The sequence below is a fragment of the Kitasatospora sp. NPDC092948 genome (assembly GCF_044754805.1).
In the GTDB taxonomy this organism is placed as follows: domain Bacteria; phylum Actinomycetota; class Actinomycetes; order Streptomycetales; family Streptomycetaceae; genus Kitasatospora.
The window spans coordinates 727,800-783,824 of the sequence record NZ_JBIVPU010000002.1 but is presented as its reverse complement, the minus strand read 5'-3'; the positions used below and the strand labels follow the sequence as shown (position 1 = coordinate 783,824).

Annotated in this window: 49 protein-coding genes, 2 tRNA genes, 1 pseudogene and 1 riboswitch (1 of these 53 cut by a window edge); of the genes and pseudogenes, 25 read left to right on the top strand and 27 right to left on the bottom strand. The window is 73.0% G+C overall.

Annotation, left to right across the window (positions count from 1 at the left end; genetic code table 11):
* The 3 genes in view from ACIQF6_RS08425 to ACIQF6_RS08415 are tightly spaced (at most 58 nt apart) and all read left to right on the top strand, a layout consistent with a single transcriptional unit that may run on beyond the window.
* Nucleotides 1-436 carry the 3' portion of a LuxR C-terminal-related transcriptional regulator gene (locus tag ACIQF6_RS08425; RefSeq protein ID WP_400891670.1) on the top strand. The gene continues 533 nt to the left of window position 1, outside the view, so the window shows 436 of its 969 coding nt (coding positions 534-969); its start codon lies beyond the left edge, outside the window; its stop codon occupies nt 434-436.
* Nucleotides 433-1,386: a LuxR C-terminal-related transcriptional regulator gene (locus ACIQF6_RS08420; protein ID WP_400891667.1), complete on the top strand. Its 954-nt coding sequence runs from the start codon at nt 433-435 to the stop codon at nt 1,384-1,386. The genes ACIQF6_RS08425 and ACIQF6_RS08420 overlap by 4 nt, the downstream gene beginning before the upstream one ends.
* Before the next feature lie 58 nt (nt 1,387-1,444).
* The gene (locus tag ACIQF6_RS08415) at nt 1,445-2,428 is read left to right on the top strand and encodes a LuxR C-terminal-related transcriptional regulator (RefSeq protein WP_400891665.1); all 984 of its coding nucleotides are present in this window, start codon (nt 1,445-1,447) and stop codon (nt 2,426-2,428) included.
* A gap of 7 nt (nt 2,429-2,435) precedes the next feature.
* On the opposite strand, the gene ACIQF6_RS08410 is transcribed toward ACIQF6_RS08415, so the two are convergent.
* Nucleotides 2,436-3,056: a hypothetical protein gene (locus tag ACIQF6_RS08410; RefSeq protein WP_400891662.1), complete on the bottom strand. Its 621-nt coding sequence runs from the start codon at nt 3,054-3,056 to the stop codon at nt 2,436-2,438.
* Between the two features lie 346 nt (nt 3,057-3,402).
* Here ACIQF6_RS08410 and ACIQF6_RS08405 point away from each other — a divergent pair, with 346 nt between their 5' ends.
* A complete protein-coding gene (locus ACIQF6_RS08405; protein WP_400891660.1) occupies nt 3,403-3,564 on the top strand; it encodes a hypothetical protein in 162 nt (53 codons plus the stop codon).
* 102 nt (nt 3,565-3,666) lie between these two features.
* Here ACIQF6_RS08405 and ACIQF6_RS08400 read toward each other — a convergent pair whose 3' ends face one another.
* The 5 genes from ACIQF6_RS08400 to dnaK form a co-directional block, all read right to left on the bottom strand.
* Nucleotides 3,667-4,674: a helix-turn-helix domain-containing protein gene (locus ACIQF6_RS08400; protein WP_400891657.1), complete on the bottom strand. Its 1,008-nt coding sequence runs from the start codon at nt 4,672-4,674 to the stop codon at nt 3,667-3,669.
* A gap of 204 nt (nt 4,675-4,878) precedes the next feature.
* Nucleotides 4,879-5,403, bottom strand: coding sequence for a heat shock protein transcriptional repressor HspR (locus ACIQF6_RS08395; RefSeq protein ID WP_400891655.1), 525 nt, complete (start codon nt 5,401-5,403; stop codon nt 4,879-4,881).
* 7 nt (nt 5,404-5,410) lie between these two features.
* Nucleotides 5,411-6,556: a molecular chaperone DnaJ gene (gene dnaJ, locus ACIQF6_RS08390; RefSeq protein ID WP_400891652.1), complete on the bottom strand. Its 1,146-nt coding sequence runs from the start codon at nt 6,554-6,556 to the stop codon at nt 5,411-5,413.
* A gap of 137 nt (nt 6,557-6,693) precedes the next feature.
* A complete protein-coding gene (grpE, locus tag ACIQF6_RS08385; protein WP_400891649.1) occupies nt 6,694-7,284 on the bottom strand; it encodes a nucleotide exchange factor GrpE in 591 nt (196 codons plus the stop codon).
* On the bottom strand, nt 7,281-9,128 hold the full coding sequence (gene dnaK, locus ACIQF6_RS08380; protein ID WP_400891646.1) for a molecular chaperone DnaK: 1,848 nt from the start codon (nt 9,126-9,128) through the stop codon (nt 7,281-7,283). Before dnaK ends, grpE begins: the two co-directional genes overlap by 4 nt.
* Before the next feature lie 303 nt (nt 9,129-9,431).
* Here dnaK and ACIQF6_RS08375 point away from each other — a divergent pair, with 303 nt between their 5' ends.
* From ACIQF6_RS08375 to ACIQF6_RS08355, 5 genes and pseudogenes are all read left to right on the top strand, one after another.
* Entirely contained in the window at nt 9,432-11,645 is a 2,214-nt protein-coding gene (locus tag ACIQF6_RS08375; protein WP_400891643.1) for a (Fe-S)-binding protein, read from the top strand.
* Between the two features lie 89 nt (nt 11,646-11,734).
* Nucleotides 11,735-12,820: a LamG domain-containing protein gene (locus ACIQF6_RS08370; RefSeq protein WP_400891640.1), complete on the top strand. Its 1,086-nt coding sequence runs from the start codon at nt 11,735-11,737 to the stop codon at nt 12,818-12,820.
* A gap of 276 nt (nt 12,821-13,096) precedes the next feature.
* Nucleotides 13,097-14,170, top strand: a pseudogene (locus ACIQF6_RS08365) (sugar phosphate nucleotidyltransferase); the annotation flags it as partial.
* 244 nt (nt 14,171-14,414) lie between these two features.
* Nucleotides 14,415-15,335 (top strand): Yip1 family protein, encoded by a 921-nt coding sequence (locus ACIQF6_RS08360; protein WP_400891638.1) that lies wholly within the window; start codon nt 14,415-14,417, stop codon nt 15,333-15,335.
* Nucleotides 15,336-15,504: 169 nt separating this feature from the next.
* Entirely contained in the window at nt 15,505-16,398 is an 894-nt protein-coding gene (locus ACIQF6_RS08355) for a metal-dependent hydrolase (protein ID WP_400891636.1), read from the top strand.
* Between the two features lie 116 nt (nt 16,399-16,514).
* Here the strand turns inward: ACIQF6_RS08355 and dcd are convergent, their stop codons facing one another.
* Complete coding sequence (gene dcd, locus ACIQF6_RS08350; protein WP_400891634.1) at nt 16,515-17,090, bottom strand: dCTP deaminase; 576 nt, start codon at nt 17,088-17,090, stop codon at nt 16,515-16,517.
* An 81-nt stretch (nt 17,091-17,171) separates the two neighbouring features.
* Nucleotides 17,172-17,390 carry a hypothetical protein gene (locus ACIQF6_RS08345; protein WP_400891631.1) on the bottom strand — a complete coding sequence of 73 codons (219 nt, stop codon included), beginning with the start codon at nt 17,388-17,390 and terminating at the stop codon, nt 17,172-17,174.
* Nucleotides 17,391-17,528: 138 nt separating this feature from the next.
* Here ACIQF6_RS08345 and ACIQF6_RS08340 point away from each other — a divergent pair.
* A tRNA-Gly gene (locus ACIQF6_RS08340) sits at nt 17,529-17,602 on the top strand.
* 68 nt (nt 17,603-17,670) lie between these two features.
* Here ACIQF6_RS08340 and ACIQF6_RS08335 read toward each other — a convergent pair.
* On the bottom strand, nt 17,671-18,837 hold the full coding sequence (locus ACIQF6_RS08335) for a putative PEP-binding protein (RefSeq protein WP_400891629.1): 1,167 nt from the start codon (nt 18,835-18,837) through the stop codon (nt 17,671-17,673).
* Between the two features lie 51 nt (nt 18,838-18,888).
* Nucleotides 18,889-20,760 (bottom strand): FAD/NAD(P)-binding protein, encoded by a 1,872-nt coding sequence (locus ACIQF6_RS08330; RefSeq protein ID WP_400891627.1) that lies wholly within the window; start codon nt 20,758-20,760, stop codon nt 18,889-18,891.
* A gap of 377 nt (nt 20,761-21,137) precedes the next feature.
* On the opposite strand from ACIQF6_RS08330, the gene ACIQF6_RS08325 reads away from it, so the two are divergent.
* Both ACIQF6_RS08325 and ACIQF6_RS08320 read left to right on the top strand, forming a co-directional pair.
* Nucleotides 21,138-21,551: a hypothetical protein gene (locus tag ACIQF6_RS08325; RefSeq protein ID WP_400891624.1), complete on the top strand. Its 414-nt coding sequence runs from the start codon at nt 21,138-21,140 to the stop codon at nt 21,549-21,551.
* A gap of 42 nt (nt 21,552-21,593) precedes the next feature.
* On the top strand, nt 21,594-22,289 hold the full coding sequence (locus ACIQF6_RS08320; protein ID WP_400891622.1) for a DUF3761 domain-containing protein: 696 nt from the start codon (nt 21,594-21,596) through the stop codon (nt 22,287-22,289).
* Between the two features lie 151 nt (nt 22,290-22,440).
* Here the strand turns inward: ACIQF6_RS08320 and ACIQF6_RS08315 are convergent, their stop codons facing one another.
* Complete coding sequence (locus ACIQF6_RS08315) at nt 22,441-23,397, bottom strand: DUF4331 family protein (protein ID WP_400891619.1); 957 nt, start codon at nt 23,395-23,397, stop codon at nt 22,441-22,443.
* Nucleotides 23,398-23,611: 214 nt separating this feature from the next.
* Here ACIQF6_RS08315 and ACIQF6_RS08310 point away from each other — a divergent pair, with 214 nt between their 5' ends.
* The 3 genes from ACIQF6_RS08310 (at nt 23,612) to ACIQF6_RS08300 (ending at nt 28,871) form a co-directional block, all read left to right on the top strand.
* On the top strand, nt 23,612-26,638 hold the full coding sequence (locus ACIQF6_RS08310) for a BTAD domain-containing putative transcriptional regulator (protein WP_400891617.1): 3,027 nt from the start codon (nt 23,612-23,614) through the stop codon (nt 26,636-26,638).
* Between the two features lie 188 nt (nt 26,639-26,826).
* Nucleotides 26,827-27,474: a pyridoxamine 5'-phosphate oxidase family protein gene (locus tag ACIQF6_RS08305; protein WP_400891615.1), complete on the top strand. Its 648-nt coding sequence runs from the start codon at nt 26,827-26,829 to the stop codon at nt 27,472-27,474.
* On the top strand, nt 27,471-28,871 hold the full coding sequence (locus ACIQF6_RS08300) for an MFS transporter (protein WP_400891612.1): 1,401 nt from the start codon (nt 27,471-27,473) through the stop codon (nt 28,869-28,871). The genes ACIQF6_RS08305 and ACIQF6_RS08300 overlap by 4 nt, the downstream gene beginning before the upstream one ends.
* A gap of 75 nt (nt 28,872-28,946) precedes the next feature.
* Here the strand turns inward: ACIQF6_RS08300 and ACIQF6_RS08295 are convergent, their stop codons facing one another.
* From ACIQF6_RS08295 to ACIQF6_RS08285, 3 genes are all read right to left on the bottom strand, one after another.
* Nucleotides 28,947-29,558, bottom strand: coding sequence for a hypothetical protein (locus tag ACIQF6_RS08295; RefSeq protein WP_400891610.1), 612 nt, complete (start codon nt 29,556-29,558; stop codon nt 28,947-28,949).
* Nucleotides 29,559-29,590: 32 nt separating this feature from the next.
* Entirely contained in the window at nt 29,591-31,105 is a 1,515-nt protein-coding gene (locus ACIQF6_RS08290; RefSeq protein ID WP_400891607.1) for an LCP family protein, read from the bottom strand.
* Between the two features lie 171 nt (nt 31,106-31,276).
* Nucleotides 31,277-31,504 (bottom strand): hypothetical protein, encoded by a 228-nt coding sequence (locus tag ACIQF6_RS08285; protein ID WP_400891604.1) that lies wholly within the window; start codon nt 31,502-31,504, stop codon nt 31,277-31,279.
* A gap of 163 nt (nt 31,505-31,667) precedes the next feature.
* Between ACIQF6_RS08285 and ACIQF6_RS08280 the strand changes: the two genes are divergently transcribed.
* On the top strand, nt 31,668-32,849 hold the full coding sequence (locus ACIQF6_RS08280; protein WP_400891601.1) for an ROK family transcriptional regulator: 1,182 nt from the start codon (nt 31,668-31,670) through the stop codon (nt 32,847-32,849).
* A gap of 53 nt (nt 32,850-32,902) precedes the next feature.
* On the opposite strand, the gene ACIQF6_RS08275 is transcribed toward ACIQF6_RS08280, so the two are convergent.
* From ACIQF6_RS08275 to ACIQF6_RS08265, 3 genes are all read right to left on the bottom strand, one after another.
* The gene (locus ACIQF6_RS08275) at nt 32,903-34,144 is read right to left on the bottom strand and encodes an RNA polymerase sigma factor (protein WP_400891598.1); all 1,242 of its coding nucleotides are present in this window, start codon (nt 34,142-34,144) and stop codon (nt 32,903-32,905) included.
* Between the two features lie 5 nt (nt 34,145-34,149).
* A complete protein-coding gene (locus tag ACIQF6_RS08270) occupies nt 34,150-34,512 on the bottom strand; it encodes a YciI family protein (RefSeq protein ID WP_400891596.1) in 363 nt (120 codons plus the stop codon).
* An 88-nt stretch (nt 34,513-34,600) separates the two neighbouring features.
* Nucleotides 34,601-35,404 carry a GNAT family N-acetyltransferase gene (locus ACIQF6_RS08265; protein WP_400891594.1) on the bottom strand — a complete coding sequence of 268 codons (804 nt, stop codon included), beginning with the start codon at nt 35,402-35,404 and terminating at the stop codon, nt 34,601-34,603.
* Between the two features lie 110 nt (nt 35,405-35,514).
* Between ACIQF6_RS08265 and ACIQF6_RS08260 the strand changes: the two genes are divergently transcribed.
* The 4 genes from ACIQF6_RS08260 (at nt 35,515) to ACIQF6_RS08245 (ending at nt 37,759) form a co-directional block, all read left to right on the top strand.
* Nucleotides 35,515-35,928: a MerR family transcriptional regulator gene (locus ACIQF6_RS08260; protein ID WP_400891591.1), complete on the top strand. Its 414-nt coding sequence runs from the start codon at nt 35,515-35,517 to the stop codon at nt 35,926-35,928.
* An 18-nt stretch (nt 35,929-35,946) separates the two neighbouring features.
* Complete coding sequence (gene trxA, locus ACIQF6_RS08255; protein ID WP_400891588.1) at nt 35,947-36,270, top strand: thioredoxin; 324 nt, start codon at nt 35,947-35,949, stop codon at nt 36,268-36,270.
* 194 nt (nt 36,271-36,464) lie between these two features.
* On the top strand, nt 36,465-36,887 hold the full coding sequence (locus ACIQF6_RS08250) for a MarR family winged helix-turn-helix transcriptional regulator (protein ID WP_400891586.1): 423 nt from the start codon (nt 36,465-36,467) through the stop codon (nt 36,885-36,887).
* A gap of 104 nt (nt 36,888-36,991) precedes the next feature.
* A complete protein-coding gene (locus ACIQF6_RS08245; RefSeq protein ID WP_400891584.1) occupies nt 36,992-37,759 on the top strand; it encodes a MerR family transcriptional regulator in 768 nt (255 codons plus the stop codon).
* A gap of 7 nt (nt 37,760-37,766) precedes the next feature.
* Here the strand turns inward: ACIQF6_RS08245 and ACIQF6_RS08240 are convergent, their stop codons facing one another.
* The 3 genes from ACIQF6_RS08240 to ACIQF6_RS08230 all read right to left on the bottom strand — a co-directional run bounded on the left by ACIQF6_RS08240 (nt 37,767) and on the right by ACIQF6_RS08230 (nt 42,152).
* On the bottom strand, nt 37,767-38,783 hold the full coding sequence (locus tag ACIQF6_RS08240) for a helix-turn-helix domain-containing protein (RefSeq protein ID WP_400891582.1): 1,017 nt from the start codon (nt 38,781-38,783) through the stop codon (nt 37,767-37,769).
* Between the two features lie 380 nt (nt 38,784-39,163).
* The gene (locus tag ACIQF6_RS08235) at nt 39,164-40,654 is read right to left on the bottom strand and encodes an aminopeptidase P family protein (protein WP_400891579.1); all 1,491 of its coding nucleotides are present in this window, start codon (nt 40,652-40,654) and stop codon (nt 39,164-39,166) included.
* A gap of 127 nt (nt 40,655-40,781) precedes the next feature.
* On the bottom strand, nt 40,782-42,152 hold the full coding sequence (locus ACIQF6_RS08230; RefSeq protein WP_400891576.1) for a PP2C family protein-serine/threonine phosphatase: 1,371 nt from the start codon (nt 42,150-42,152) through the stop codon (nt 40,782-40,784).
* A gap of 353 nt (nt 42,153-42,505) precedes the next feature.
* Between ACIQF6_RS08230 and ACIQF6_RS08225 the strand changes: the two genes are divergently transcribed.
* Nucleotides 42,506-43,162, top strand: a complete 657-nt coding sequence (locus tag ACIQF6_RS08225; protein ID WP_400891574.1) for a bifunctional DNA primase/polymerase — start codon at nt 42,506-42,508, stop codon at nt 43,160-43,162.
* Between the two features lie 189 nt (nt 43,163-43,351).
* Here the strand turns inward: ACIQF6_RS08225 and ACIQF6_RS08220 are convergent, their stop codons facing one another.
* The 4 genes from ACIQF6_RS08220 to ACIQF6_RS08205 all read right to left on the bottom strand — a co-directional run bounded on the left by ACIQF6_RS08220 (nt 43,352) and on the right by ACIQF6_RS08205 (nt 47,475).
* Nucleotides 43,352-44,329, bottom strand: a complete 978-nt coding sequence (locus ACIQF6_RS08220) for a DUF5926 family protein (RefSeq protein WP_400891572.1) — start codon at nt 44,327-44,329, stop codon at nt 43,352-43,354.
* A gap of 65 nt (nt 44,330-44,394) precedes the next feature.
* Complete coding sequence (locus tag ACIQF6_RS08215) at nt 44,395-44,922, bottom strand: ATP-binding protein (protein ID WP_400892195.1); 528 nt, start codon at nt 44,920-44,922, stop codon at nt 44,395-44,397.
* Nucleotides 44,923-45,172: 250 nt separating this feature from the next.
* Nucleotides 45,173-45,985, bottom strand: a complete 813-nt coding sequence (locus ACIQF6_RS08210) for a glycerophosphodiester phosphodiesterase (protein WP_400891570.1) — start codon at nt 45,983-45,985, stop codon at nt 45,173-45,175.
* A 131-nt stretch (nt 45,986-46,116) separates the two neighbouring features.
* A complete protein-coding gene (locus ACIQF6_RS08205; RefSeq protein ID WP_400891568.1) occupies nt 46,117-47,475 on the bottom strand; it encodes a purine-cytosine permease family protein in 1,359 nt (452 codons plus the stop codon).
* Nucleotides 47,467-47,614: riboswitch (TPP riboswitch) on the bottom strand. It overlaps the preceding gene by 9 nt.
* A gap of 242 nt (nt 47,615-47,856) precedes the next feature.
* On the opposite strand from ACIQF6_RS08205, the gene ACIQF6_RS08200 reads away from it, so the two are divergent.
* Together ACIQF6_RS08200 and ACIQF6_RS08195 are read left to right on the top strand one after the other, a co-directional pair.
* On the top strand, nt 47,857-49,593 hold the full coding sequence (locus ACIQF6_RS08200; protein ID WP_400891566.1) for a trypsin-like peptidase domain-containing protein: 1,737 nt from the start codon (nt 47,857-47,859) through the stop codon (nt 49,591-49,593).
* A gap of 62 nt (nt 49,594-49,655) precedes the next feature.
* A tRNA-Ser gene (locus ACIQF6_RS08195) sits at nt 49,656-49,741 on the top strand.
* A 243-nt stretch (nt 49,742-49,984) separates the two neighbouring features.
* Here ACIQF6_RS08195 and ACIQF6_RS08190 read toward each other — a convergent pair.
* Nucleotides 49,985-50,206: a hypothetical protein gene (locus tag ACIQF6_RS08190; protein ID WP_400891564.1), complete on the bottom strand. Its 222-nt coding sequence runs from the start codon at nt 50,204-50,206 to the stop codon at nt 49,985-49,987.
* 144 nt (nt 50,207-50,350) lie between these two features.
* Here ACIQF6_RS08190 and ACIQF6_RS08185 point away from each other — a divergent pair, with 144 nt between their 5' ends.
* A complete protein-coding gene (locus ACIQF6_RS08185) occupies nt 50,351-51,715 on the top strand; it encodes an FAD-binding oxidoreductase (RefSeq protein ID WP_400891562.1) in 1,365 nt (454 codons plus the stop codon).
* Nucleotides 51,716-52,410: 695 nt separating this feature from the next.
* Here the strand turns inward: ACIQF6_RS08185 and ACIQF6_RS08180 are convergent.
* Nucleotides 52,411-53,280, bottom strand: a complete 870-nt coding sequence (locus ACIQF6_RS08180) for an EamA family transporter (protein ID WP_400891560.1) — start codon at nt 53,278-53,280, stop codon at nt 52,411-52,413.
* Nucleotides 53,281-53,656: 376 nt separating this feature from the next.
* Between ACIQF6_RS08180 and ACIQF6_RS08175 the strand changes: the two genes are divergently transcribed.
* Nucleotides 53,657-55,318 (top strand): long-chain fatty acid--CoA ligase, encoded by a 1,662-nt coding sequence (locus ACIQF6_RS08175; RefSeq protein WP_400891557.1) that lies wholly within the window; start codon nt 53,657-53,659, stop codon nt 55,316-55,318.
* Between the two features lie 51 nt (nt 55,319-55,369).
* Here the strand turns inward: ACIQF6_RS08175 and ACIQF6_RS08170 are convergent, their stop codons facing one another.
* On the bottom strand, nt 55,370-55,972 hold the full coding sequence (locus ACIQF6_RS08170; RefSeq protein WP_400891554.1) for a PepSY domain-containing protein: 603 nt from the start codon (nt 55,970-55,972) through the stop codon (nt 55,370-55,372).
* Nucleotides 55,973-56,025 lie beyond the last annotated feature (53 nt).

The following is a 56,025-nucleotide window of genomic DNA, read 5'->3' as shown; positions in this document are numbered from 1 at the left end:
CCGCCGGACCCCGCACACCGTCGCGTACGGTGCCGTCGCCACCGGCTGGGGCGCGCGCCTGCGCGTCCTGGACGAGCCGTTCGCCCGCATGATGATCTTCGACCGGCGGGTGGCAGTGATCTCCGGGGCCGTCGACAACCGCACCGCCGCCTTCATCGAGGACCCGGGCGTGATCGCCCACCTGGTCGACGTCTTCCAACGCGACTTCGCCCGTGCCGAACGCGTCCCCTGGCAGATCCTGGACGGCGCCGAACTCCCCGAGGCGCTCGGCCGGGTGGGCGAGCTGCTGGCCGAGGGGCTGACCCAGCGGGCGATCGCCTCCCGCCTCGGCATCGGCGAGCGGACGGTGGCCGCCCACATCGCCCGGCTGCGCGAGCGGTACGGCGCGCAGACGCTGTTCCAGCTGGGGCGGCTGATGCGGGACGGTGCGCGGTGACCGACCGACTGCCGGGCGAGGAGGAGCGGGCGCTGTACCGCCAAGTGCTGGAGCAGGGCGGACAGGTGATGTTCCGTGAGGCGATGCAGCAGAACGCCGCCGCCGCCCTGCGGCTGATCGAACTCGGCCTGCTGATCCACCACGCCGTCGACGAGTCGCTGAGCGCCGTCAACCCCCGCGCGGTGGCGGCCCGGCTGAGCACCGACCTGCGCGAGGCGGCCATCCGCATGCTGACGAGCTCGCAGCGGGCCCCCGCCCAGCTGGAGGACCTGGTGCGCGCCTACGACCAGGCCCCGCGCCGCCCCGACCGGTCGCACGCGGTCGAGCGGGTGAACGACCGCCTGCAGATCCGGCACCGCATCATGCAGATCGAGTCCGAGATGCAGGAGGAGACGCTCGCCGCCCAGCCCGGCGGCGCCCGCCCGGTCGGAAACATGCGGCAGTCCCTGTTGCGTTCGCTGGACTTCCTCGACCGGGGCATCGTCCTGCGCACCCTCTACCAGCCGGGCGCGCTCGCCGACCCGCCCACCGTCGACTACGCCGCCGAGGTCTCGGCCGGCGGCGAGCGGATCCGGATCCTGGACGAGCCGTTCCGGAAGATGCTGATCTTCGACCGGCGGATCGCGATCATCAGCGCCTCGCCGGACGACAACCAGGCCGCCTTCGTCGAGGACCCGGCCGTGCTGGCCAGCCTGCTCGACGTGTTCGAACGCGACTGGGCGCGCGCCACCCGGATCGACTGGCACGCGCAGGCCGGCCGCCCGCGCGGCACCGGCGTTCCGAAGGAGGTCGGCGCCCTGCTCGCCCAGGGCCTCACCCAGCGCGCCATCGCCTCCCGACTCGGCCTGTCGGAACGGACGGTGGCCGCCCACATCGCCCGGCTGCGCGAGCTCTACGATGCGGAGACCCTGTTCCAGCTCGGCTGGCAGCTGCGCGGAGCGCCGGAATGACCGATCGGAACCGACCGCCCGGGCGCCGCCCGGGGGCGGCCCGGAAGGAGTGGGACCTGTGACCGAGCCGAACGGAGCCGCCCTGCCGACCGAGTCCGAACGACGGCTGTACCAGCAGATCCTGGACCAGGGCGGACGGGTGGCCTTCCGCGAGGCGGTCGAACAGGACTCGACCGGGGTGCTGCGGCTGCTGGAACTCGGGCTGCTGGTGCACGACGCGGCCGACCGGTCGCTGACGGCCGTCAACCCGCGTGCGGTCGGCGACCGGATCAGCACCGAACTCCGCGCCGAGGGCACCCGGATGCTGCTGCGCGCCGAGGAGATGCCCGCCCTGCTGGGGGACCTCATCCACGCCTACGACGCCACCCCGCGCCGCGCCGACCGCTCCAGCGTGGTCCAGCACATCGAGCGGACCGACCGGATCCGCGAGCGGGTACGGCAGTTGGAGACCGAGGTGGCCGAGGAGATGCTCACCCTGCGGCCCGGCGGGGTGTCCCCGGGCGACCACCGGGCCGACTCGCTGGAGCGCGTCCGCCGCTTCCTGACCGGCGGCGCCGTGCTGCACACGGTCTACGAGCCCGCCGCGTTGCTCGACGGGGCCACGGTGCAGTGGGCGGAGACCGTCACCGGGTGGGGCGGACGGTTCCGCACCCTGAGCGAGCCGTTCAGCCGCATGGCGATCTTCGACCGCCGGATCGCCGTCGTCCCGGCGTCGGCGGACAACTCCAACGCCGCGGTGGTCGAGGACCCGGCGGTGGTCTCGTTCCTGGTCGCCGCCTTCGAACGGGACTGGGAGCGGGCCGAACGGGTCCGCTGGCGCTCCGCCGACCGCGAGGGCGAGAGCGTCGTCCCGGTCCACGAACAGGTCGGCCGACTGCTCGCCCAGGGCCTGACGCAGCGTTCGATCGCCTCCCGCCTCGGCCTGTCGGAGCGGACCGTGGCGGGTCACATCTCCCGGCTGCGCGAACTGCACGACGCGGAGACGCTGTTCCAGCTCGGCTGGCAGATGCGGGCGTCCGAGGATCCGGCGGCGACCGACTGACCGGCCGTCAGCCGGTGGCGATCTCCGGGGACCAGAAGCCGTACGGGCCGGTGTGCTCGCGGCGGGTGCGCGGGAACTGCTCGCCCGGCGCGGTCCAGAAGCCGCTGCGCAGCGACAGCGCCATGCCGGCCCAGTCCAGCGCGGTCTCGACGGTGTGGTGCAGCGCCTCCTGCGACCAGGTGTCGTCGAACACCAGCGGCAGCACGGGGGAGACCTGCTCGATGGTGGCGATCAGCGGGTTGTGGGTGATCGCCTCGTCCACCAGCATCACGATCGGCTTGCGCAGCGCCGACGCCCAGCCCAGCTCCAGGCTCACGCCGGCGGAGAGCGGGGCGCCGACGTACGCGAACACCAGGTCCGCGCTCTGCATGGCGCGGAAGTCGGAGGGCACCCGCTGCTCCGGCGCCTTCCCGGCCACCGTCCACGCGTCGCTGTGGTGGGCGCTGTACACCGCGGCCCCGCTGCGCAGCAGCGTGCTCCGCAGGGTGGTCAGCCTGGTGCGGCTGGCCAGCGTCACCACGCTGTCCGCCGGTCCGGTCAGCCGCATCAGGGGCGCGGCGAGGAAGACCCGTGCGCGTCGCCCTTCGCTGCTCGCGGGCGTCTGGTGCTGCAGTTCGGACTCTCTCATCTGTCAGCTCCGGGGACAGGCCGTCCGGATGATCGAGTGCCGGCGGCGGTTGGTCAGTGGCTGCTCAAGCTGATGGCTTGGGGTGCATTGTTGAACTGGGAATTGATGGTGCATTGGCAAGTGTGGTAGGCCTGCCAGCCCATTGAGAGCGAACTGATCGTCCATCGTGACCTGCGGTTGCGTCCAGAGTTGTCCGGTGGCATGTGGCTGCCTGGCAGCGAGATGACGCACCGAGTCTGCCTGGACTCTTGGCGTGGTTGAGTGAACTGCGGCACTATTGGTGCCGATTGAGCCTTGAATTCGGTTCAACGACAAGAACGGGGACAGGGGAGGTTGTATGTCTCGCATGAGGCGTTTTGTCCGGAAGGCGCTGATTCCGCTGGCAGTCGGCGCGGCGGTTCTGGCCGGTGTCGCGCTCAGCGGTTCCGGCGCGGGAACGGCGGCGGAAAACGGCGCCGTCGCGAAGCCGGCGATGGCGGCTTCCGCTTTGGACATCGGCTGGGCCTGAGTCATTCGGTGCTCTTGTGGCGTCCCGGACAGGGGACCGAGTCCAGCGGCTGAACAGGCCGCACGGATGCCGGGATGACCACAGGCCGGGCGGTCTGCCCGGTCACTCGCCCGGGAGCTGGGAGGCGGCCGACGCCTGGGCGAGTACGTAACCGAGCTGGAAGAGGGAGTCGACGTTGTAGTCCTCCCGCATTTCCGCGATATGGCGTGCGAGGGTTCGTTCGCTGATCCCGAGCCGTCGCGCTATGACACGATGGTTCGTGCCCGCCAGCAGCAGTTCGATGATGGTCTGGCGCAGCCGTGACACCACCTGTTGGGGCACGGAGCGGTCACCGTCGAAGGTGAGCGCCCGGTTCCAGCTCGGTTCGAAGACGGCGTCCGTGAGATAGGCGGCGATCGCCGGCTCGTGGATGAATGCCGCCATGTTCATGTCGTCACCCACCGGGATGACGGCGAGACGGCGGTCCAGCACGATCAGCCGGCCGTACGGCTCGTCGAGTGTGCGGTACTGCCCGCCGGCCCTGGTCAGCTTGGCGACGTAATCGCGAGTGGGCTGATGGTAGCGGGTGCTCGCGTGATAGATGGTGCGCATCGTCGTGCCGCGGCCCAGGCTGCCGAGATCGCGCTCGAAGGTGGCATCCAGCAATTCCGGCGGGCGTGGGCCGCCGGGCTGGAGGGCGAGCGCCTCCTTCATTCCGGAATCGACGTACTGCTGGATCTTCTGATTGATGAGCACCTTTCCGCGGACGTACTCGATCGAGCCGCCGATGTCGGCGGGGGAGTGGAACGCCTGGAAAAGGTCGTGGAATTCGGTCGGCAGGGAAGTCGTCCGGGCCAGCAGGTCCAAAGCCTGTCGTTGCCAGGTATTTGCCAAACCGGCGGCGAGCTGGGTCGGGTCGACTGCGATCAGCTGACCGGCCTCGGTGGTGTCCGGAACGAGCAGTCCGAGTTCGACGAGTTCGGCCAATGCCGCTGCTTCCACCGGGTCGGTGGCCGTTTGCGGGTGCTGCCCGCCGGCCCGGACCACCCGCAGGTACAGGTCGCGGGCTTCCGAGGTCAGGACCGTAGTCGTCCCCGCCGCCACGGAGCCGAATGGAGCCTTTCCACTCATTTGCGGCTCCTCGCCGTCGATCCGATCACACCCGGGATCCTCCTTGTCAGGATTCCAGGCGGCAAGTCTTTTGTCGAAGAGATGGAGGGATCGCCCGGTCCGACCCTCCGGACCCGGCGCAGGGGAACTCTCTCACGGAACCTCGAACCGCCGGCACCCCCCGTCGGCTCGGGGTGTCGGCGGTCGGTTACCGGAAGGCCGGGTTCAGCGCTTGGGCCGCCAGACCACCAGCGCGCTGGACTGCTGGACCTGCTGATAGGGCACCAGGTCGCGACGGTAGGAGGCGTGCACGGCGGCCTCGCGCTGCTGGAGCGTGGCGGCGGCGCCCTCCAGGGCGTCGACCAACTCGGAGACCCGGGACTGCAGGGCCGCGACCTGGTTCTCCAGTTCGATGATCCGCTTGATTCCCGCCAGGTTGATGCCCTCGTCCTGGGAGAGCCGCTGGACCTCGCGCAGCTGCTGGATGTCGCGCGCGGAGTAGCGGCGCCCGCGCCCGGCGGTGCGGTCGGGGCAGACCAGGCCGAGCCGGTCGTACTGCCGCAGCGTCTGCGGGTGCAGGCCGGAGAGTTCGGCGGCCACCGAGATCACGTAGACCGGGGTGTCCTCGGTGAGGACGTACGTCGGCGGGCCGGCGGGGCGGGTGCGGCGGCCGCCGCCGGGCAGGCCTTCGCCGATCCCGGCGCCGATCCGGCCCTCGTTGGCGTGCGGGCTGTCTGGGTGGGGACTCATCGGGGTCTCACGCTCCCTCCGCCGCCTTGAACAGGCCGGCTCGCGGGTCGTCCGAGGCGGTGGCCTCGCGGTACTGCTCCAGTGCGCTCAGCGCGTCCCCGCTGATGACTTTGGGGACGACGACCTCGACGGTGACCAGCAGGTCGCCGCGGGTGCCGTCCTTACGGGTGGCGCCCTTGCCGCGGGCCCGCATGGTCAGACCGTTGGCGCTGCCCGGGGGCAGCTTGAGCTTCACGGCCGGGCCGTTCAGGGTCGGCACCTCGATGGTGCCGCCGAGCGCGGCCTCGGGGAAGCTGACCGGCACCGTCACGGTGAGGTTGTCACCCTTGCGCCCGAACACCGGGTGCGGGTCGACGTGCACGGTGACGTAGAGGTCGCCGGGCTGGCCGCCGCGCTCGCCCTGGGCACCCTTGCCCTTGAGCCGGATGCGCTGGCTGTCCTGCACACCGGCCGGGATGCGGACCTGCATGGTGCGGGCCGAGGAGGCCCGGCCGCTGCCGTGGCAGACGGTGCACGGGTCGTCGACGATCATGCCGCGGCCCTTGCAGTCCCGGCACGGCTCGGAGAGCGCGAAGGCGCCCTGGCCTCGGCTGACGGTGCCCGCGCCGACACAGGTCGGGCAGACCCGGGGGGTGGTGCCGGTCTTGGCGCCGGTGCCGGCACAGGCGCGGCAGGCGGCCTGGGAGGTCATCCGCAGCGGCACCGTCGCGCCGTCCACGGCCTCCTCGAAGTTCAGGGTGACCTCGGTCTCGACGTCCGCGCCGCGCCGCGGCTGCGCGGTCTGCCGGCCGCCGCGGTTGAACAGGCCGCCGAACACGTCGCCGAGCCCGCCGCCTCCGCCGGCCCCGCCGTTGAACAGGTCGCCGAAGTCGAAGCCGCCGGCGCCGCCCGCCCCGCCGGGACGGAAGCCGCCGTTGGCGAACAGCGAGCGTGCCTCGTCGTACTCCTTGCGGCGCTTCTCGTCGGAGAGCACGTCGTACGCCTCGGAGATGTCCTTGAACCGCTCCTCGGCCTTGGCGTCACCCTTGTTGGCGTCCGGATGGAACTCGCGCGCCAGCTTGCGGTACGTCTTCTTGATCTCGGCGGCGGTGGCGTCCTTGGGCACGCCGAGGACCTTGTAGTAGTCCTTCTCCACGTAGTCCTTAGCGCTCATGGCCTTTGACCGCCACCTCCCGTAATCCTAGAAGTCTGTTGGTGAATCGTGTTGTTGTGAAGAGCCCGGGATACGGCGCTGCGGAGCCGGCCGCCGTACTGGACGACGTACGACTCCGCAGCGCACGGGGACTCTACTCAGCTGTCGGACGAACCGTCAGCCTTGTCGCCCTCCGGTTCGCCGGTGGTCTGGGTGCCCGGCTGGGGCTCCGCGACCGCGACCATCGCCGGGCGGATGATCCGCTCGCCGATCCGGTACCCGGGCTGGAGGATCTGCACGCAGGTGTCCTCCGTGACGTCCGACGAGTAGCTGTGCATCAGCGCCTCGTGGATGGTCGGGTCGAAGGGCTCGCCCTCCTTGCCGAACTGCTGCAGCCCGAGCTTGGCGACGACCGTCTCCAGCGACTCGGCGACGGACTTGAAGCCGCCCGTCACCTCGCCGTGCTCACGGGCCCGGCCGATGTCGTCCAGCACCGGGATCAGCGATTCCACGATGTTGGAGACCGCGATCTCCCGGACGGTGGCCCGGTCGCGCTCGACCCGCTTGCGGTAGTTCTGGTACTCCGCCTGGAGGCGCTGCAGGTCGGCGGTGCGCTCGCCGGCCTCGCGCTTGGCGGCGGCCAGCTCGTCGGCACCCGCGCCCGAGACGGCCTCCTCGGCGGCCTTCAGCACGGCTTCCTCGGCGGCGGAGTCGTCGCCGGGCTGCTCGCCCTGCGGCTTCTCCGTCATGCCGCACCGCCCTTGGGCTTCTCGTCGTCGACGATCTCGGCGTCGACCACGTCGTCGTCCTTGGCGCCGGCCTCGCCGGCACCGGCCGCACCGGTGGCCGCGCCCGCGCCGTCGGCCTGCGCGTACAGCGCCGCGCCGAGCTTCTGGGCGGTGGTGGAGACCTTCTCGGTGGCGGTGCGGATGGCCGCGATGTCGTCGCCCTTGAGGGTTTCCTTGAGCTCGGAGATGGCGGTCTCGACCTCGGTCTTGACGTCGGCCGGGAGCTTGTCGGCGTTGTCGGCGATGAACTTCTCGGTCGAGTAGACGAGCTGCTCGCCCTGGTTGCGGGTCTCCACGGCCTCGCGGCGCTTGTGGTCCTCCTCCGCGTAGCGCTCGGCCTCCTCGCGCATGCGGTTGACCTCGTCCTTCGGCAGCGAGGAGCCGCCGGTGACGGTCATCTTCTGCTCCTTGCCGGTGCCGAGGTCCTTCGCGGCCACGTGCATGATGCCGTTGGCGTCGATGTCGAAGGTGACCTCGATCTGCGGCAGGCCGCGGGGGGCCGGCGGCAGGCCGGTCAGCTCGAACATGCCGAGCTTCTTGTTGTACGCCGCGATCTCGCGCTCGCCCTGGTAGACCTGGATCTGCACGGAGGGCTGGTTGTCCTCGGCGGTGGTGAAGATCTCGGAGCGCTTGGTCGGGATCGTGGTGTTGCGCTCGATCAGCTTCGTCATGATGCCGCCCTTGGTCTCGATGCCCAGGGACAGCGGGGTGACGTCGAGCAGCAGGACGTCCTTGACCTCGCCCTTCAGCACACCGGCCTGCAGGGAGGCGCCGATGGCGACGACCTCGTCCGGGTTGACGCCCTTGTTGGCGTCCTTGCCGCCGGTCAGCTCCTTGACGAGCTCGGCGACGGCCGGCATGCGGGTCGAGCCGCCGACCAGGACCACGTGGTCGATCTCGGACAGCTGGATGCCGGCGTCCTTGATGACGTTGTGGAACGGGACCTTGCAGCGGTCCAGCAGGTCCGAGGTGAGCTGCTGGAACTGCGAGCGGGTGAGCTTCTCGTCCAGGTGCAGCGGGCCCTCGGCGGAGGCCGTGATGTAGGGCAGGTTGATCGAGGTCTCCGAGGAGGAGGACAGCTCGATCTTGGCCTTCTCGGCAGCCTCGCGCAGACGCTGGACGGCCATCTTGTCCTTGGACAGGTCGACGCCGTGGCCGGCCTGGAAGACCTTCACCAGGTGGTCGACGACGCGCTGGTCCCAGTCGTCGCCACCGAGGTGGTTGTCGCCGTTGGTCGCCTTGACCTCGACGACGCCGTCGCCGATCTCCAGCAGGGAGACGTCGAAGGTGCCACCACCGAGGTCGAAGACCAGGATGGTCTGGTCGTCCTTGTCCAGGCCGTAGGCCAGGGCGGCGGCGGTCGGCTCGTTGACGATGCGCAGGACGTTCAGGCCCGCGATCTCGCCGGCCTCCTTGGTGGCCTGGCGCTCGGAGTCGTTGAAGTAGGCCGGGACGGTGATGACGGCGTCGGTGACCGTCTCGCCCAGGTAGGCCTCGGCGTCCCGCTTGAGCTTCTGCAGGACGAAGGCGGAGATCTGCTGCGGCGTGAAGTCCTTGCCGTCGATGCCGATCTTCCAGTCGGTGCCCATGTGGCGCTTGACCGAGCGGATGGTGCGGTCGACGTTGGTGACCGCCTGCCGCTTGGCGACCTCGCCGACGAGCACCTCGCCGTTCTTGGCGAAGGCGACGACGGACGGCGTGGTCCGAGCGCCCTCGGCGTTGGTGATGACCGTGGGCTCACCGCCCTCAAGAACACTGACGACGGAGTTCGTCGTACCGAGGTCGATGCCGACCGCGCGTGCCATCGTGAATACCTCCGGGGAGAAGTTGAGTAATACAGGCTCAAGGATGCATGACGGATCGGGAAGCGTCAACAGCTTTGAGTCGGTGGCGCTCAACTTTACTGAGCGCTTATGTCGAGGGTCGCCCGAAGCGGGCCTTTCGGCTGCTCCGGGCGGGTGAGTCCGGGCATAGTGACTGCCGCCATACCTTGAACATCTTCTGGGGGGTGTTCACGCGCGGTAATGTCCGGCCCGTCGACCCGGAAAGTTACCGACCAGTACACTCTGGGCAGGATTCGGACCATAGCCGCTGGAGACGGAGAGCCGATGCAGCTAGCAGCGATCGTCATCTCGCTGGTCACGTTTGTGATCGGCACCGCGCTCGCCGCCCGGGCGGCGCTGTACATCTACAAGGTGGTGCGCACCGGCTCCGCCGACAGCACCCGATTCGGGCAGCCCGCACAGCGCGTGGCCACCGTGGCCAAGGAGTTCCTCGGCCACACCCGGATGAACCGCTGGGGCGTGGTCGGCGTCGCCCACTGGTTCGTCGCGGTCGGCTTCTTCTCGCTGGTGCTCACCCTGGTCAACGCCTTCGGCCAGCTCTTCGACGCCGAGTTCGCACTGCCGATCATCGGCCACTGGCTGGTGTGGAACGTCTTCGTCGAGCTGATCGGCACGCTGACCACCCTGGGCATCCTCACCCTGATCGTGATCCGCCTGCTCAGCCTGCCCTCCCGGGCCGGCCGCAAGTCCCGGTTCGCCGGCTCGATCGCCTGGCAGGCGTTCTACGTCGAGTACACGATCCTCGGCATCGGCCTGTGCATCATGATGCTGCGCGGCCTGGAGGGCGCCCTCGAAGGCGTCACCTCCTACGACCCGACGTACCTGATCTCGTACCCGATCGTCGCCGCGTTCGAGGGCACCGCCCACGGCACCCTGGTCAACCTGATCTACCTCTTCGCGATGCTGAAGATCTGCATCTCCTTCGCGTGGGCCATCACCATCGGCGTCAACCCGTCGATGGGCGTCGCCTGGCACCGCTTCCTGGGCTTCTTCAACATCTACTTCAAGCGCGAGGAGGACGGCGACGTCGCGCTGGGCGCCCTGCGTCCGATGACCAGCAACGGCGCCCCGATCGACTTCGAGGACCCGGCCGACGACGCGGTGTTCGGCGTCTCGCAGGTCGAGCACTTCTCCTGGAAGGGCATCCTCGACTTCTCCACCTGCACCGAGTGCGGCCGCTGCCAGTCGCAGTGCCCCGCCTGGAACACCGGCAAGCCGCTGTCGCCCAAGCTGCTGATCATGAGCCTGCGCGAGCACGCCTACGCCAAGGCCCCCTACCTGCTCGCCGGTGGCGGCAAGGACATGGAGGGGACGGAGAAGGCGACGGCCGAGCAGCTCGCCGGGGTGTCCGCGGAGGCCCTCGCCGAGGCCGAGCGCCCGCTGATCGGCACCGCCGAGGAGAACGGCGTCATCGACCCCGACGTGCTGTGGTCCTGCACCACCTGCGGCGCCTGCGTCGAGCAGTGCCCGGTCGACATCGAGCACATCGACCACATCGTCGACATGCGCCGCTACCAGGTGATGATCGAGAGCAGCTTCCCGACCGAGGCCGGGACGATGCTCAAGAACCTGGAGAACAAGGGCAACCCGTGGGGCCTGGCCACCAAGGCGCGCCTGGACTGGGTCAAGGAGCTGAAGAAGGAGACCGGCATCGAGGTGCCGGTGATCGGCGAGGACATCGACCCCGCCGAGGTCGAGTACCTGTACTGGGTCGGCTGCGCCGGCGCCCTGGAGGACCGGGCGAAGAAGACCACCAAGGCCTTCGCCGAGCTGCTGCACACCGCGGGCGTCAAGTTCGCGATCCTCGGCAAGGAGGAGACCTGCACCGGTGACTCCCCGCGCCGCCTGGGCAACGAGTTCCTGTTCCAGATGCTCGGCGCGCAGAACGTCGAGACCCTGAACGCCGCGCTGGAGGACGCGCCGACCAAGCGGATCGTCGCCACCTGCCCGCACTGCTTCAACACCATCGCCAACGAGTACCCGCAGCTCGGCGGCCACTTCGAGGTCATCCACCACACCCAGCTGCTGCAGCACCTGATCGACGAGGGCAAGCTGCTGCCGGTCAACCCGGTGGAAGGCCTGATCACCTACCACGACCCGTGCTACCTCGGCCGGCACAACAAGGTCTACACCCCGCCGCGCGAGATCATCGGCAAGGTGCCCGGCCTGCGCAACGAGGAGATGCACCGCCACAAGGAGCGCGGCTTCTGCTGCGGCGCCGGCGGCGCGCGGATGTGGATGGAGGAGCGGATCGGCAAGCGGATCAACACCGAGCGCGTGGACGAGGCGCTGTCCCTCAACCCGGACATCGTCTCCACCGCCTGCCCGTTCTGCCTGGTGATGCTCTCCGACTCGGTCAACGGCAAGAAGAACGAGGGCGCCGCCAAGGAGCACCTGAAGGTCGTCGACGTCGCCCAGCTGCTGCTGGAGTCGGTCAAGGCCGCGCCCGCCGCCGAGGCGGAGCCGGTCGAGGCCTGACACCCGCTCATTCCCCGGACCCCGGACGCCCGTTGCGGCTCCGGGGTCCCGGCGTTCCGGCTGATCATCGATGACCTAGCATCTGCCGCATGACTGCTGACGGGGGAACACCGGGGTCCGGCGGCTTCGGCGGCGGGCCCCACCAACTGCCGCCGGTGACCGGCGGCGGCCCCGACTGGGCAGCGCTCGCGGAGGCCAACGAGCGCGAGCACCGGCGCCGCCGGCTGCGGCTGCGGATCGGCGCCGGCGCGCTCGGCGTGGCCCTGATCGGCGGCCTGGTCGCCGCCGCCGTCGCACTGTCCGGGCCGTCCGACCGGCCCGGAACCGGTTCCGCGCCCGCCGTCACCGCCCAGCCCGACGGGCCCGCCTCCGACAGCCCCGGCCCGTCCGACTCGGCCTCGGCGTCCCCCTCCCCGTCCGCCTCCGCCTCGGCCTCGCCGTCCGGCTCCGCGCAGCCCTCGGGCCCGGCGTCCGCCCCGGCCGGCGCCAAGTCCACCGACGGCCCCGCCGCACCGCCGAACGCCCCCGCGCCGACGCTGCCCGGGCTCACCCTCGGCGGCAGCGCCTCGGTCGGCAGCACCGCAGGCCACACCGGGCCGACCCTGGTCCTGCACGGCTTCGCCGACGGCTGGGCGGACAGCGGCAGCCCGGTGGTCGACACCTCCCGGTCCTTCACCGTCTCGGCGGTGGTCCGCAACAACGCCCCGACCGGCGGCCGGGCCGTGGTCAGCCAGGGCAGCGACAGCTACTACTCCTTCTACTTGGGCCGCGACGACTGGGGCACCCACAACCAGTGGGTGTTCAAGGTCCAGACCGCCGCCGGAGCCCAGGACAACACCACCTACCAGGCCTTCTCCACCGCTGCCGGGGCCGCCACCACCGGCCGGTGGACGCTGCTCACCGGCGTCTACGACGCGGGCGCCAAGAAGATCACGCTGTACGTCGACGGGGTGCTCCAGCAGACCACCGCGGTCCAGGGCGTCTGGCAGACCACCGGCGGACTCCAGCTCGGCCGGGTGCGCTACAAGAACACCTGGAGCGACTTCTGGGACGGCGCGATCTCCGACGTCCAGGTCTGGAACCAGGCACTGCCCGCCACCGCCGTCGCGCAGCTGAACGGTTCCGGCGGTACCAGTGCCGGGACGGCCGCCGAACGCGCCTGGCTGCTTCCTTAGGGCCGGTCCGACAATTCCCGCCCGACGCCGCGCGCCGATCCGACGGGAATGGTCCGACCGGCCCCAGGGACGGCCCGGCCCGGCCGACGTCCGTACGGCTGCCCGACGGGTGCAGTGGTTTTGACACGCTGTTTGGGCAAATAGAGTATGCGGCGGGGCCGGGTGAGGTGCCGGTTCCGTCGGAGGCCACCAGATACTGGTCCGACCACAGTCACCGAGCAGCGCACCGGACCCTGTCGAGCCGGGCCGCCGGAATCTGCCCAGGGGAGATAAGACATGACCGAGGCGATCATGTTGGTCGGCGGCAAGGGCACACGACTGCGCCCGTTGACCACCCACACGCCGAAGCCCATGCTGCCCGTGGCCGGTGTCCCGTTCATCGCCCACCAGCTGGCCCGCGCCGCCGCCGCCGGTGTCACCCGCGTCGTGCTCGCCACCTCCTACCTGGCCGACGTCTTCGTCGACCACTTCAAGGACGGCAGCCCGTACGGCATCGAACTGGTCTACCTCACCGAGGACGAGCCGCTGGGCACCGGCGGCGCCATCCGCAACGCCGCGGCCGGCCTGACCTGCGGCCCCGACGAGCCGGTGCTCATCTTCAACGGCGACATCCTGTCCGGCCTGGACATCGCCGGCCTGCGCGACGAGCACATCGCCTCCGGCGCCGATGTCACCCTGCATCTCACCCGGGTGGCCGATCCGCGTGCCTTCGGCCTGGTGCCGACCGACGAGAGCGGCCGGGTGCTCACCTTCCTGGAGAAGCCCGAGACTCCCGAGCAGATCGTCACCGACCAGATCAACGCCGGCTGCTACGTCTTCACCCGTTCGGTGATCGACCGCATCCCGACCGGCCGCGAGGTCTCCGTCGAGCGCGAGACCTTCCCCGAGCTGCTCGAGACCGGCGCCCTGCTGCGCGGCGTCGTCGACACCTCCTACTGGCTGGACCTCGGCACCCCCGCCGCGTTCGTCCGCGGCTCCGCCGACCTGGTGCTCGGCAAGGTCGACTCCCCGGCCGTCCCCGGCCCGACCGGCGAGGCCCTGCTGCTGCCCGGCTCGCAGGTCGACCCGGCCGCCGTGCTCAGCTCCGGCACCGTGGTCTCCGAGGGCGCCGAGATCGCCGCCGGCGCCATCGTCGAGGGCAGCGTGGTGCTCCAGGGCGCCCGTATCAAGGCCGGCGCGTACGTCAAGGACTCCATCGTCGGCGCCTTCGCCGAGATCGGTGAGCGCTGCTCGCTGGACGGCGTGGTGATCGGCGACGGCGCCACCCTGGAGGCCGAGAACGAGCTCTCCAACGGCCTGCGGATCGCCTGCGGCACCCGGCTGCCGGTCGGCGCCGTGCGCCTGTCCGCCGGCCCCGGCGGCTGCGAGGCCGGCCTGACCAACGCCGCCGCGGTGCACGCGCCCGGCACCCGCGTCGCAGGCTGACCCACGCCCCGTGCGGTCGCGTCACAGGACGGCCGACCCACGCCCCGCGCGGTCGCGTCACAGGACGGCCGACCCACGCCCCGTGCGGGCGCGTCACAGGACGGCTGCAATCCGGCCGGGCCGTCATGATCACCCGACCGGGGTCGGTCCTTGCGGGTACCGTCATGGCGTGGCTGGCAATCGACACGACGACGGACGGGGCGCCGACCCCCGACACGGCTGGACGGCACCCCAATCGGGCACCCCGCAGGGCGACCCGTACCGCGGCGCGCCCACCGGCGGCCCCGAGTACTTCACCGCCCCCACCCCCGGCTGGTCCGACGATCGCTACGCCGGTGACCGGCCCGGCCACACCAAGGCCTTCGCGGTCGGCGAGCAGCCGTACGAGGCCCCGTACGAGGCCTCCTACGAGCAGCCCCAGGGCGATCCGTACGGCGGCCAGGACGGCGGCTACTACCAGCAGCAGTACGACGGGGGCGGCTACCCGGTCGAGGACAACGTCGCCGTCTACCGGGCCGGCGGGCAGGCCGCGCCGCACCTCGGCGGGCCCCGGCTGCCCTGGCGGGAGCTGCTCGCCGGGATCTACCGCCGTCCGAGCGCGACTTTCGACCGGATGCGCGACCACCAGGTGTGGCTGCCCGCGCTGACCGTGTCGCTGCTGTACGGCGTGCTCGCGGTGTTCGCCCTCGACAGCACCTACGACGAGGTGACGCGCTCGACCTTCGCGGTCGCGCTGTGGGCGATCGCCGCCGCCGCGATCGGCTTCACGGTGGCCGGCGGCATCCTCAGCGCCGTCACCTACGCGCTGGCCCGGCAGTTCGGCGGCGACGGCCCCTGGCAGTCGACGGTCGGCCTGGCCGTGCTGGTCAGCTGGACCACCGACGCCCCGCGGCTGCTGCTCGCGCTGTTCCTGCCCGGCGACAACCCGGTGGTGCAGGCCGTCGGCTGGGCGACCTGGGTGGGCTGCGCGGTGCTGCTGACCATCCTGGTGCGGCGGATCCACGACCTGCCCTGGGGCAAGGCGGCCGGCGCGGCGGCGGTGCAGCTGCTCGCGCTGCTGGTGCTGATCAAGCTGCCCACGCTGGGCTGAGCCCCGGCCCGTCGTCTGCGGCCCGTCGCGTCGCCCGTCGTCTGCGGCCCGCCGCGCCGCGCCGCGTCGCCTGTCGCCCGGCGGGCGCGGGACCAAGGGCGTCCGGATGCTGGGATTTTTGTAGGGTGGGGTGTTCGGCCCACCCTCAGATCCCGCCCGGAGCCCGCGCATGAGCCTGCCCACCACCCACGTCAGCTTCCCGGCCGGGGCGGTGACCGGCGTCTCGCCGATCCTCGCCGTGCACGCCCTGCCGGACGGGCGCACCGCCGTGGTCACCGAGGCCACCCCGTTCCACCCGGTCGACCACACCTGGCCCGACCAGCCCGCCGACCTCGGCACCCTCACCGTCGACGGCACCGCGCACCCCGTCGTCGACTGCCTCACCGGCGGCCACGGCCCGGACGGCGAGTTCGCGGCCGGCGCCGACATTCCGGTCCGGCGCGGGGACGAGGAGTGGTCCTGGCTGGTGCTGCACGTGCTGCCGGCTGGCGCGCTCGGCCCGGAGGCCGTCGGCCGCACCGCCGAACTCGCCGTCGACGCGGAGCGCCGGGCGCTGCTGTCCGCCGCGCACACCGGCTGCCACCTGCTGGCGCTCGCCCTGAACGCCGCGCTCGCGCCGCGCTGGCGCAAGGACCCGGGCCGTGCCGACGCCTTCGGGCACCCGGACTTCGACAGCCTCGCCATGGACACCTCGGTGATGGACACCGAAGCCAGCACCGACACCTACCGGATCGGCAAGTCGCTGAAGAAGAAGGGCTTCACCGTCGACGCCACCGAGGAGCTCCCGGCCCTCGCCGACGCGCTGCCCGCCCTCACCGCGGACGTCAACGCCCGGCTAGCCGCCTGGGTCGCCGCCGACGCGGCCGTCCGGATCGACGTCCCCGGCCCCGAGCTCACCGCCCGCCGCCGCTGGCACGCCGAGCTCCCGGACGGCGCCGCGGAGATCCCGTGCGGCGGCACCCACCTCCACCACCTCGGCGAACTCGCCGAGCTGCGCACCGAGTTGACGCTCTCCGCGGACGGCACCGAGCTGGTCGCCCGGACCAGCCCGAAGCGCGCCTGACCGCGGGCGCCCGGCCGCGCGCGGCCGACCGTACGCGGCCGACCGTACGCGGAAGGGCCGGCCCCGAACTGCGGGGTCGGCCCTCCTTGTGTGTCCGTGCGCTCTGCCGAAGCGGCTCAGACCTCGGTGCGGTGGAAGTTCTGGAACGACCGGGACGGGGTCGGGCCGCGCTGGCCCTGGTACCGGGAGCCGTAGCGCTCCGAGCCGTACGGGTGCTCGGCCGGCGAGGAGAGCCGGAACAGGCACAGCTGGCCGATCTTCATCCCCGGGTACAGCTTGATCGGCAGCGTCGCCACGTTCGACAGCTCCAGCGTCACGTGGCCGCTGAAGCCCGGGTCGATGAAGCCCGCGGTCGAGTGGGTCAGCAGGCCGAGCCGGCCCAGGCTGGACTTGCCCTCCAGGCGCGACGCCACGTCGTTCGGCAGCGTGATCACCTCGTAGGTGGACGCCAGCACGAACTCGCCCGGGTGCAGGATGAACGCGTCATCGCCGTCCGGCTCCACCAGCCGGGTCAGGTCCGGCTGCTCCTCGGAGGGGTCGATGTGCGGGTACCGGTGGTTCTCGAAGACCCGGAAGAACCGGTCGAGGCGGACGTCGATGCTCGACGGCTGGATCATCGACGGGTCGAACGGGTCGATGACGACCCGCCCCTTGTCGATCTCGCTACGGATGTCATTGTCAGAGAGCAGCACGTTCCCGAGGGTACGTGCCACGGGGCGGGCCGCCCAAAAGCGCCCGCCCCGTGGACCTGCTCCGATGACCGCCCGGACCGCCTACCGCCGTGCGCCGCGCCCCAGTTGGGACGCCGAGAGTTCCGACACGTCCGCCGGCACCGAATTCCGCAACCGCCCGCACCCCGGGCACCGCAGCAACCGCCCCGGCCCCAACCGCCCCGCCTGCAACTGCTGCATCGGAAACGCGGCCGTACTGAACACATGCCCCTCGGCACAACGAACCACGGTGCGCTGCTCCATCGGTCCCCTTCCCACCATTCCGCCGACAGCGGCACATTAGGGGATCAACCGGACACCATTCCACGAGGCTCGCCGCCGCCCCGAACCCGGCACTCCCGCCCCGCCGCATGGGGTACAGTGGTGCTTGATCGATCCGTCCCTGACGGCTCGTCAGATGCGGGCGTAGTTTAATGGTAGAACATGAGCTTCCCAAGCTTAGAGCGCGAGTTCGATTCTCGTCGCCCGCTCCAGCAGAAAGCCCCAGGTCACCGACCTGGGGCTTTTGCGTTGTCCGGATGCTCGGGGGCGGTCGGCGGGGTCAGGACTGGAGGACCACCTGGCGGAGTTCGGCGGTGCACATCATGTAGCCGTCCGGGGTGGGCAGGCGGTCGAGGTAGTGGTCGAGGTCGGCGCCCAGGGCGAAGACCCGGACGGGGGTGGCTGCTGCGCGGGCGGATTCCACGACGCGGCGCAGGCCGTCCAGGACGGCCGGGTGGCGGGTTTGGTAGGAGTCGGCGACCAGGTGGTTGGTGCGGTCGGCGGCGAGGTAGAACTGGACGAGGTCCTTGGTGCCGACGAACAGTTCGCTGGCGCCCGCTGCGCAGATGGCCGGGGTGGCGTGCACTGCGGCGGGGGTTTCGATGAAGGCGGCCACGGGCACGTCGGCCGGGATCTCCAGGTGTGTTCTGAGCTGGGCGAACTCCTCGGCGTCGTTGAGGAACGGGATGGAGAGGTGCACGCGCCGCGCGTCGTCGCCGAGTTGCGTCCGCAGGGTGCCGAGGACGGCGTGCAGGGCGTCCCGGTAGGCGGCGGAGCCCAGCAGCCAGCGGGCGCCGTGCAGGCCGAGTTCGGGGTTGGGTTCGACCGCGACCGGGGCCAGTTCGGTGACGCCGGCGGCGTGGTCGGAGCGGAGGTCGAGCAGTCGCAGGACCAGCCGCTGGTCGGGCAGGAGCGCCTCGACGAAGGTGCACAGCCGGTCCGCGACGGCCCGCCCGTAGGCGGCGATGTCGGCGGGGCCGCCGTGCAGGGCGTCGAGCGGTCGCAGGCCCGCCGCCAGGCAGAGGAACTCCTCGCGGATGAAGAAGGACTCGACCCGTTTCGCGTTCGGTCCGGACGAGTTGATGGTGCGGATGTCCTGCAGGTCGGCGATGACCGCGCAGGCCGAGCCGAGGTCGTCCAGTGAGGACGTCCCGGTCTCCGGGTCCGACGTCCCGGTGCTCGCGTCGGACCCGATGACGATGGTCTGGCTCTCCAGGTGCAGTGTCACCTCGCCGACCAGGTCGTCGAGGTCGGCCCGGTCGACGCGGAGCACGGGTATGCCCCGGCCGCGGCAGAGGGACTGCATGTGGCCGGTCAGCCCGCCCGAACTGCAGACGACCGCGCGGGCCGCCACGATCGCGTCGTACAGGGCCGCTTCGAGGGAAGGGGCGACGAGAATGGATCCGTCGAGTGGATTTCTGGTGCGGTTACAGGTGCCTCGCAACACGCTCTGGACGCCACCGGCCAATAGGAATCCTTGAATCCGTCGCCCGTTCAACTAATCCTCCAGATCTGCGGCGTTCGCTATCCCCAGTTGTCGACGCAGCTGACGTGGCGTCACGCTGACATCCGTGAGCCGTTCGACGGCGGCCCGGTTGACGACCGCCCTGATCAGGCGGTGTCGACGGGAAGCAGCCGTGGGGAGGGGAAGAGGTTCGACCATGGAGCGGATACAGGCGTCCAATCGGGAATCGAGCAGTTCTCGCTCACGCCGGGTGCGCGTGGCCAACCTCCTCACCTCCAGGATCACAGCCTCCTCGAATCCGGCCGGGGTTGCTTCCTCAATATTGCTGACGTGGACACGGAATTGAGCCATTTCCTCGGCCGGGCCGGCGTCCGGCAGTTCCAGTTGCTCGACCACCTGCGCGGCGACCGAGATCGACTGGTTCTTGATGGCGGCGAGATTGAAGGCGAACGCGCCCGTCCGGCCGTTGCGCACGATCTCGTCGCCCTCCCGCAGCACGCCGACCGCGGAGATCGGGCCGGCCGGCTCCCCGCCGGGGCGCAGCAGCGTGCCCCGGGCGTCGACCTCCACGCCGCGGCCGGTGCGCTCGTGGGGGGCGGCGAGCCCCTTCCGGAGGAGGTTCCGCCAGAGCGGCTGGCGGACCCTGCTGTAGTCCGACTCCCGGCCGAAGTTGGACACCACCAGGTCGGCCTCGACGGCGTGTTGGCCGTCCGGGCCCGCGACCGAGACGGTCAGCCGCCCCGATTCCGTCGGCGTGATGGCCCGCACGGCGCCGACGACCAGCTCGGCCGGCCCGTCCTCCGCGTGCATCGCCTGCTGGATGATCGCCGTCGTGTACTCCACCGCGCCGACCCGGAGCGCGGCGATCGAGGTGCCGAACTCGTCCAGCAGGCTTCGCAGTTCGGCGGACGGGATGCGGTCGATGGCCTCCGGGAGGTGCGGTTCCCAGGCCTTGGCCACCCGCTCCACCACCACCCTCGGGTCGAGGTCCGGGTGGTCCTGGAGGACCGTCGCGCGCGCCGCCTCCCACTCGGAGCGGACCCGGTCGAGGAACTCCTCGCGGTTCCGGTACGGCTCCAACAGGGCTTTCGGGCAGGGCAGTTGTAAGACCCCGTGCTCGTGCCCGCCGGGGTACGTCCAGAACATCGTCCCGGTCCGGGAGATCAGCCGGATCCTCCCGGTGTGGCCCTGGCGCAGCAGCAGGCCCGCCGAGTCGTACGCGCTCAGCACCGATCCGACGATCGCGACGGTCGCCTCGGGCGGGAGGGTTTCGAGCTTTCGGACGCCGGCCGCGGAGTACGGGTTCCGCACGAAGGACGGGTGGGTGAGGACCTCGGCGGCGAAGGGAGGATCCCTGAGTTCGAGGCCGGTCGCGAGCACGGCGTGCTCGGCGGACAGCACGGTCGACCCGGCTCCGAGACTGCCCTCGGCGGGCCGGTGCAGCGTCAACTCGACTCCATCGGGCCGTACTTCGAGGTCGAGTGCTTCGCCGTCCAGCTCGACGAGCACGACGCCGGGGCAGGCTTCCCGGGCGGCCTCGGCCAGGCGGTCGGTCAGGTAGTCCTGGAAGATCCGCCGGGGGGCCGGGCCCTGCTCGACGAACTCGAACGCGTCCCAGGGGGCGGGCCAGTCGCTGCGGTCGGCCTCCCGGTTGGCCCAGTGGAGGAAGTCGAGGACGTCCTCGCGGAACACCGACATCCGGCCCGCCTGGATGTTGAACACGTGGTCCCAGGGGTTGCCGTCCCGGTGGTAGGCGACGCCGGCGGACCGGTAGTCGGCGCGCCGTTCGAGCAGGACGATTTCGAGCGGCTCGCGCGCGAAGTGGAGCAGTCGGATCGCCGTGGCGGTGCCGGCCAGGCCCGCCCCGACTATGAACACTCTTGGACATGCGCCTGTCGGGCTCATGCTGAAGCCTCCCGGTTGAGCGACGGGGACCCGGCTCTGTCGTCCTGCGCCGGGTGCGAGGGCTGTTGGTGGAGTGTGACTCCGCCCGCCGGGCGGCTGTGCTGAGCGGATCGCGTCGGGAGCCGGGTCACCCGCCCAGAATGGACTGTCAAGCGCTCGCTTTGCGGGCTTTTGGCACTGCTTCCCGGGCCCCGAAAACGGTCGTGTCCGGACCGGATCGCCCGCTGCGCAGGTCACGCCGGAAGGCCGGCCGGGAGGCCCGTCGGAAGGCTCGTCGGAAGGCCGGCCGGGAGGTCTCGACATCGGGCGGGTCTCCGGCGAGGATGATCCCGGCCGAGTGGCCGCTGCGGGCCGAACGATCGTGCAGGGACGGGAAGTTGGACGCGCAAGGGGCGGGGCCGGCGATCGGCGGCAACGCGGTGGTCCTGCAGCCGGGGACGCCGTTCGAGGACCGGCTGGCCCGCGCGGTCGCCGCCTGGGCGGGCCGTGACCGGGCGGACGACCTGCTCGTCACCGGCACCGCGTTCTTCGCCGCCCACCTGTGGCGGTTCGCCGTCGAGCGGGAGGGCCGCCTCCTCGACGAGCTCACCCTCGCCTACCTGGACGCCTCGTACCGGGGCATCGGCGGCGCCGAGGGGTGGTCCGCGATGCTGCTCCCGCGGGTGCGCTGCGCCTGCCACGGGGAGCGGTGGCGGGTGGAGAACATCGCCATCTGCCTCGGCTGTCTCCGGTACCGGTGCACGGATGCGGGCCGGGAGTGCACGGCGTGCGGCGGTCGGACCGTCGGATAGTCCGGTCGGTGTCGCAGTCGGATGACGGTATGTTCATCCGCTGTGAAGAACAAGTGGACTTTCCGTGGTCGCCAGTTGCCGGAATCGCTGGGCAGGAAGCTCGGGGCGGGGCTGGTCGCGGCGGCCGCCGTGCTCTGGGTGTCGGGGTGCGAGCCGGCCGAGGGCGGGACGGCCCAGGCGGTGCCCGACGTCGTCGGGATGCACGGGGACAAGGCGAAGGACGCCCTGAAGTCGGCGAAGGACGTCACGCTGCTGGACGTGAAGGCCGGCGGTTCGTCCCCGCGCAGCGTGATCGTGAAGAGCAACTGGAAGGTCTGCTCGCAGGAGCCCGCCGCGGGCGCGCCGTCGGTGAAGAACCTGACGGTGAAGCTGTCCGTGGTGAAGAACGAGGAGGACTGCCCCGGGGCCGCCCCGGAGACGCCCGCCCCGGAGACGCCCGCGGCGACGACGGAGGCGCCCGCGCCGAGTGCCGCCCCGTCGACCCAGGCTCCGACCCAGGCACCGGTCGAGGCCCCGGCGGCCGACGCCCGCAGCACGCCGCCCGCCCCGGCGGACACGCCGCACCCGACCGGATCGTGCAAGGCGCACACGGTGGGCTACTGCGGCTGGGACCGCGGCGAGACGCCCGAGCAGCCGGGCGAGACGGCGGTCTGCAAGGACGGCAGCATCTCGATGTCCGCGAGCGCCGGATCCGGGACGTGCTCCGGCCACGGGGGCGTGCGGGTGTGGTTCAAGTAGCCGTCGGCTCCCGGCGGACCGCGACCTGCACGAGGCAGTGACGGCCGTCGGCCCGCCACGGGGCGCCCGAACGGTCGACGCGGGCAACGGCGTCGGCGTCGGCGCCGACCAGGACGTCCGGCTTCGGGTGCGCCCCGGCGGGCTCGGTCGGTCAGGCCGGGTGCGGGGCGCCGAGGTAGGGGAAGTGCGGCAGCAGGTCGGTGTGCGGGCCGATGTGGTCGGTGGGGACCTTGCCACCGGTGAGCATGGCGAGGCGGGCCGAGGTGACGTCGTCGGTCAGGGTGCGGCCGTTGGGGTAGGCGGCGGGCCTGCCGCGGTCGTAGCGCAGGATGTCGGGCAGGACGACCCGCAGGGCCTGCTCGGCGGCCTGCGGGTGGTAGCCGCCGAAGTGCTGGAGGACGGCGGACCAGGGTTCGCGGTAGGTGGCCCAGTCGTCGGCGGGTTCGCCCGCGTTGTACGCGTCCTTGACCTCCTCGGCGTTGAAGTAGGCCGTCAGGGACGGGTGCGCGCCCCGGTCGACGGACCTCAGCCGGCCGTCCCGGCGGACGCTGACCCGGCCCCACACGCCGATCTCGGGGCGCGGGCCGAGTTCGGCGTTCGGCGCCTCCAGCGCCATGGCGAACACGTTCTTGTCGGCACCCCAGTCCACGCCGGTCCACCGGAACTTGGCGACGATGCCGTCCAGATCGGCGAAGAACGGGTCGCTGCGGTACCCGACGTAGCACCGGTACGGGCCGGACTCGGCCGCGGTGTGCTCGGCGCCGAACTCCACCGGCAGGTCGGTGAAGAGCTCCTGGCCCGCGGCGTCGTGCTCGCGGGCCTGCTCACCGGTGGCCCGGCGGACGGTGACGGTCTGCCGGCCGTCGGCGTACGGCGAGAAGACGAAGCTGTACGCCACGTCGGCCCGGTGGTCGCCGTCGGTGTCGACGTTGATGCGGTAGACGGCGTCCGGGTGGAACGACCGGCCGCCGGCGGGGGCGAGCGGGTTCACGTCGAGGATCAGCACCGTCCGGTCGCCGGGGGCGGCGAAGGCGAACAGGTCCGTCATGTCGAGGCGGGCATCGTCCAGGGGCGAGCGGAGGTCGGGGCCGCTGAGGTGATGGGACATGGCATCAGCATCGGCAGCCCGGCGGCCGGGACTCCGGCGGAGCGGCCTGCCGGATCCGGAATTCATGCCGGCGGCCCATCGGCGCCCCGCAGGAGCCGGTGGGGCGTCAAGTCCGGTGGCAGCGTGCACCGGTGCGGTGGACCGGGCCGTTCCTCCCTTGCCCGGCGCGGGCGGCGCGGCCAGACTTGCCGTCGGGCCGGACGAAGGGGACGCGATGGCAGGAGCGGCAGCGGTCGGCGGGGCTCCGTTCGGCCCCAGGCTGCGGGCATTGCGCCAACGGGCCGGGCTGAGCCAGCAGGCTGCCGCCGCACGGGCCGGGCTCAGTGCCCGGGGGCTGCGCGACCTCGAACAGGGCCGGGTTGCCACACCCCGGCCGGGGACGCTGCGCCGGCTGGCCGAGGCGCTCGCGCTGACCGGCGCGGAGCTGGCCGAACTCGCCGAGCCGCAGCCGGAGTCGGCGGACCGGCCGCGGCTGCTGGTGCTCGGGCCGCTGGCACTGCGCCGGGGCGACGGGACCGTCCCCGTCAGCAGCCCGATGCTGCGCCGCCTGCTCGGCCTGCTGGCGCTCAAGCACCCCGAACCGGCCACCCTGCCGGAGATCACCGACACGCTGTGGCCGGACGGGCCGCCGGAGTCGCAGCAGAGCCTGGTGCACACGTACGTCAGCCAGGCCCGCCGCCTGCTCGCGGCCGACGGCCCCGGCGGGGTGGCCCGCACGCCGACCGGCTACCGGCTGACGGCCGACCCGCAGGACACCGATCTCGGCCGCTTCGACGCCCTGCTGGCCCGCACCGTCTGCACGCACCACGCGCCGGACCCGGCGACCCTCCACGAGACGCTGGCCAAGGCGTTGGACTGGTGGCGCGGGCCGGTGCTGGCGGACGCGGACCTCGCGCTGCGCCGGCACCCCGCCGCCGTCGCGGCGGGCGAACGGCGGATCCGCGCCGCCCTGCTGCACGCCGACACCGCCCTGCTGCTCCACCGGCCCGCCGACGCCGTCCCCCGGCTGTGGGACCTGGTGCACGCCGAGCCGCTGCACGAGGGGCTGCACGCCCGGCTGATCCTCGCGCTGGCCGGCGACGGCGAACAGGCCGCCGCACTCGACGTGTTCCACCGCCTGCGCGAGCGCCTCGACGAGGAACTCGGCATCGCCCCCGGCCCGGAGGTGGACGACGCCCACCTGCGCGTGCTGCGACGTCAACTCCCTTCACCGGTACGGGTGGAACGCGACACCCCGGCCCAACTGCCCGCCGAGAGCGGCCCGTACGTCGGACGTCCGGCCGAACTCCGCGCCCTGGACGGCCTGCTGGCCACCGGACCGCAGCCGCGCCTGGTCACCGTGGTCGGCCCGCCCGGCATCGGCAAGACCGCGCTCGCCGTGCACTGGGCGCACACCCGCCGCGCGCACTTCCCCGACGGGCAGCTGTACATCGACCTGCGCGGCCACTCCGCGCAGCCCGCGCTGCGGCCCGCCGACGTGCTCGCCCGGTTCCTGCGCGCCCTCGGCGCCCCGCCCGACCGGCTCCCCGCCGACCAGGACGAGGCCGCCGCGCTCTACCGCACCCTGCTCGCCGACCGGCGCACGCTGATCGTGCTGGACAACGCCCGCGACCCCGAGCAGGTCCGGCCGCTGCTGCCCGGCACCCGCAGCTGCGCCGTCGTCGTCACCGGCCGCCACCGCCTGACCGGGCTGGTCGCCGGCGACGGCGCCCGACGCCTGGCGCTGGCCGGGCTCGGCCCGGACGAGGCCCGCGAGCTGCTCGCCGGCATCGTCGGCGCCTGCCGGGTCGCCGCCGAACCCGACGCCGCCCGCCGCCTGGTCGAACTCTGCGACGGGCTGCCGCTGGCCGTCCGCGCTGTCGCCGCCGACCTGGCCGCCCGGGACGGCAGCATCGCCGACCACTGCGCCCGGCAGGCCGACGGCGACCTGCTCGACCTGCTGCACGTCGAGGGCGACCCGCGCTCGACCGTCCGGGCCGCGTTCGACCTGTCCTACCGGGCGCTGCCTGCCCCCGCCCGGCGGCTGTACCGGCTGCTCGGCCTGCTGCCCGGCCCGGACACCACCGTCGACGCCGCCGCCGCCCTCGCCGAGGCCGACCCCGCCGGGGCGGCCGCGCTGCTGCGCACCCTCGCCGACGCCCACCTGCTGCGCGAGCACCCCGCCGGCCGGTACGCGCTGCCCGGGCTGCTGCGCGCCCACGCCCGCGAGTTGACCGAACGCCAGGAGCCGGACGCCGCACGGCAGCGGACGTCCGGCACCCGGCCCGAGGGCCCGGCCGCCGCCGCCGTCCGGCCGGACGGCGCCACCGGCTTCCCCGGCAGCGGTTTCCCCTCCGCTGGCTTCCCCGCCGCCGTCCGACGACCGGCCGTCCGGCAGCCCGCCACGACCGGTGCGGGACACCCGGACGACCTCACCGTCCTCGGGCTGATCTGCGGGAAGCTCGGCCGGCTCCAGCAGGCGGCCGAGCACTTCACCCGGGCCGCCCGGCTGCACCACGAGAGCGGCGCCTACGCCGAGGAGGCCATCGACCGCACCAACCTGGCCGCCGTCCGCCGCGCCCTGGGCCGTCCCGCCGACGCGGTCCGGCTGCTCGACGCGACGCTGCCCATGCACCGCAGCACCGGCAACACCTTCAGCGAGGCGGTGGCGCTGACCTGCCTCTCCGGCGCGCGCACCGACCTCGGCGACCCGGCCGCCGGACGGCTGATCGCCCGCGCCGCGATCGCCGCCGCCCGCACCGTGGGCCACTTCGCGCTGGAGGCCAATGCCCACCTCGCGCTGGCCGCCGCGCAGGAACGCGCGCACTGCCGGACCGACGCGGCCGCCGGCTACCGGGAGGCACTGCGCCTCGCCGAGGCCTCCGACGACCGGCACCCGCAGGCCGTCGCGCTGATCGGCCTCGCCACCACCCGGTCCGAGACCGATCCACAGGCCGCGCTACAGCATGCGGAAAGCGCTCTCCGACTCGCCCGCACGGCCGGTTTCCGCATGCTCGAAGGCAACGCGCTCACCGCGCTGACCTGCGTCCGCACCAGGCTGGACCGGCCGTGGGCGGCGCTGGACAGCGGCCACGAGGCGCTCGCCGTGCACCGCGAGACCGGCCACCTGCCCGGCGAGGCGCGCGCCCTGCTGGCCCTCGGCCGCGCACAGTCCGCGCTCGGCGCGCCCGGCCTCGCCGTCGGGCACTGGCGGGAGGCGCTACGGCTGTCCCGGGCGATGGGCGTCACCCCGCTGCGCTGAGCGGCAGTCCCGGCACTTCCGCCGTTCTGCCGGTCGCCCCTGACGTGGCATCAATAGCGCGAGGTCAGGGGCGCTGTGGCGGCCTCTGGTCCGGTTGAAGGGGTGCGTACAGACCGCCTCCGTACGGTGGGCGCACCGCCCGCGCCGACACCCCGAGGTGACACCGTGCCCCTGCCCCCGGACCACGCATGAGCCGCTACGACCTGCTGGCGTCCACCCCGTCCGTACGCCGCGCCCAGCAGGAACTGGGCAGCGCCGCCGCGGCCGGCCGCCGGCTGCGGGAGCCCGCCGAGGAGCCCGAGCCGCTCACCGGGACCGCCGCCGCGTTCATCCGCAGCCTCGACGGCTTCCTGGTCGGCACCGTGAACGAGAACGGCTGGCCGTACCTCCAGTACCGGGGCGGCCCGCCGGGCTTCGTCCACGTGCTGGACGAGCACACCCTCGGCTACCTGGACGTCCGCGGCAACCGGCAGTACCTGACCACCGGCAACCTGCGCGCCGACGACCGGGTGTCGCTGTTCTTCCTCGACCACGTGCGGCAGGCCCGGCTCAAACTGTTCGGCCGGGCCACCGCCGTCCCCGCCGACCGGCACCCGGAGCTGGTGGCCCGCCTCGAATCCCCGCGCACCGACGGCCGGATCGAACAGGTCGTCACCGTCCGGGTGGAGGCGTTCGCCTGGAACTGCCCCAACCACATCACCCCGCGCTTCACCGAGGCCGAACTCGACGGGGCGCTCGCCCCGGTCCGCGAGCGCCTCGCCCGGCTGGAGGCGGAGAACGCCGCCCTGCGCGCGGAACTCGCCGCCACCCGCACCGATCTGAAGGACCGTCCGTGACCGACTGCCCGGCCGACGCCCCCGCGCCGACCCCCGCCCGTCCCGACACCTCCGTGCCGGCTCCTGCCCGTCCCGACGCCCCTGCGGCCGTGCCCGCCCGGCCCGGAACTCCCGCGGCCCTCCTGGCCCGGCCCGCCGGGCCGGCGATCTGGTCCCGCAACTTCCGCTACTGGTTCACCGCCCGCAGCGCGGGCCTGCTCAGCTGGGCGATGCTCCCGGTCGCCGTCTCGGCCGGCCTGATCGACAGCGGCCACGGCCTGGCCACCGCCGGCTGGGCGATGGCCTTCCTGGTCGGCCCGTTCGCCGGCCTGGTGCTGTTCGGCGGGGTGCTCGCCGACCGGTTCACCGCCCGCCGGATGATGATCCTCGCCGACCTGGCCAACCTCACGGCGCACCTCCTGCTCGCCGCTCTCTTCCTGCACGGCATCGACCACCTGTGGCAGCTGTACGCCCTGCTGGCGGTGGCCGGAACCGCCAACGCGCTGTTCCAGCCCGGGGCTTCGTCCACCGTCCCGCTGATCGCCCGGGACGTGCAGGGCGCCAACGGGGTGCTGCGCACCTCCGAGGCGATCACCGGGTTGGCCGGGCCCGCGCTGGCCGGTCTGCTGGTCGGATTCGGCTCCACGGGCTGGGTGATGGCGATCTCCGCCGTCGCCTACGCGACCAGCGCGAGTTGCCTGTTCGCGCTGCGCCTCGGCCGGGTGCCCGCCCCGCCGGCCGGCGACGGGCTGTGGCGCAACCTGGTGGTCGGCTGGCAGGAGTTCCGCTCCCGCAGCTGGCTCTGGGGCGTGATCGCGATCTGGATGGTCTATGCCGTCCTCGCCTGGGGCCCGCAACTCTCCCTCGCCGCAGGCCTGATCGTCCCCCGGCACGGCGCCACCGCGTTCGGTCTGGTCAACTGCGCGCTCGGCGCGGGCACCGTGGTCGGCGGTCTGGTCGCCGTCCGCTGGAAGCCCGCCCGGCCGCTGGCCGCCGGCGCCGTCGCGATGTTCGCCTACCCGCTCTACCCGCTCGCCCTCGTCCTCGACGCTCCCGTCCGGCTGCTCGCCGCCGCCCAGGTCCTGGTCGGCGTGGGCATCGGCATCTGGGGCGTGATGTGGGCGACCACCGTGCAGACCCAGGTGCCCGGCGAAGTCCTCAACCGCGTCCACGCGTACGAGGTGGCCGGTTCGGTCGGCCTCTACCCCCTCGGCTCCGCGCTGGCCGGCCCCGCCGTGCACGCCGTCGGCAGCACCCCCGTGCTGGTCACCGGCATCGTCGTCGCGGCCCTCACCGCCGCCGCCCTGCTGCTGGCCCGCCCGATCCGGACCCTGACCCGGGTCCCCGACCGCGACCGGCCCGGCGGCCACGGAAATGCGTCGCCCGTTGCTGGCCCGGTCGATCACGCGACGACGTAGTACGCCCGGAACAGGTCGCCCGTGGGATCGGCTCGACAGCACCGTCCGGAGCCGTTGCCGACAGGGCGCAGCGGCTCAGGGGCCGGGCTCGGCGGTCTGCAGGTCGGCCAGCAGGAACGGGATCAGGCCGCGGTGCAGCAGCGCGGTGCGCCAGGCGGTGCGGGCGGTGGACAGGTCCTGGGCCTGCTGCGGGTTCTCGGGGGACACGGCGCGCTGGCGGGCGGCGCTGAACAGCAGGCCGAGCAGGCCGATCAGGGCGCTGGCGACGGCGGCGGCGACGGCGCTCCAGGCGGCGGTGCGCAGCACGTCGGCGGTGAAGGCGTGCGGGCTGGACAGGCCGATGAGGGCGGCCAGCAGGAAGAACACGGCGGCGGCGCTGCCGGACACGATCGGAACCACCAGGGCCAGCGCGCCGAACCACCCGGACATCCGCTCGCCCGGTTCGGGGGCGGGGCCGGCGCCGACGGGCGCGGCGTCGCGGAGCCGGCTGTACGTCAGGTACTCCGGTTCGGCGACGGCCAGGATCTCCGCGGTGCGCTGCCGGGCCAGCGCCCGCAGCCGGGCGGCCTGCGCGGGGTCGGCGGCCAGTGCGGCGCGCACCGCGGGGTCGGCGAAGGCCCGGCCGAGGGCGTACTCGAAGTCGGCGCGGTCCTGCTGGGTGGGGCCGTGTGCGGAGAGCGGGTTCATCGCTGCTGTCCCCCTTGGTGGTCGAAGGCCGGTCAGCCGTAGGTGAGGTCGGAACAGGCGTCGTCGTCGGCGGAGCGGGCCTGGCTGACGCTGGTGGGCAGCGGCCCGCTGGGCAGCGGCGGGGCGGCGGTGGTGCCGCCGCCGGCCGCGTAGTCGGCGCCGAGGGTGAGGGAGATGCCGGCGTGGCTGCCGGCCTGGAGGGTGGCACCGGGGAACAGCTCGGCGACCTTCTCGGCCTTGGCCTTCTCGCCGGGCCCGTACTCGACGAGGGTGGTGGCGTGGCTGCGGGAGGCGGCGTTGGCCCGGCCGGTGACGGTGAAGCCGGAGCCCTCCAGGGCGTCGGCGGCCTTGGTGCTCAGCCCGGCCGTCCCGGTGCCGTTGTAGACCGCGACCCGGATGCCGGCCCCGTCGACCTTGACCGGTGCGGTGGTCGGGCCGGGGCTGTCGGAGGGCGCGGGGCTCTGCTCGCCGCCGCCGCTGGCGTCCTGGCCGTCGAGGGTGCGGTCGGCCTTGAGCGCCGCCCACAGCTGGTCGGCGTCGGGGTGCACCAGGGCGACCCGTTCGCCCTGGTAACGCCACGGCACGGTGAGGAACTTGATGTCGTGCAGGTCGATGTCCTTGAGCGACATGGCGAAGTCGACGAGCTTCTGCGCCGAGCCGAGGCCCTCGTCGACGGTGAGCGACTTGGTGACGGCGTCGGCCAGCGGCAGCAGCGAGACCGGGTTCATGCCCTCCGACTTGACCTGCTTGATCAGCGAGGAGAGGAAGGCCTGCTGGCGCTTGGTGCGCCCGATGTCGGAGCCGTCGCCGAGGCCGTGCCGGATCCGGACGTAGTCCAGGGCGGCCTGGCCGGAGATCTTCTGGTGGCCCTGGCTGAACAGCTGCTTGCCGCGGTGCCCGAGGTTCGGGTTGAGGTCGCCCTCGTAGACCGGCTTGGGCAGGCAGACGTCGACGCCGCCGACGGCGGCGGTCATGTCGGCGAAGCCCTGGAAGTTGATCACCATGGTGTGGTCGATGCGCAGCCCGGTGAGCTTCTCCACGGTGTTCTGGGTGCAGGCCGGGTTGCCCTGGTCGGTGTCGCCGACCGCGAAGGCGCTGTTGAACATGGCGCTGGCCTGCGGCTTCGTCCAGTTCTTGTTCGGCAGTATGCAGGACGGGATGGCGACCAGGGAGTCGCGCGGAATGGAGACGCCGACGGCGTGCTTGTGGTCGGCGTAGACGTGCAGCAGGATCGCGGTGTCCGAGCGGGCCCCGCCCTCCTCGCCGCCGCCGAGGTCCTTGTTGGTGCCGGACCGCGAGTCGGAGCCGATCAGCAGCAGGTTGACCGGGACCCGCCCCTGGGCGTCGGCGCTGGCCGCGTCCGGCCGGTCCTTGCTGATGCCGGAGCTGTCGAAGGTGCTCAGGTTGCCGTTGAGCCGGTAGTAGACCAGGCCGCCGGCGGTGACGGCGAGCGCGACGACGCCGGCGGTGCTCCACAGCGCGATCCGGCGGAGCTTGCGGCCGCGCCCCGATCCGGTGCTGCGGGCCCCCACCCTGCGTGCAGACATGACGCACCCTTCCCCGTTGCGGTCGGCGGTGGGCCGATCCGAACTTCTACAGTGCTGTAGAGGTTCAGCGAAGCATACAAATTCGGCCCAGTGAAGTCACACTCCGCCGAAACGCGCGATCCCCCGACGGCGGGCGGCCGTCGGGGGATCGGGGGATCGGGGGCGGGTAGGTCAGTGCGTGCGCAGCAGGGCCAGGTGGACCACGGTGGCCCGGGCGAGGTCCAGGGCGGCACCGCGGCGGTGGCGGCGGGCCTCGACGGACTCGGCGCGTTCGATGGCGGTGCGGCGGGCGTCGTCCTCGGCGGGGGCGTCCACGATGAACAGGTGGCGGCCGGTACGGACCTTGTTGGCGTGCGGGATCTCGACACACCAGCGGTGTCGGCTCTGGGGGGCGTCCATCGGCCTTCCTCTCCCGCACATGAGTGCTGCTGCTCTCCTGGGCGACAGGGAGCCTGCCTTCGACCATAGGTATAGGCCAATTCCTCCGTCAAGAGGACAAGACATCTGTCAAATAATCCGTTCAACGGTGTATATCCGGTCGCTGTCCGCTACCGTTCCCGGCATGACCGCCCCAGCCCACCCGGCCCCCTCGGCCCGCCGCCTGCGCACCCGGGCCGCCCTGCTCGCCGTCCTCGGCGAACACGGCACGCTCAGCCGCGCCGAGATCAGCCGGCTCACCGGGCTCTCCCGCTCCGCCGTCTCCAGCGCCGTCACCGACCTGATCGACGAAGGACTCGCCGACGCGACCACCGCCGCCGCCACCCCCGGACGCGGCCGGCGCGCCGCCGCCGTCACCCTGCGCCGCGCCCACGCCCTGGTCCTCGCCTTCGACTTCGGACACACCCACGTCACCGCCGCCGTCGCCGACACCACCGGCGCCGTGCTCGGCGAGGCCACCGCCCATCTCGACGTCGACAACCACCCGCGCGAAGTGCTGGCCGCCGCCCGCACCCTCGCCGACCGGGCACTCGCCGCCGCCGGCCACCCGCTGGACGCGATCACCGCCGTCGCCGCCGGCATCCCCGGCGCCCTCGACACCCGCACCAACGTGGTCCGCGCGCCCTCCACGCTCTCCCAGTGGATCGGCATGGACCCCGCCGCCGAACTCGGCCGGCTCTTCGACCTCCCCGTCACCGTCGGCAACGACGCCGAGATGGGCGCCCGCGGCGAACGCGCCCACAGCGGCGGGCAGGCCGTCAACGACCTGATCTACGTCAAGGCCTCCACCGGCATCGGCGCCGGCCTGCTGCTCGACGGCCGGATCTACCGCGGCGCCAGCGGCATCTCCGGCGAGATCGGCCACATCCAGCTCCCCGACACCGGCACCTGGTGCCGCTGCGGCAACCGCGGCTGCCTGGAGTCCGTCGTCTCCATCGCCGAGGTCCGCCGCCGGCTGGCCCACGTGCTCGCCCCCGGCGCCCGCCCCGGCGAGCCGGTCGACCTGCCGCCGCTCGGCGAACTCGCCGACACCCCCGCCGCCGCCCGCGTCATCGGCGAGGCCGGCCGCACCATCGGACGCGTCCTCGCCGACCTGGTCAACTGCCTCAACCCCGCCGCCATCGTGATCGGCGGCGAACTCGGCCTGGCCGGAACGCCGTTGATCAACGGCATCCGGGAGTCCGTCGACCGCTACGCGCAGCCCGCCGTCGCCGAGGCCGTCGAGATCCGCGCCAGCCGACTCGGCCTGCGCTCCGAACTGTACGGAGCCGTCGACGCCGCAGTGGCCGCCGCGGTCGCGCCGTAGAACACACCCGGCCGGTCCGGCCAGCCGCGCGACACGACCGGCCGGGCCGGCTCCTAGGAGAACGAGCGCGCCCGCTCCGCGAGGAAGCGGCGCTCCGGCAGGCTCGGCGCCAGCGCGGACGCCCGGCGGAACGCCTCCGCCGCAGCGTCCGGCTCACCGCTGCGGGACAGCAGCTCGGCCCGCACCGCCAGGAAACGGTGGTGCCGGCCCAACACCGGCTCCAGCGCCAGCAGTTCCTTCAGCGCGAGCTCCGGGCCGTGCACCTGCGCGAGCGCCACCGCCCGGCCCAGCTCCGGCATCGGACCGGGAGCCACCCGCAGCAGCAGGTCGTACAGCGCCAGGATCTGCGGCCAGTCGGTGGCCGCCACGTCCGGCGCCTCGTCGTGCAGCGCCGCGATCGCCGCCTGCAACTGGTACGGCCCCACCCGGCCGTGCGGCAGCGCCCGCTCGACCAGCGCCACCCCCTCGGCGATCGCCGCCCCGTCCCAGCGCGCCCGGTCCTGCTCGGCCAGCGGCACCAGCTCCCCGCCCGGGCCCGTCCGCGACGGCCGCCGGGCATCGGTGAGCAGCATCAGCGCCAGCAGGCCCATCACCTCCGCGTCCTCGGGCAGCAGCCGGAGCAGCAGCCTGGTCAGCCGGATCGCCTCGTCGGACAGCCGAGGGGTCGTCAGGTCCTCGCCGGAAGTGGCCGTGTAGCCCTCGTTGAACACCAGGTACAGCACCTGGAGCACCTCGCGCAGCCGCCCCGCAGCCTCGCCCGGTTCCGGCAGCACGAACCGCAGCCCCGACGAGCGGATGGTCTGCTTGGCCCGGCTGATCCGCTGCGCCATCGTCGCCTCCGGGACCAGGAACGCCGCCGCGATCTGCGCGGTGCTCAGGCCGCCGACGGCGCGCAGGGTCAGCGCGATCCGGCTGGGCGCGGTCAGCGCCGGGTGGCAGCACAGGAACAGCAGCGCCAGCGAGTCGTCCCGGTCGGCGCCGGGGCCGGCGTCGGCGGCGCGGCCGAGCAGCTCGGACTGCGGCGTGGCCAGGAACAGCCGCTCCTCGCGCTCGCGCCGGGCCCGGTCGGCGCGCACCAGGTCGACCAGCCGGCGCGAGGCCACGGTGACCAGCCAGCCGCGCGGGTTGGCCGGCCGGCCCTGCTCCGGCCACTGCGTGGCGGCCGCCAGCAGCGCCTCCTGCACGGCGTCCTCGCAGCTGTCGAACGCCCCGGGGTGGCGGTGCAGCAGCGCCGCCAGGACCTGCGGCGCGAGGGTGCGCAGCAGGTCCTGGTCGGCGGCCGTCCGGTCGTCCACGCGGCTCAGTCCGCCATCGGCGTCTCGTGCAGGACCGGCCACAGCTCCACCGGCTCCCGGTCCGCCCACGGCATGTCGGCGGCGATCTCCCAGGCCCGCTGCTCGCTCTCGCAGTCCAGCAGGTAGAAGCTCGCCATGTACTCCTTGGTCTCCAGGTAGGGCCCGTCGCTGACCGCGGGCAGTCCGTCCTGGCGGCGCACCAGCCGGCTGGCCGCCGCGTCGCCGAGGCCGTACGCGCCGATCAGCTCGCCGGTCTCGCGGTAGCGCTGGTTGAACGCGTCCTGCTGGGCGATCGCCTCCGGCCACTCCTCCTCCGAGACGGCGGCCCACTTCTCCTGGTTGCCGTAGGTCATCAGCAGGTACTTCACGGGGACCACGTCCTTGGCTGTTCGTCGGGTGCTGTCGTCCGGTGGTCGGAGCGGGGAGGCGCTTCTCTACATGCGCACCGATCGGTGTTCAGGAGGCGGGCGGGGTCCACACGTACGGCGTGGTGGTGGTGACGGCGTGCATGCCGAGGCGGCGCAGGATCGGGGCGCTGTCGGGGGAGGCGTCGACCTGGAGGTAGCGGATGCCGTGTTCGAGGGCCCAGCGGGCGCGGTGGGCGACCAGCGAGCGGTAGATGCCGCGGCCGCGCCAGGCGGCGAGAGTGGAGCCGCCCCACAGGCCGGCGAACTCGGTGCCGGGGCTGCGGGTCAGCCAGGCGGCGGAGACCACCTCGGGCGTGGCGGTGTCGGTCTCGGCGACCACCACCAGGAAGCCCTCGGGGTCGGCGGCGGCGTTCTCGGTCAGGTCGTCGATCAGGAAGCTCCAGTCCTCTCCCCAGACCTCCTGCTGCAGCGCGGCGATCCGCCGCATGTCGGTGCGGGCGGTGACCCGGCGCAGCGTGATGCCCTCGGGGGCGGGCGTGGGGGTGGCGAGCTCGGCGGCCAGGCCGATCAGGACGGTCTCCTGCTCCTCGGCGACGAAGCCGGCCGCGGTCAGCCGCTCCGGCAGGTCGACGGGCAGGTCGTGACCGCGGGTCTTCCACTCGACGGACTCGCCGCGGGCGGCGAAGAAGTCGCGCTGCCGGGCGATCAGGTCGTCCAGTTCGGCGCCGCGCAGGCCGAGGTCGGCGGTGCGCGAGGTGAGGAAGCCGCGGAAGCCGCCGTGCTTGCGCAGCAGCGGGCCGTCGGCCTCCTGGATCTCGCCGTCGCGGGCGGCGCCGAGGCCGCGCAGGTGCTCGTCGTAGGCCGCGAGCAGGGCCGTGGTCAGGTCGGTCATCAGGCGAGGGTAGAGGATCTTGGGAAGCGCTTTTCGGCCGTTCTGCCGGAAGTCACCGCTGCCGCAGGGCAGTGGCGTTGACGCCGAGGTGAAGGTCTAGCGTCGGAGCCATGCGGATCGGCGAGCTGGCACAGCGGGCGGGCACCACCACCAGGACGCTGCGGTACTACGAGTCGCGGGGGCTGCTGCCCGCGCGGCGCGGGAGCAACGGGTACCGGGCGTACGACGAGGAGGACCTGCGGCTGCTGCGGCAGATCCGGGTGCTGCAGGACTTCGGCTTCGAGCTGGAGGAGACCCGGCCGTTCGTCGAGTGCCTGCGGGCCGGGCACCCGGCGGGCGACTCCTGCCCGGCCTCGTTGGAGGTCTACCGGGCGAAGTTGGCCGAACTCGATGCCATGGCGGCCCGGTTGGCCGAAGTCCGGGAGCAGGTGGCGACCCAGCTGGCCCAGGCCGAGGCGGCCCGCGACGCGCTGGCCGCGGTGGCCGAGGAGCCGCACTGCGAGCTGATCCGCAGCAATGAGTGAGCGACGGGAGGAGACCCGATGAGTGCCGTACAGAACGTGACCGACCAGGACTTCGCGACCGAGGTGCTGGCCGCGCAGGGCCCGGTCCTGGTGGAGTTCACCGCCGACTGGTGCCCGCCGTGCCGCCAGCTGGCGCCGGTCCTGGCCGAGGTGGCCGAGGAGCAGGCGGACCGGCTGAAGGTCGTCGCCCTGGACGTCGACCGGAACCCGGAGACCCAGGCCGCGTACGGCGTGCTGTCGATGCCGACCCTGATGGTCTTCCGCTCCGGCGAGCCGATCCGCTCGATGGTCGGCGCCCGCGCCAAGTCCCGGCTGCTGCGGGAGCTGGACGACCTGCTGTAGGCGGGTGAGGTGTTGCCACGGGGCGGACGGGCGGACGGGCGGGCGGGCGGACGGCGGCGAAGCCTCGGCCCGGGGGTCGCGGACCTCGACTCCGCCGAGGAGCCGGCGGAGGCGGAGATGGCGGAGGCGGTCGGCGTCCGAGTGCGGCTGCCCCTACCGTGGGTCGCAACACCGTACGACGAAGGAGCACCGCCATGCCCGACCGCGACGCCGCGCTGGAGACCATCCAGCGCGAGCTCACCGCGTTCGCCCGCCGGGCCCGCCACAAGGCATCCCAGCTGCACCCCGAGCTCTCGCTGGTCACGTACAGCATGCTCGACCTGGTCAAGGAGCGCGGCTCCTGCCGGGCCGCGGACCTGGCGGCGCACTTCATGCTCGACAAGTCCACCGTCAGCCGACAGGTCGGCGCGCTGGAGCGGCTCGGGCTGCTGGGCCGCCAGGCCGACCCGGACGACCAGCGCGGGCAGCTGCTGCACCTGACCGACGCCGGCGAGCAGTTGCTGGCGGAGGCGTACGAGCAGCGCCGGCGGGCCTTCACCGACCGCTTCACCGCCTGGGACGACCAGGACCTCGAACGGTTCGCGGGCTACCTGGTCCGCTACGGCGAGTCCGAGTAGGCGTCCGGAGGCGTCCGGACCGCCCCGCGCCGCAACCGGCTTGACCCTCACGCGACGTGAGGCCGGAGGCTGGTGCGCAGCGGGAAGGAAAGGAGACGGACGCGATGAGCGGATTCACCGTGGGGCAGCTCGCCCGGCTCGCCGGAGTGACCGTGCGCACCCTGCACCACTACGACGAGATCGGGCTGCTGTCGCCCGGCGGCCGCACCCCGGCCGGCTACCGGCGGTACAACGACGCCGAGTTGGACCGGTTGCAGCAGATCCTGTTCTATCGCGAACTCGGCTTCCCGCTGGAGGAGATCGCGGCGATCCTGGACGACCGCTCGGTCGGCCCGACCGAGCACCTGCGCCGGCAGCGCGAGCTGATCGGCGACCGGATCAGGAAGTTGGAGGACCTCGCCGCGGCAGTCGAACGAGCGATGGAGGCAAGGACGTTGGGAATTCAGCTGACCCCCGAGGAGAAGTTCGAGGTGTTCGGCAAGGACTACCAGGAGAACTGGGAGACCGAGGCCGAGCAGCGCTGGGGCGACACCGACGCCTGGAAGGAGTCCCAGCAGAAGACCTCGAAGTACACCAAGGCGGACTGGGAGCGGATCAAGGAGGAGACCGACGCCATCAACGACGCGCTGGTGGCGGCGTTCACGGCCGGCGCGGCCCCCGACAGCCCGGAGGCGATGGACGCCGCCGAGCAGCACCGGGCGCACATCGGCCTGAACTTCTACGAATGCGCCCCGCAGATGCACCGCTGCCTCGGCGACATGTACGTCGCCGACCTGCGGTTCACCGCCACCTACGAGCAGCTCGCCCCGGGCCTCGCCGGGTGGCTGCGGGACGCGATCCACGCCAACGCGGACCGGCAGGAGCAGATCTGACGGCTGGTCAGGCGGCGGGTCCGAAGGTGCGCCGGTAGGCGGTGGGCGAGGTGCGCATGGTGCGGCCGAAGTGGTGGCGGAACGTCGCCGCCGACTCGAAGCCCACCGCCGCGGCGATCTCCTCGACACTGCCTTCCGGCGACTCCAGCAGCGGCAGGCTGGCCGCGATCCGCTGGATCGCCACCCACCGCATCGGGCTGACCCCGTTGCGGGCGGTGAAGTGCCGCAGGTACGAGCGGTCGGACATGTCGGCCGCCCGGGCCAGCAGCGGCACGGTCAGCGGCCGGGCGAGGTGGTCCAGCGCCCAGCGCATCGACCGGGCCACCCCGTCCTCGGGTTCGTCCACCGGGCGCACCGCCGCCTCGACGTACTGGGCCTGCCCGCCGTCCCGGTGCGGCGGGGCGACGAAGCGGCGGGCGACGGTGTTGGCGACCTTGGCGCCGTGGTCCTGACGGACCAGGTGCAGGCACAGGTCGATGCCGGCGGCGCTGCCGGCGCTGGTCAGCACCTGGCCGTTGTCCACGTACAGCACGTCCGGGTCGACCTGGACCAGCGGGTGGCGGCGGCGGAGTTCCTCCGCCCACCGCCAGTGCGTGGTGGCGGGCAGGCCGTCGAGCAGGCCGGCGGCGGCCAGTGCGAAGGCGCCGGAGCAGATCGACACCACCCGGGCGCCGCGGGCGTGCGCGGTGCGCAGCGCGGCGACCACGGCGGGCGGCGCCTGGCCGTACGGGTCGGGCACCCCGACCACCACGGCGGTGTCGGCGGCGGCGAGCTCCTCCAGGCCGTGACGGGGCGTCAGGGTGAAGCCGCCGACCGCCTCCAGCGGGTGTCCGGGCCGTTCCGCGCACACCCGCACGTCGTACCAGGGGGCGGCCAGCAGTCCGGCGAGTTCGGGCCGGGCGAGGGCGAACACCTCGACCACGACGCCGAGTTCGAACGGGGCCATGCCCGTGAAGGCGTACACGGCGACGGTGTGGACGGGCGCCGGGCGCTTTCCGATGGCGACGGGCACGGGCTCGGCCATGGGGTGCTCCAGGTGCGGCCGGTGGCGGGTTCGCGGCGAGTGTAGCGGCCCGCCCCGCCGTCGTGCCGCGCGCCGGGCCGGGGCGGACCGGGTGCTTACGGGCGGCGGCGCAGGCTGATCGGACCGGGGCGGAAAACCTTTGGAACTGAGCCGCAACCGCCCGGGAGGATGGGTGCGTTATCACGTGGGGGCGGCGGCGGCGCCTCCCGCGGACATCCACCACACCCTTTTCCGGAGAGCAGCCATGTTCACACCCAGCCGTGCCCGTTTCGAGAAGATTGTCGTGATCGTCGCCGCCCGTTCCGGGTGGGGTCGACGGCACTGAGCGCGCCGAAGCCCCCGCCGGCGGACCGGACGGGGGCTTCGGGGCGAGCGCCGGGTCAGCCGTTCAGCGAGGCCATCCAGGCCTCCACCTCGTCGGCCTGCCGCGGCAGACCCGCCGAGAGGTTCTCGTTGCCGTCGGCGGTGACCAGGATGTCGTCCTCGATCCGGACGCCGATGCCGCGGTACTCCTCGGGGACAGTCAGGTCGTCGGCCTGGAAGTACAGGCCGGGCTCCACGGTCAGCACCACACCGGGCTCCAGCACCGCGTCCACGTAGTTCTCGCGGCGGGCGTGCGCGCAGTCGTGGACGTCCAGGCCGAGCATGTGGCCGGTGCCGTGCAGGGTCCAGCGGCGCTGCAGGCCGAGCTCCAGGACCTTCTCCACGTCGTACACCGAGGCGTCGATCAGGCCCCACTCCAGCAGGCGCTCGGCGAGCACCCGCTGCGCGGCGTCGTGGAAGTCGCGGAACTTCCCGCCGGGCTTGACCGCGGCGATGCCCGCCTCCTGGGCGTCGTACACCGCGTCGTAGATCTTGCGCTGCAGCGGGGTGAAGCTGCCGTTGATCGGCAGCGTGCGGGTGACGTCGGCGGTGTAGAGGGTGGTGGTCTCCACGCCGGCGTCCAGCAGCAGCAGCTCGCCGGGGCGGACGTCGCCGTCGTTGCGCACCCAGTGCAGGGTGGTGGCGTGCGGGCCGGCCGCGGCGATGGTGCCGTAGCCGACGTCGTTGCCCTCGACCCGGGCGCGGCGCCAGAAGGTGCCCTCGATCCAGCGCTCGGAGGTGGCGACGGCCAGGCCGAGCTCGCGCACCACGTCGGTGAAGCCGTTGACGGTCGAGTTGCAGGCGGCACGCAGCTCGCCGATCTCCCACTCGTCCTTGACCAGGCGCAGCCCGGACAGGAACACCGTCAGCTCGTCGTCCTTCTCCGCGTCGAGCTGCTCGGCGAGGGCGGCCTCCAGGCCGGCGTCGTAGCCGCGCACCAGGCGGGTCGGGACGGTGGCGGCGGCCAGCTCCTCGGCGGCCTTGCGGACGTCCCGCACCGGCAGGCCGTACAGCTGCTCGGCCTCGGCGTGGGAGTTGCGGCGGCCGACCCACAGCTCGCCCTGGCCGCTGAGCCAGAACTCGCCGTTCTCCCGGTCGGAGCGCGGCAGCAGGTAGAGCACGAACTCGTGGCCGCCCTCGACCGGCTCGCCGACCAGCACCGCGTCCTCGGTCTGGTTGCCGGTCAGGTGCACGTACTCGCTGGCGGCGCGGAACGCGTACTCGGTGTCGTTGGCGCGGGTGCGCAGGTTGCCCGCCGGGACGACCAGCCGCTCGCCGGGGAAGGCGGCGGACAGCTTGGCGCGGCGCTCGGCCGCGTAGGGCGCCTGGGCGACCGGCTGCAGGCCGTGCAGCTCGGTGTCGGCCCAGCCGGAGCGCATGGACTCGGCGAGTTCGTCGGAGATGTCGCCGTACAGGCCGTTCTTGCGGCTCTTGATCGGCTCGTCCTCCTCGCCGTCGGCGGACCCCTCGGGGTTCTCGGACACCGCCGGGCTGCGGTCCTCGGTCACGTACGTCGCCTCCTTGCGCGTGGTACCGCCCCGCACTCCCCGGGTCGCGGGGCGCGAGGGCGGACGTCGCCCCCATGGTACGTAGGGCCGTTCGAGTGAAGAAAGACCGTTCGGGGAGCGGACCGGGTCACTCGAAGCGCGCCGCCAGCAGCACCAGGTCGTCCTTGCCCGGGCCCTCGCCGCCGGCCTCGGCCAGCAGGTGGTCGCAGAGCCGCTCCGGATCCAGCCGGACGTCCCGCGGGGCGTCCGCGGCGACCCGGCGCAGCGCGCTCTGCCCGGAGTGCAGGCCGGCCCCGAACCGGCGGGCCAGGCCCTCGGTGTACAGCACCAGCACGTCGCCGCGCTCCGCGGTGAGCTCCACCCCGGGCGCCTCCCAGCAGCTGAGCATGCCCAGCGGCGCGGACAGCGAGGTCTCCACGAAGTTCGCCCCGTACCGGGTGAGCAGCACCGGCGGGCAGTTCGCCGCCCCGGCCAGCGCGATCCGGCGCTCGACCGGGTCGACGTTGGCGTACACGGCGGTCGCCGAGAGGGTCGGCTCGGTGGTCTTCAGCAGCAGCTCCAGGTCGCCGAGCACGGAGACCGGGTCCTCGCCCTCCAGCACCGCGTACGCGCGCAGCGCCGCCCGCACCCGGCCCATCGCGGCGGCGGCGCAGGCGCCCGCGCCCGGACCGGCGCCGGGGCCGCCGCCGAGCACGCTGCCCACGGTCAGCGCCAGGGTGTCGTCCGGCAGCCCGATCGCGTCGTACCAGTCGCTGCCCGCGGCGTGCTCCAGCGCGGCGGGCACGCAGCGGGCGGCGATCCGCAGGCCGGGCCGGGCGGGCAGGTGGTCGGGCAGCAGCGAGCGGCGCAGCGCGGCGGTGGCGCGCACCGCCCGGTCGGCCTCCAGCTGGCGGGCCAGCAGCGGGGCGGCGAACTCGCAGTAGCGGCGCGCCAGGTGCTCGCGGCGCTCGTCGGGGCGGCCCGGCTCGTCGTAGAACCAGGCCGCGGCGCCGAGCGGGCCCTCGCGGTCGGTGGCCAGCGGCAGTGCGTAGCAGGCGCCGAGGCCGAGTTGGGCGGCGATCTCGCGGAACCGGGGGCCCACCGACGGGTCGGTGGCCAGGTCGGAGATCAGCAGCCGGCCGGTGGCGCCGGGCAGGCTGAGCAGGTCGGCGAACGGGCCGTGCTCGGCCGGGACGGTCTCCAGCGAGCCGAGCGTCGCCGGGTCCAGGCCGAGGCCGACCGGCCTGGCCAGGGTGCGGGCCGGTCCGGGCCGCAGGGTGACCACCAGGCCGCGGCGGGCGCCGAGCAGCGCCGCGCCGGAGTCCAGCAGCGCGTCCAGGGCGCCGGCCAGTCCGTCGGCCCTGGCCAGCAGCTCCAGGTGCTCCTGGAGGCTGGTGAAATCGGACAGCCATCCGGCCAAACGGTCCTGCAGATCCGCCGACGGCACCTCGCCGAGTTCCGGCAGCAGCGCCGGCCCGGACCTCAGGACCTCGGCCGCCAGCGGCTGGACGTCGGTCATGTCGCAACTCCCCACAATCCGGAACGTGTCACGCAGGACCCCCGAGACCGACCGAAAACGATGTCTTTACTCACTACTCGGCACGATTCCCCCACTTGTACACAGGCCGATCGGGGCATGTCCAGGAGAGCGGCGGGCAGAACGTGCCAGGGATCGTACGGCGAGGCCTCGCAGGTGCCACCCGGGGCGCCGGGCACTCACTCGTACGGTGGAACCGGTGTCGGCCGACCCGCGTCCATCCGGACGTATGGGGGATTCTCGTTCCAGCGGCGCAGCGTGGGCCCGGCCGACGTGCACACGCACCGCCCGCACCCCCGGCCCAGGCCGACCGACGCGGAGAGGAACGAGCCGCCATGCGCCGACACCGCCGAGAGCAGCTGACCGAGCGGGTCGCCCAGTGGTGGCCGGGCCGCCGGGGCCGGACGCTGGCGCTGGCCGCCGCCCTGCAGGCCGCCGTCGGCTGCGGCTGGCCGGTGGTGCCCGGGGCGCGGGCGCTGCGCGGGCCGGCCTGCTCGTGCCCGGACCGGCTCTGCCCGACGCCCGGCGCGCATCCGTGCGACCCGCCGCTGGAGGCGGCCACCACCGATCCGCGGATGGTCCGGCACTGGTGGGAGCGGCGGGCGCCCGGCGCGCCGGTGCTGGCGGCGACCGGCCGGGCGCTGTGCGCGGTGAGCCTGCCCCGCCCGGCCGGGCCGTGGCTGCTGCGGCACTTGGACGAGATCGGCGTCCCGTACGGTCCGGTGCTCGAAACGCCGGGCCGGTTCGTGCTGCTGACCGCGCCCTACACGCTGCCGGAGCTCGGCGCGCTGCTCTCCGAACGGCCTTGGGTGCCGGGCGTGTTGCGCTACCACGGGGCGGGCGGCTACCTGGTGCTGCCGCCGTCGCGGACCGGCGCCGGTGCGGTGCACTGGGTGCGTCGTCCGGGCCCCGGCCGGCCCTGGCTGCCCGAGGTCGGCACGCTGCTGGGCGGGCTGATCACCGCCAGTGCCGTCACGCTGCCGTACTGCTGACTGATCGTCAGTCTCCGTGCGCCACAGGCCCGGAGACAGAAAAGGCCCGACCGCTGGCGACGGGGGATGCACCAGCGGTCGGACTGTTCAAACAGTAACAAAGATCCGGCTCCGCGCCAATTTGTCCACGCCGAAAGGCCCTTGGGATTTTCGGCGGTCGGACGCGAATGTGACGCCGGTCACCTTCGACTAGTTGAGGGTGATCTGACGGTTCACCAGGTTGGCGCGGGCGCGGCGCTCCTCGGCGGTCAGCGGCGCGGGCGCGGCCAGCACCTCGGCGAGCCGCGCGGCGAACTCCACGGCCGGCTTCTCCACCTCGGCGGCGGTCATCTCCACCGGCAGGTCCCACACCGGCACGGTCAGGCCGTGCGCCCGGAACGAGCCGACCAGCTTGGTGTCCTCGCCCAGCGAGCTCTCGCCGGCCGCGGTCAGCCGGGCCAGCGCGTCCAGCAGCTGCTCCTCCGGCACCGTCATCACCCAGCGCAGGTGGTTCTTGTCCGGCGTGCCGCACCAGTACGCGGAGTCCACCCCGGCCAGCTTCTCGGTCGGGATCGCCGACGCGTTCGCCCGCTCCAGCGAGGCCGCCACCTCGCCGGTGGCCGACTCGGCGTCCTCCAGCCAGAACTCGAAGCCGGTGTGCACGTCCGGCACGAACTCGGCCGTGGTGTCCAGCAGTTCCTGCAGGCGACGGGCGCCCGGGTCGGTCCGGCGGGCCGGCACCGGGGTACCCGGCTCGGTGGCCAGCGCCAGCTCCAGCGCGTCCGCCAGGTCACGGCTCAGGTCGCCCGAGGACGACTGGGTCTGCAGGCCCAGCAGGATCGAGCCGTCCGAGCGGCGCAGCGCCGGCCAGGCCAGCGGCAGCACCGTCGCCAGCGTCACCGACGGCACCTCGCCGACGGCGCCCTCGACCACCCCGGCGGCCAGCTTCAGCGGCACCGTGGCGGCCGGCACCAGCTCGCGCAGCGCCACCCAGTCCGCCTCGCCCGGCAGGCCCTCGAACGGCCGGTGCACCAACTCCTGCACCGCGTGCGCCGCCTGACGGCCGTGGCAGGCCTTGTACCGGCGGCCCGAACCGCACGGGCACGCCTCGCGCGCTCCGACGACCGGGATCTCGCCCTCGACGACGGTGGACTGGCTGGGCTGCTTCTTCGCGGCCTTCTTGGCCATGGTGCGGCTCTCCCGGGGACGTCGGACTTTGCACCGCGCAGCCTACTTCGCCCGCGCCGCCACGTTCAGGCGCTGCGCCGCTCCTCGCCGCCCGCCACCTGCTCGAACGCCGGCAGCTCCGCCCACACCGTCACCTGACCGGGTGCGTGCCGCACGCCCCAGTCCTTCGCCAGCTTCCCGACGATGCTCAGCCCCCGGCCGCCGTGCGCCGACAGCGAAGGACTGGCCGGCACCGGCCGGGTGGTGGCCCCGCCGTCCGTCACCTCCAAGGTCAGCAGACCGTCCCCGCGCATCCGCCAACTCACCAGCACCGTACCGATCTCCGCATCGTCGTCGACGTGCGGGCGACGGCCGTCGGGTCTGTCGGAGGGATCCGGATCTTCGGCCGGCAGCGGCCTGGCATGACGACAGGAATTGCTGAGCAGTTCGGAGAGGATCAACACCGCGTCGTCAATCACCGTGTCCGGTATCGAGCGATCTCCGAGATCGCTGCGCAGCCTCCGCCGCGCGGTCGAGACACTGGCCGGACCGTGCGGAACGGCCATGGCCGATGTGGTCGACCCGGCCTGAACTGGCACAGCTCGCGCCACCATCAACGCCACCCCCGGACCTCCTTCAGCTTCTGCCGAGGGATGGATGCCCGCCGTTAATGCATCGGAAACGGGCGTTCGACGATCCGATCGCGGCATTAACGGGATCCGGACGGCAGATGGGCAAAAGGTGAGGAGCGTCTCACGTTCTGTCCCGTCCGGGGGCTTGTCCGAATGGCCAACGGGAAATACCCCGTTCGGTATTTATGTCACGCCAATGGGGCCCGCGTGCCATCCGCCCGCACGGCCGCGCTCAGCGGCCCAACTGGGCCAGCACGTCCGCCGGACGGTTGGTGATCAGCGCCTCCACGCCCAGTTCCAGGCAGAGTTCGACGTCCTCGGGGCGGTCCACCGTCCACACGTGCACCCGGTGGCCGGCCCGGCGCAGCGCCCGGATCAGCTCCGGGTCGCGGCGCACCAGCGAGATGCCCGGGCCGGCGATCGACGCCCCGCCCGGCAGCGCCCGGGTGCGGCCCAGCAGCGGCACCGCGCGCTCCCACAGGTACACCCGGGGCACCGCCGGGGCGGCCTTGCGGACCCGGTGCAGAGCAAGCTCGGAGAAGCTCATCACCCGCACCGCGGACTCCTCCGGCGTGGCCGGCAGCAGACCGAACCGGCCCAGCATCCGCAGCAGTTCGGACTCCACCCGGCCCGCGTACCGCACCGGGTGCTTGGTCTCGATCGCCAGCTCCACCCGGCGCCCGCTGTCCGCGACCAGCTCCAGCAGCCGCTCCAGGGTCAGCACCGAACTGCGCTGCGGCTGCTCCGGGTGCTTCCACGACCCGAAGTCCAGCTCGGACAGCTGCGCCAGCGTCATCGTCGACACCACGCCCTGCCCGTCGGAGGTGCGGCTCACCGTACGGTCGTGCAGACACACCAACTGCCCGTCGGCGGTGACCCGGACGTCGCACTCCAGCCCGTCCGCGCCCTCCTCCAGCGCCCGGCGGTACGCCTCCTCGGTGTGCTCCGGGAGAGCCGCGGACGACCCTCGGTGGGCGATCACCTTGACCGCCGAGCGGTCGATCGGAGCGGGGAGCGGGGCCGAAGCGCTGTGCTGGGTGTTCACGTCAATCAGCCTACGCGGCGCCGGGCCACGGGCAGCTTCCGGGACGGCGACACCGAGGTGAACAGCCGGGGCCCGCCGTCGAACCCCGAGCGGCACGGGTTCGACGGCGGGCCCCGGACCTTGACCCGGCGTCAGCCCCTGCGGCGCTCCACGGCCGCCACCGCGCCGGTCGCCGCGGCCGCCACCAGGAACGAGAACAGCGAGGCCGAACTCCACGCCTGCGGGGTGAAGTGCACCGCCTCCTGCGCCTTCGTCCACAGGTCGGTCCACCAGCCGGCCACCGCCGTCGGCGCCAGGAACTGGTACACCGCGAAGCCCAGCACCCACGGCAGCAGCATCACCCAGCGCGCCGGGGCGTCCTGCGTCAGGTTCCAGCCGCGCCGGCCCGCGCCGAGGAAGTAGTCCACCGCCAGCACCGCGAACAGCGGCACGAACACCGACCCGATCAGGCCGAGGAAGGAGTAGTACGACTCGGTGAACTCCTTGATCCGCAGCGCCAGTACCGTCACCAGCACGCCGATGCCGCCGGTCAGCAGCCGCCGGTCCACCTTCGGCCACAGGTTGTGGATCGACATCGCCGTGGAGTACACGTTCGCGAACGACTGGTCCGCCTCGCGCAGCACCAGCACCAGCAGGAACGCCCAGCCCGCGGCCACGCCGGTGAACGAGCCGAGGATCCGGTCCGGGTCGCCGCCGGACTGCAGCAGCGCCACCACGCCCAGCACGTAGCACCACACCTGGGCCACCGTGTAGCCGGAGAACGTCCCCCAGAACGCGCCCGCCGAGGTGCGCGCGTGCCGGGTGTAGTCGGCGGCCAGCGGCACGAACGAGATCGACACCGCGATCACCGCGTCCGTCGCCGACAGGAAGCCGTCCCAGTTGCCCGCGCCCGGGTCCGGGAAGCCCTGCCGGGCGAACTGCACCGTGAAGTACACCATCGCCACACCGACCGCGACGGCCACGTACTTGCGCAGCACCGCGATCGCGCCCAGCGGCCAGATCGTCAGCACCGTCGTCAGCGCGCCCGCCAGCAACACGAACAGCCAGCGCCAGCCCTCGGTGCCGGCCACCGTCTGGGCGCCCCAGGCGATCACCGTCAGCTCGTACACGCCCCAGCCGACGCACTGCAGGATGTTCAGCACCGTCGGCACGTACGACAGCCGGGTGCCGAACAGGCCCCGCAGCACCGCCATCGCCGGGGCTCCCGTGCGCGCGCCCACCAGCGCGGCCACCGCCAGCATCGCGGTGCCGATCGCGGTACCCGCCACGATCGCCGTCACCGCCGCGGTGAACCCCAGCTCGTGGCCCTGCCGACCGAGCACCGTCGCGGCGCTGGTGAAGCCGATCAGGCTCACCCCGAGGTTGGCCCACAGCGCGAACAGCGCCCGGAAGTCCAGGGTGCGCGGCGGCGCCGTGTCGAGGGTCAGCGGGGCCTCGGCCCGCGCGGCCGTCTCAAGATCGGAAATTGGGGCAGACGGAACAGCCGTCATGGCCGATACTCCCTACGCCGGCATTACCCGGACAGGTTCGGCGGTCAGCGCCCCCTCGACCGGGTGGCGTCACCGCCATGCCCTACGGTCGAACCGGCGCACTCTCAGCCTGGCTGGCCCAAGCTCCCGCGACGTTCTTCGGTTTACAGGAGCGACAGGCTAGCCTCCGGGCTGAGGAACGCCAAGGCCGGGGGGATCGGCGTCCGCACCGCAGGACCCATGATGTGCATGTCAGTGAGGCCTAAGGCTTCTCATGATTTCTTCAGGGGCCCGCTTACGGTGTCCGAATCCGGCATAGGAAAAACTGTGCCCCGAGGTTGTGGCCGCGCCGCCCGCGCGACGGACCGCAGCCCAAGGTTCTGTCAGCGATGGAGGTCGTCCGTGAGCACCGAGCACGCGAGTGGTACCACCCCGCCGGAGAAGGCCCCCGAGGCCGCCGGCACCGAGGCGGCCTCCGCCGGCTCCGGGACGCCCGCGCCCGCTCCCGCCTACCTCGACGCGCCGCCGCCGGTGCTGCCGGACGCGCCGGCCGCCGACCGGACCATGCAGCTCGGGAAGGTGACCGACGCGCCGGTCGCGGACGGGACGATCCAGCTCGGGAAGGTGCCCGAGGCACCGGCCGCGCCGCCCGCCCCTTCGACGGATGCGCCGCCGCCGTTCCACAACCCGTACGGCAGCGTCGGCGAGCCGACCAGCCCCTACGCGCGGCCCGTCGCCGACGCGCCGACCGCCGTCGCCCCGGCCGTGCCGCCGCTCGCGGTCGCCCCGGCCGTGCCGCCGACCGCCCAGGACGCGCCGGGTGCGCCCGGTGCGCCCGGTGCGCCCGGCACCCCGGGGGCGCCCGGCGTTCCCGGCGAGCCGCAGCACCCGTTCGGGGCCGGCCACCCGGTGGGCGGCTGGGGTCACCCGTCCGGCGGTGCCGGCGGCTTCGGCGGGCCGGGTGAGCCGGGCTCGCCGTGGGCCACCCCGCAGCCCGCCCCGGGCGGCTCCGGCAAGGGCAAGCGCGGCGCGCTGGTCGCGCTGGTCGCGGCGGTCGCCCTGGTGGCCGGCCTGGTCGGCGGCGCGATCGGCGCGTCCGTCTCCGACAAGAACGGCAGCGGCGGCAGCGGCGCCAGCCACAGCAGCACCACCGTCACCGTCGGCAACACCCACCAGACCCTGGACCGGGCCCCCGAGTCCGTCGCCGGGATCGCCGCCAAGGCGCTGCCGTCCACCGTCACCATCAAGGCCTCCGGCTCCAGCGAGTCCGGCACCGGCACCGGGTTCGTCTTCGACACCGAGGGCCACATCCTGACCAACAACCACGTGGTCGCGCCCGCCGCCAACGGCGGCAAGCTCAGCGTCAAGTTCTCCGACGGCTCCTCCTACACCGCATCCGTGGTCGGCCGCGCCCAGGGCTACGACGTCGCGGTGATCCGCCTCGACAACCCGCCCAAGGACAAGCTCGTCCCGCTGCCGCTCGGCGACTCCGACAAGGTCGCCATCGGCGACGCCACCATCGCCATCGGCGCGCCCTACGGCCTCGAAGGCACCGTCACCACCGGCATCATCTCCGCCAAGGACCGCCCGGTGGCCTCCGGCGACGAGACCGGCGCGCAGAACTCGTACATGAACGCCCTGCAGACCGACGCCTCGATCAACCCCGGCAACTCCGGCGGCCCGCTGCTGGACGGCTCCGGCTCGGTCATCGGCATCAACTCGGCGATCCAGTCCAACACCAGCGGCAACGGCCGGGCCGGCTCCATCGGCCTCGGCTTCGCCATCCCGATCAACCAGGCCAAGTGGGTCGCCCAGACCCTGATCAAGGACGGCACCCCCGTCTACGCGATCCTCGGCGTCGTGCGCAACGACGACTACCGCGGCGACGGTGCCCAGATCGCCACCGGCCCCGTCCGCGACGCCCCCGCCGTCACCCCCGGCGGCCCCGCCGACCAGGCCGGCCTGAAGGCCGGCGACGTCATCACCAAGCTCGGCGGCCTCGCCATCGACAGCGGCCCCACCCTGGTCTCCGAGATCTGGACCCACAAGCCCGGCGAAAAGGTCGAGGTCGAATACACCCGCGACGGCAAGACCGCCAAGACCGTCGTCACCCTCGGCGAACGCAAGGGCGACAACTGACCCACCCCACCAAAACGGTGTGCACCGAACCCGCCCCGACCCGTTAGGCTGGCCTCCACCGAGGAGGGTTGCCCGAGCGGCCTAAGGGACCAGTCTTGAAAACTGTAGTGGCTTCGCGCCACCGTGGGTTCAAATCCCACACCCTCCGCCGCCGACAACGGCCCCCGACCCCACTTGCGGTCGGGGGCCGTTCGGCGTCCCGGGGGTGACGGAGCATCAGAGGAGGCCGGTGCCGTCAGCACCTCGGTGAAGATCTGCGGTTCTTCGCCCCGGACCGTTTCGGTCCGCGCCGGTCGGGCCGAGTCGAGCGACTCCAGGGACGGGTACCGCCTGCCGTCGTGGTCGTCCGCCGTGCCGTGCCCCGGCGCGGACAGCCCGAACCGACGGGCCGTCAGAACAGTGTCGGCGGCCCCTCGCCGATGGGCAGGCCGGGGAGCGCGTCCTGCCACAGTGCGGCGTCGGAGAGCGGGAGTTGGCGCATGCTGCCGTCGCACAGCACCAGCGAGCGGCGGTCGCGCTTGTGGTCGTGGATGACGCCGTAGCCGGTGCGACGGGTGGGCATCAGGGCGACCGGGCGGCCGCAGGCGGGGCACGGGACACGGGGAACGCGCATGGGTACAGGGTGCCCGAGCCGACCGACAGCCCGACAGCCCGCGGCTCGACAGCCCCGTCGCCCCGCAGCCCCGACTGCGGGCGGGGACGCTTGCCCGGGGCGGGGTGGGGGAGGAGAGTGCGGGCGGGACGAGTGGAGGTTGTCGTGGGTGAGTTGGTCGAGCGGCTGCGCGCGGGACTGCCGGACGGCGCCGTCGCGGTGGATCCGGACGTCACGGGCGCGTACGCCCGCGACATGGCGGGTTTCTGCGACGCGGGTGAGCCCGCGGTGCTGGTCTTCCCGGAGACGGTCGAACAGGTGCAGCACGTGATGCGCACCGCGACCGAACTGCGGATCCCGGTGGTGCCGCAGGGCGCGCGCACCGGACTGTCCGGCGGTGCGAACGCGGTCGACGGCTGCATCCTGCTCTCGCTGACCCGGATGAACCGGATCCTGCACCTCGACCCGGTCGAGCGGATCGCGATCGTGCAGCCCGGCGTCGTCAACGCGGACCTGTCCCGGGCCGCCGAGGCCCGGCAACTGGCCTACCCGCCGGACCCGTCGAGCTGGGAGTCCTGCACCATCGGCGGCAACATCGGCACCGGCGCCGGCGGCCTGTGCTGCGTGAAGTACGGCGTGACCAGCGAGTACGTGCTCGGCCTGGACGTGGTGCTGGCCGACGGCCGACTGCTGCGCACCGGACGGCGCACCGCCAAGGGCGTGGCCGGCTACGACCTGACCCGGCTGCTGGTCGGCTCCGAGGGCACCCTCGGCGTGGTGGTCGAGGCGGTGCTCGCGCTGCGCCCCGCGCCCGGCCCGCAGCTGGTGCTGGCGGCGGAGTTCGACTCGGTGGACGCCGCCGGGCAGGCCGTGTGCGACGTGATGGCCGCCGGGTTCACGCCTTCGCTGATGGAGCTGATGGACGCCACCACCGTCCGCGCGGTCAACGAGATGACGCAGATGGGGCTGCCGGAGTCCACCCGGGCGCTGCTGCTGGTCGCCTTCGACGGCCCGGACCGGCGTGAGCGGCTGGCCGCGGTCGGCGAGCTGTGCACGGCCGCCGGGGCCACCGAGGTGGTGCCGGCCGAGGACCGGGCGGAGTCCGAACTGCTGCTCCAGGCCCGCCGGTCGGCGCTGCCCGCGCTGGAGCGGATGGGCACCACGATGATCGACGACGTGGCGGTGCCGCGCAGCGCGCTGGCGGCCATGCTGAACGGCACCGCGGAGATCGCCGAGCGGCACCGGCTGACCATCGGCGTGGTCTCGCACGCCGGCGACGGCAACACCCACCCGGTGGTGATCTTCGACGCCCGGGATCCGGAGCAGGTGGAGCGGGCCCGGATCTCCTTCGACGAGATCATGGCGCTCGGCCTGGAGCTGGGCGGCACGGTGACGGGCGAGCACGGCATCGGGCTGCTGAAGCGCGAGTGGCTGGCCCGGGAGCTGGGGTCGGTGGGGCTGGAGCTGCAGCGGCAGATCAAGGCGGTCTTCGACCCGCTGGGCCTGCTCAACCCGGGAAAGATGATCTGAGGATCCTTCTGGATTCGGATCCGATTTCCCTGGAATTCGGCTGCGGCGACGACCCCGGTGGAATATCGACATTTAACGGTCACCGCACCGTCCCGGGGCGTGGACGTTCCCCTCGTGCGCCCCGGCGGGGGCGCGACTCGCCGGAAATCGGCGGCCCGCACCCCGGCCGAGAAGGGGGTCGAGAGCCGCCGTACAGGGAGTAAAAGGCCAGCTCGGGGGAGGTGCAGCCGGGATCCGGGGGCCTTGTGCAGGGGCATGCGCCAGGGGCTTCGGATCACACTGATGAGGGAAAAGGCCCAACGGTGCTGGTGCTTTGTCGATTTGTTGCGGAATTCTGGTTCCAGGAAGTGAACGGCAGCGATTCGCGGTCGCCGGCAGTTCCGGAGCGACCGCGGCCATCGGCAGCACGGAGGAATCCATGACGCACTTACGCACCACCCGCCCGGCCGCAGGCCACGGCCCGATCGGCGGTGCGGTCTCCGACGCCGGCACCGCCCTCGCGCCGGTCCATCGCCACTGACCTCCCGGCGGGAGGTGCGGACGGGCCGGCGGGGGCGCCGGACCGGCCGGGGCACGTACCGCCGGAGCACCCGGGAGTGGAGAGGGTCACCCGCCTCGGGGCGCACAGACGAACAGGAAACCCCTCGGGGGCGCGGCAGTCGCCGCGCCCCCGAGGGGTTTCCGGAAGAGCGCGCCTAGCGCCGGGCGGTGAGGGTGGCCCCGACGCTGGCGGCGACCACGCAGCAGATGCCGACCAGCTGCGGCAGGCCCAGCACCTGGCCGAGCACCAGCAGTCCGACCAGTGCGCTGACCGCCGGATCCAGGCTGACGATCACGCTGAACACCCGCTGGGACATCCGGCGCAGCGCGACCATCTCCAGCGCGTACGGCAGCACCGGGAAGAGCAGTGCGACACCCGCGACGGCGAGCAGGATCAGGGCGGGGGAGGAGGCGCCGGACAGGCCGTGCAGCGCCTCCGCGGCGCCGAACGGCGCGAGCACCACCATGCCGACGGTGAACGAGACCGCGAGGCCCTCGAAGCCGCGGAACGCCGCGCCGACCTTGTCGGTGAACAGGATGTAGCCGGAGTAGCAGGCCGCCGCCCCGAAGGCGCAGGCCAGGCCGACCGGGTCCAGGCGGGAGCCGGCCTCGCCGTGCCCGAACAGGGTGAGCAGCACCACGCCGCCGGCGGCGAGCATCGCCCACAGCACGTGTCCGGCGCGGCGGGCGAAGACCAGGGCGACGGCGAGCGGGCCGAGGAACTCGATGGTGGCGGCGGTGCCCATCGGCAGCCGGTCGACGGCCGCGGCGAACAGCAGCGTCATGCCGGCGGACGCGACGCCGAGCAGCCCGGCCATCGCCAGGTCGCGCGGGCTGCGGCCGCGCAGCCGGGGGCGGGTGAAGGCGAGCAGGACGACGGCGGCGAAGGAGATCCGCAGGAAGGTCGCGCCGGCCACCCCCAGCACCCCGAACAGCGGCTTGGACGCCGCCACGCCGAGCTGCACGGCGACCATCGAGACCACGCACAGCACCGGTGCCGGGATGCCGCTCAGCTGTCGTCGCATTCCACTGGCCCGCGCTCGACCGGAGCTGCCTTCAACCTTGGAAACCGAGGCGATGGCCGGGAGTTCAGTGGTGCTTTCAACGGTGAGGGAGGTTCCTGGCATGAGATCGAGTGTCTCGTAAGGAGTGCTTTTGGTCAAAGACGGTTACCACCCGCGGGACGGCGGGGTGCGATCGTGGGAACAGCGGTGGAACCCCGGATTCCGAACACGCCGCGGACCCGGGCGGACACGGGCGGAGACGGACGGCCGCGCAGGTGGGCGGCCTCGGTCTCATCTCGGTTGCGGCTACTGACATCCCGGGGGTGCCGGGGAAACAATCGAGGGCATCGCCTACTACCTGCGGGTAACAACCGCGGGCCGGTCAAGGAGGACCCTGGTGTACAGCACGATGCAGGACGTTCCACTCACCGTCGCCCGGATTCTGCAGCACGGGTCCACCATCCACGGCCGGTCGACCGTCACCACCTGGACCGAGAACGGCCCGGTGGTGCGCACCTTCGCCGAGGTCGGCGGCCGCGCCGCGCAGCTCGCCCACGCGCTCCGCGAGGAGTTCGGCGTCGTCGACGGCCAGGCCGTCGGCACCCTGATGTGGAACAACACCGAGCACCAGGAGGCGTACCTGGCGATACCGTCCATGGGCGCCGTGCTGCACACGCTGAACCTGCGGCTGCCCGCCGACCAGCTGGCGTACATCCTCCGGCACGCCGCGGACCGGGTGGTGATCGTCAACGGCTCGGTGCTGCCGCTGCTCGCCGCCGTCCTGCCGCAGGTCGGCGACGTGGTCCGGCACCTGGTGGTGTCCGGCCCGTACGACCCGGCGCTGCTGGCGGGCTTCGACGGGACGGTGCACGACTACGAGGCACTGATCGCCGGCCGCCCGACCGACTACCCGTGGCAGACCGACATCGACGAGAAGCAGGCCGCCGCGCTCTGCTACACCTCCGGCACCACCGGCGACCCCAAGGGCGTGGTGTACAGCCACCGCTCGATCTACCTGCACTCGATGCAGATCATCGCCGCCTCCAGCTTCGGCCTGACCGCCCGCGACACCGTGCTGCCGGTGGTGCCGATGTTCCACGTGAACGCCTGGGGCATGCCGCACGCGGCGTTCATGACCGGCGCCAACATGCTGATGCCGGACCGCTTCCTCCAGCCCAAGCCGCTGGCCGAGATGATCGACCAGGTGAAGCCGACCTTCGGCGCGGCCGTCCCGACCATCTGGACCGGCCTGCTGGACGAACTGGACGCCGGCGACTACGACACCTCCACCCTGGAGACCGTGGTGATCGGCGGCTCGGCCTGTCCGCCCGCGCTGATGAAGGCCTTCGAGGAGCGGCACGGCATCCGGGTGATCCACGCCTGGGGCATGACCGAGACCTCCCCGCTGGGCACCGTCGCCCGCCCGCCGGCCGGCGTCACCGGCGAGGACGAGTGGGCCTACCGGGTCACCCAGGGCGTCTTCCCGGCCTCCGTGGAGGCCCGGCTGATCGGCCCGGGCGGCGAGCGGATGCCGCACGACGGCGTCGCCGAGGGCGAGCTGGAGGTGCGCGGCCCGTGGATCGCCGGGGCGTACTTCGGCGGCGCGGACGGCGAGCCGGTCCGGCCCGAGGACAAGTTCAGCCCCGACGGCTGGCTGCGCACCGGCGACGTCGGCACCATCACCGCCGACGGCTACCTGACCCTCACCGACCGGGCCAAGGACGTGATCAAGTCCGGTGGCGAGTGGATCAGTTCGGTTTCCCTGGAGAACCACCTGATGGCCCACCCCGATGTGGCCGAGGCCGCCGTGGTGGCCGTCCCCGACGAGAAGTGGGGCGAGCGCCCGCTGGCCACCGTGGTGCTGCGGCCCGGGGCCACCGCCGGACTGCCCGAGCTGCGGGCCTTCCTCGCCGAACGGGTCGCCTCCTGGCAGCTGCCGGAGCGCTGGTCGCTGATCGAGGCGGTGCCGAAGACCTCGGTGGGCAAGTTCGACAAGAAGGTGATCCGCGCCGACTACGCCGCCGAGCGGCTGGACGTCACGGTGCTCGGCAAGAGCTGACCGCGGGTCGGCCCCTCCCCGGGCGGGAGGGCCGACCACGGACCGCACCGGTCAGCGGCCGTTCACCGCGGTGTTGCCGGTGATCGACCCGTCGACGCCGTCCACCGTCACCAGGTGACGGACCCCGTCCGCGCCGAGCACCTCGACCGCCCACGAGCTGCCGCCGCCCTCCCGGCCCACCACCGACAGGGCGTCCACCTTGCCGCCGGGCACCGCGCCCGCCGCCTTGGCCAGCGCCTGGTCCGCCGGAACCGACGGCAGCGCGGCCGGCGCGAGCCGCTCGGCCTGCCCGCCCGGCTGCACCGCCCGGCCGCCCGGCTGCTCGGCCCGCCCGCCCGCTCCGTCGCGGCGCACCGCCTGCCCGTCGCTCCTGGGCTCCCCGCCCCGGTGCTTCCCGGCACCCGTTCCCCACGCGTCCGGCGCCCCCGGAGCCCGCATCGCGAACGGGGGGACCGCCCGGTGCCGGTCCGGGTGGTGCGTCGCCACGGCGGCGGCGCCGACCACACCGACCCCCAGCACCAGCACGACCGCCGCCCCCAGCGCCCAGCGGCCGCCCCGCCGCTGCGGCAGCCGGACCCGGCGCCGACGGGCGGTCTTCTCGACCCCGGGCTCGAACGGCAACGGCTCCGACGGCTGCGGCTCCTGCTCGGACATCTGCACACCACTTCCCCTCGACGACCCGGCCGGGGCCCGACCCCGGCCGCGGC

What these genes read in the sequence shown, in the direction of transcription:
- ACIQF6_RS08410 (WP_400891662.1), bottom strand. Translation starts at nt 3,056, where the DNA reads ATGAGAGAGTCCGAACTGCAGCACCAGACGCCCGCGAGCAGCGAAGGG.
- ACIQF6_RS08405 (WP_400891660.1), top strand. Translation starts at nt 3,403, where the DNA reads ATGAGGCGTTTTGTCCGGAAGGCGCTGATTCCGCTGGCAGTCGGCGCG.
- ACIQF6_RS08400 (WP_400891657.1), bottom strand. Translation starts at nt 4,674, where the DNA reads ATGAGTGGAAAGGCTCCATTCGGCTCCGTGGCGGCGGGGACGACTACG.
- ACIQF6_RS08395 (WP_400891655.1), bottom strand. Translation starts at nt 5,403, where the DNA reads ATGAGTCCCCACCCAGACAGCCCGCACGCCAACGAGGGCCGGATCGGC.
- dnaJ (WP_400891652.1), bottom strand. Translation starts at nt 6,556, where the DNA reads ATGAGCGCTAAGGACTACGTGGAGAAGGACTACTACAAGGTCCTCGGC.
- grpE (WP_400891649.1), bottom strand. Translation starts at nt 7,284, where the DNA reads ATGACGGAGAAGCCGCAGGGCGAGCAGCCCGGCGACGACTCCGCCGCC.
- dnaK (WP_400891646.1), bottom strand. Translation starts at nt 9,128, where the DNA reads ATGGCACGCGCGGTCGGCATCGACCTCGGTACGACGAACTCCGTCGTC.
- ACIQF6_RS08375 (WP_400891643.1), top strand. Translation starts at nt 9,432, where the DNA reads ATGCAGCTAGCAGCGATCGTCATCTCGCTGGTCACGTTTGTGATCGGC.
- ACIQF6_RS08370 (WP_400891640.1), top strand. Translation starts at nt 11,735, where the DNA reads ATGACTGCTGACGGGGGAACACCGGGGTCCGGCGGCTTCGGCGGCGGG.
- ACIQF6_RS08355 (WP_400891636.1), top strand. Translation starts at nt 15,505, where the DNA reads ATGAGCCTGCCCACCACCCACGTCAGCTTCCCGGCCGGGGCGGTGACC.
- ACIQF6_RS08345 (WP_400891631.1), bottom strand. Translation starts at nt 17,390, where the DNA reads ATGGTGGGAAGGGGACCGATGGAGCAGCGCACCGTGGTTCGTTGTGCC.
- ACIQF6_RS08330 (WP_400891627.1), bottom strand. Translation starts at nt 20,760, where the DNA reads ATGAGCCCGACAGGCGCATGTCCAAGAGTGTTCATAGTCGGGGCGGGC.
- ACIQF6_RS08315 (WP_400891619.1), bottom strand. Translation starts at nt 23,397, where the DNA reads ATGTCCCATCACCTCAGCGGCCCCGACCTCCGCTCGCCCCTGGACGAT.
- ACIQF6_RS08310 (WP_400891617.1), top strand. Translation starts at nt 23,612, where the DNA reads ATGGCAGGAGCGGCAGCGGTCGGCGGGGCTCCGTTCGGCCCCAGGCTG.
- ACIQF6_RS08305 (WP_400891615.1), top strand. Translation starts at nt 26,827, where the DNA reads ATGAGCCGCTACGACCTGCTGGCGTCCACCCCGTCCGTACGCCGCGCC.
- ACIQF6_RS08295 (WP_400891610.1), bottom strand. Translation starts at nt 29,558, where the DNA reads ATGAACCCGCTCTCCGCACACGGCCCCACCCAGCAGGACCGCGCCGAC.
- ACIQF6_RS08290 (WP_400891607.1), bottom strand. Translation starts at nt 31,105, where the DNA reads ATGTCTGCACGCAGGGTGGGGGCCCGCAGCACCGGATCGGGGCGCGGC.
- ACIQF6_RS08285 (WP_400891604.1), bottom strand. Translation starts at nt 31,504, where the DNA reads ATGGACGCCCCCCAGAGCCGACACCGCTGGTGTGTCGAGATCCCGCAC.
- ACIQF6_RS08280 (WP_400891601.1), top strand. Translation starts at nt 31,668, where the DNA reads ATGACCGCCCCAGCCCACCCGGCCCCCTCGGCCCGCCGCCTGCGCACC.
- ACIQF6_RS08265 (WP_400891594.1), bottom strand. Translation starts at nt 35,404, where the DNA reads ATGACCGACCTGACCACGGCCCTGCTCGCGGCCTACGACGAGCACCTG.
- ACIQF6_RS08260 (WP_400891591.1), top strand. Translation starts at nt 35,515, where the DNA reads ATGCGGATCGGCGAGCTGGCACAGCGGGCGGGCACCACCACCAGGACG.
- trxA (WP_400891588.1), top strand. Translation starts at nt 35,947, where the DNA reads ATGAGTGCCGTACAGAACGTGACCGACCAGGACTTCGCGACCGAGGTG.
- ACIQF6_RS08250 (WP_400891586.1), top strand. Translation starts at nt 36,465, where the DNA reads ATGCCCGACCGCGACGCCGCGCTGGAGACCATCCAGCGCGAGCTCACC.
- ACIQF6_RS08245 (WP_400891584.1), top strand. Translation starts at nt 36,992, where the DNA reads ATGAGCGGATTCACCGTGGGGCAGCTCGCCCGGCTCGCCGGAGTGACC.
- ACIQF6_RS08240 (WP_400891582.1), bottom strand. Translation starts at nt 38,783, where the DNA reads ATGGCCGAGCCCGTGCCCGTCGCCATCGGAAAGCGCCCGGCGCCCGTC.
- ACIQF6_RS08230 (WP_400891576.1), bottom strand. Translation starts at nt 42,152, where the DNA reads ATGACCGACGTCCAGCCGCTGGCGGCCGAGGTCCTGAGGTCCGGGCCG.
- ACIQF6_RS08225 (WP_400891574.1), top strand. Translation starts at nt 42,506, where the DNA reads ATGCGCCGACACCGCCGAGAGCAGCTGACCGAGCGGGTCGCCCAGTGG.
- ACIQF6_RS08220 (WP_400891572.1), bottom strand. Translation starts at nt 44,329, where the DNA reads ATGGCCAAGAAGGCCGCGAAGAAGCAGCCCAGCCAGTCCACCGTCGTC.
- ACIQF6_RS08215 (WP_400892195.1), bottom strand. Translation starts at nt 44,922, where the DNA reads ATGGTGGCGCGAGCTGTGCCAGTTCAGGCCGGGTCGACCACATCGGCC.
- ACIQF6_RS08205 (WP_400891568.1), bottom strand. Translation starts at nt 47,475, where the DNA reads ATGACGGCTGTTCCGTCTGCCCCAATTTCCGATCTTGAGACGGCCGCG.
- ACIQF6_RS08190 (WP_400891564.1), bottom strand. Translation starts at nt 50,206, where the DNA reads ATGCGCGTTCCCCGTGTCCCGTGCCCCGCCTGCGGCCGCCCGGTCGCC.
- ACIQF6_RS08180 (WP_400891560.1), bottom strand. Translation starts at nt 53,280, where the DNA reads ATGCGACGACAGCTGAGCGGCATCCCGGCACCGGTGCTGTGCGTGGTC.
- ACIQF6_RS08170 (WP_400891554.1), bottom strand. Translation starts at nt 55,972, where the DNA reads ATGTCCGAGCAGGAGCCGCAGCCGTCGGAGCCGTTGCCGTTCGAGCCC.